The sequence below is a fragment of the Streptomyces sp. CS113 genome, from assembly GCF_002188365.1.
Taxonomy (GTDB): domain Bacteria; phylum Actinomycetota; class Actinomycetes; order Streptomycetales; family Streptomycetaceae; genus Streptomyces; species Streptomyces tendae.
Genome location: NZ_KZ195574.1, coordinates 2,170,061 through 2,227,731, shown reverse-complemented (window position 1 = coordinate 2,227,731; position 57,671 = coordinate 2,170,061). Strand labels below are relative to the sequence as shown.

Below are 57,671 nucleotides of genomic sequence, written 5' to 3'. Positions count from 1 at the left end.
ACCCCGGGCCGGCCGCGGACGGCGCCCACGTGAACAGGAACGAGAAGTTGGCAGACAACGACACAGCCACCGTCACCGACTCAGCCATAACCGAAGCCGAAGCCGAGGCCGAGGCCGAAGCCACAGCCACAGCGGGCCCCGCCGAACCGATCTCCATCGTCGGGATGTCCGCGCTCTACCCGGGGGCCCACGGCACGGCGGAGCTGTGGCGGCTGCTCCTCGCCGACGGCCCGACGCCCGGCTCCGGCACCGGATCGGCGCCGGGGCGGCTCGGCGACCTCGAGGTCGACGTCGCCCGGTTCGGCATCCCGCCGGCCCAGGCCGCCTCCATGGCCCGCCTGCAACTGCTCATGGTGGAGGCGGCCCGTCAGTGCCTCGACGACGTCACCGGCTCCGGCGCGGCCCGCGAGCGCACGGACGTCGTCGTGGGCACCTGCCTCGGCCTGGACCGGCAGTACGCCAACGCCCTGCGCGTCGACGGCGCCCGCTACGCCCGGGACCTGGCGGAGGTCCTCGCGGACGGTGCCCGGCGCGGCACCGGCATCGACGCGCGCGCCGCCGGACAGGAACTCAACGACGTGCTGTCGCGTCGGCTGGGCGCCTCACCGCACGACCGGGTGGGCGAGATGGCGAGTACGATCCCGGCCCGCATCGCGTCCGCCTTCAAACTGCGCGGGCGCACCGTCGCCGTCGAGTCGGCGGACGCCACCTCGTACCTGGCCCTCGCGCACGCGGTGGACAGCCTGCGCGCCGGGCTCGCCGAGGCCGTGCTGGTCGTGGTCGGACAGCGTGACGAGGGCCGTCTCGCGCGGCGGGCGCTGGCGGCCAAGGGGTTCGCGGCCGGGCCCGGCGAGGCGGGCGCCGGCGCTCCCGTCCTCGCGGAGGGGCTCGGGGCGCTGCTCCTCAAGCGCCGCTCGACCGCGGAACGGGACGGCGACCGGGTGTACGCGTCGGTCCTGGACTGCGCCCTGCGGCACGAGGCGCGGCCGGGGACCTTCCGCTACTCGCTGTCGGCCGCGCACCGCAGGGCCGCCGCCGAGGCCGCGCACCGGACGGCGGGCGTCGCACCCGGGTCCGTACGGCTCGTCGAGTGCGCCGGGTACGGCACGGCCGCCGTCGGGCGTGCCGAACAGGACGCGATCGCCGGGATCCACGCCGGTGCGCCCCGGGACTCGGTGGCGGTGGGCACCGTGCGCGACCGGCTCGGCCACACGTTCGCCAACGCGGGGCTCGCCGGCGTCACCAAGGCGGCACTGGCCCTGCACCACCGCACCGTTCCCCCGGTGCGGCCCGGCACGGATCCCGCTCCGACGGCCGGTCCGTTCCGCGTACCCCGCGCGGCCGAGCCCTGGGAGCCGTCCGCCGACGGCACGCCCCGCCGCGCCGCGGTCGTGGGTGCCTCCCTGACCGGCACGGTCTGCCACGTGCTCCTGGAAGAAGCCACACCGGTCGGCCCTGTGCCCCCGGAGCCGGACGCCGACACGCACCGCGGCGACGGGCGGGCCGGTGGTACGGCCCGCCGTGGGGTGCGGGGCGGGGCGGCGTACGCCACGGGCCGGGAGACCGGGGCGGGGGAGGCCGAGCCCATCGCGATCGTCGGGTTCGGCGGCCGTTTCGCCGACTCGCCCGACGCGGACGGGTTCTGGCGGACGATGCTCTCCGGGCGGGACCGGATCGGGCCGCTGCCGGCCGAGTCGTTCGACCGGGACCTCTACCACGCACCCGGCGCGCTCGCCCTCGGCCGCAGCTACACCGACCTGGGCGCGCCCGTCCCGGTGCCGACGGAGCCGCCCCCCGGGCTGCGCATCCCCCCGCACCGGTACGCGGCGACGGACGCGGCCCAGCGCCTCGGACTCGACGTGGCCGCCGAGTTGTTCGCCCGCTACGGGCGTGACCCGCGCTCGCTCGAGGGCGTCGGAACCGTCGTCGTCGGCAGCAATCTCGGTCTGTCCAGGGAACGCCGGCTGCACACCGGTCTGTGCCTGGACGACCTGGAGGCGGACGTCCGTTCCCTCGGTGCGCTCGCCGCACTGGGTCCTGACGACGTCGAAGCGGTGACCAAGCTGGTGCGGGACCGCTTCGGCGAGCCCGGCCCCGTCGACCTGCCGACCACCTGGGACGGTTGTGTCGCCAGCGGCATCGCCGCGCTCGTCGGCAACGAACACGGCCTGGACGCGGTACCGGTGGCGGTGGAGGCCGCCTGTGCCTCCTCGCTGGCCGCCCTCGACGTGGCCGTGGGACGGCTGCGCTCCGGAGGCGCCGACTACGCCGTCGCCGGCGGTGTGGAACTGCCCTGCAACGCACGGGACATGGTGCTCTGCTCCTCGCTGGGCCTGCTGTCGCACAGCAGAATCACCCCCTTCGACGCCGGCGCCGACGGCTTCACCCCGGGCGACGGCTGCGCGCTCTTCCTGCTCAAACGCCTGGCGGACGCCCGCCGCGACGGCGACCGGGTGTTCGGCGTGCTCCGCGCGGTCGGCGCGTCCAACGACGCGAAGTCGCTGATCGCCCCGGACGCCGACGGCCAGGCACAGGCCGTACGGCAGGCCTTCGCGCAGGTCGACTTCGGCCCGGACGAGGTGGACTACCTGGAGGCCCACGGCACCGGCACCCGGCTCGGCGACCGCGTGGAGGTCGCCGCCGCCGCACAGGTCTACGGCACCGGACGGCGTACGGCACCGCTGCACATCGGCTCCGCCAAGTCCTTCCTCGGCCACACCTTCGCGGCGGCCGGCGCGGCCGGACTGCTGCGCACGCTCCAGGCGTTGCGGCGGACCACCCTGCCGCCCAGCGTCAACCTGCGGGAACTCAGCCCCGACCTCGCCCTGGACGCCGTGCCCGCGCGGGTGGCCACCGAGCCCGGTCCCTGGCCCGCCCCGGCGGGCCGGCCGCGGCGCGCCGCGGTGAGCGCGTTCGGCACCGGCGGCATCAATTACCACCTGTTGATCGAGGAAGGCACGGACGCAACGCGATGAACTTCGATTTCGATGCCGGATTTGACGCCGAGACCAAGGAAATGCGGGACATGGTCGTGCGGTTCGCCCGGCGCGAGCTGGACTCCGCCGGCCGCTTCGACGATGCCGGGGACTTCCGGCGGCGCTGGCTGCTGGCCGGCAAGCAGGGCCTGGTGGGCACCACCGTGCCGGGCGAGTTCGGCGGCAGCGGCCTGGACGCGGTGTCCGCGGCCGCCGCGATGGAGGCGCTCGGCCACGGCTGCGCGGACACCGGCTTCGCCTTCTCCGTCGCCGCGCACCTGTTCGCCGCCGTCATGCCGATCGTCGAGTTCGGCACCGCGGAACAGCGCGCCGCGTGGTTGCCCGCCCTGTGCTCCGGCGAGCGGATCGCCGCGCACGCCATCACCGAACCGGAGGCCGGATCGGACGCGCTGCACCTGCGCACCCGGGCCCGGTCCGCCGACGGCGGCCATGTGCTCAGCGGTTCCAAGTGCTTCATTACCAACGCCCCCGTGGCCGACGTGTTCGTGGTGCAGGCCGCCACCGATCCGCGGGGCGGCTTCTTCGGGCTGACCACGTTCCTGGTCGAGGCCTCCACCCCCGGACTCACGGTGGGACGCCCCTACGACAAGGTGGGTCTGCGGGGCTCCCCGACGGCCGACGTCCACTTCGACGACTGCTTCGTCCCGGCCAATGCGGTGCTGGGGGCGGAAGGTTCCGGGGCGAGCATCTTCTCCTCCTCGATGAAGTGGGAGCGCACCTGCCTCTTCGCGGCCTACCTCGGAGCCATGCGCCGCGTGCTGGAGTCCACCGTGGACCACGTCCGGGACCGCGAGCAGTTCGGCTCGCCCATCGGCGGCTTCCAGGCGGTCAGCCACCGGATCGTCGACATGCTGGGCCGCTACGAGGCGGCCCGGTTGCTGCTCTACCGCGCTGCGCGGTCACTGGCCGACGGCACGGCGGACGACGTCGGGCCGGCCCTCGCGAAGATCGCGGTCAGTGAGGCAGCCGTCCAACTCGGCCTGGACGCCGTCCAGTTGCGAGGCGCCTTGGGGATCATGGACGGGGACGCGGAGTCCCTGCTGCGGGACGCGCTGCCCGCCCGGATCTTCTCCGGCACCAACGAGATCCAGAAGAACAACGTCGCGCGAGCGCTGGGCCTCGGCCGCCGGCGCCCCGCGGCCCGCCGCTGAACGCACGGTCAAGGAGAACCGATACATGGACGTCGTCATCCACCGCATTCGTCTGCGCGACGGAGTGGACCCGGCCCGCTTCGAGGCCTGGGTCCGCGAGGTCGACTACGCGACCTGTCCCCGACTGCCGAGTGTGCGCGCCTTCGGTGTGCACCGGGTGAGCACGGAACGGGACGCTCCATTCCACTACTTCGAGAGCATCTCGGTGACCACGCCGGACGAATTCTCCCGGGACATGAAAACGGAGGCCTTTCAGGACTTGGTCGCCGCGTTCGACACGATGGCGACGGTCGTCGACGAGATGAGTGGCGAACTCCTGGAACCCGGCTACCAGGCACGGTCCTGACAAAGGCGCCGTGGAGCAGAGAGCGAGCGGGGCCGCACGGAGTGTGAAGCCGTACGGCCCGCCGGCACCTTCAGCGGGTGGATGAGCCGTAGCCCGGGCACTGGCCCAGGAGGCCCGACTCGTAGGCGATGGCGACGGCCTGCGCGCGGGTCGCCGCACCCAGTTTGCGCAGGACCCGGTGTACGTGGGACCTGACGGTGGTGGGCGAGACGGAGAGGGACGTGGCCATCTCGGTGTTCGTCTTTCCCTGGGTCAATAAGACCAGTGTCTCCGTTTCCCGAGGGGTCAGTTCGGGGCGGAGATTCTTGGGAGCCCTGCTTCGCCAATAGCGCGTCAAAGCCTCCTGCGCTTCTTCCGGAGCGATAATCGCGTTCACTTCGGTGATGGTTCTGATGACGTGCACCAGTTCTTCGACCGATGTTTCGGCCGACAATACGGCGCGTACTCCTACGCGCAATGCCTCGAATGCGCGGTGGGTATTCTCGGGCTTGGTCAGTAGAAGTGTCTTGCCGAGTCGCGCGAGTTCCGTGAGCTTGTCGATGCTGTCCAGGGTGAACAGCGGGGCGACGCCGACCAGGATGTCGGGGCCGGTCTCCGCCGCCGTGCCAAGCGAGCCGCGCAGGGTGGTCTCCACCTGCACCTTCATGTCGTGCCGTTCCAGCAATGCGCGCATTCCCTCGCCCAGGATGACGCGGTCGCAGCACACCAGGACGCGGGTCGTCATACGTTGACTTTCGACCAGGAAGGATGGGGACGGCACAGGGCGTGCGGGTCGACGCCGACGATGGCGGGTCGGTGCCGGACGCCTTTCTTTTTGATTCCCCCGATATGCGTCATGCGGCCAAACTTAGCACGCTTGTGCGTGCATGGAGAGGGGCTTGCGACGGCCCGGTGAGAGACTGATACCAAGTGGTTTCAATCCCGGGAAGGTCCTCCCCGGAATCTTGTGAATGCCGCTGGTCCGGTACCCGCGAGGCTCAGAACGACACGTGAACGCCGGCATCCTCGCGCCGGTGGGAGCGCGGGGCGGGGGAGCCGGCCACCCCGACCCGGCTCACGAAGAAGGTGCGGCCGGGCAGGGACAGTTCCCGCTCCAGACGGCCGCGCAGGTCGTCGTGCTGGAGGACGATGCTGATGGGGTGCAGGGACAGGCCGTGGCCGGTCGCCCGCCACCAGTAGTCGGCCAGTCGCGCTCCGCCCTCGAGCTGCTCCGCGCGGGTGGGCGCCTGCCCGGCGAAACCCATGGTCACCACGGCCGGAGTGCGGCGCACGATGTCGGCGAGGCCGGCGGCCAGCACCCGGTGGTAGCCGGCCTTTCCCAGCAGGTGCATCGTCGTCGGGGCCAGTGCGAGGCGCATCGCCGTCCGGCGCGGCCGGGCCATCGGCCCGAAGAGCTGCTCCAGCGTGAACCCGTCGCCCCGCGCGGCCGCGTCCGCGGTGTCCCGGCGGACGAAGGAATGCGTCTCCCGCCAGGCGGCCCGGTGTCCGAAGTCGCGTCCCGCGTGCCGGGCGACGAACGCGGCGAAGGCCCGCAGATCGCTCCGCCGTGTCAGGTGCCGGAGGTGGACCGGATGTGTACCGGCCCCGGGCGGGCCGGGCGCCTCCAGGTCGCGCAGCAGTGCGGGGGCCACCGGCTGCCGCCCGTAGGGCCCGCGGTGGGTACGGCGGGCGAGCGCGGTCTCGTACAGGTCGGCCGTCCGTTCCCCGGAGGGCGGTGCGGGGCGCAGCGCCACCACGCACAGCGGCGTCCACGCCGACGGCCATCCGGCACCGAACGAAGGGCCGCCGCCGGGCCCGCTCGCCGTACCGGGACCCGCGCCGCCGTCCAGGACGCGCACCGCCGCGGCCGACCAGCCCTGGGCGGCCAGGCCGCGCAGCAGAATCCGCCAGTAGACGCCGCAGCTCACCTCCATCTCCACCGCGTGCGCGGCCAGCGCCGTCAACTCCCGCTCACGGTCGAGGGCCAGGACCAGGTACTCGTCCGCTTCCGTGCCGGTCAGGTCCGCCGCCGTCCGGCGGGCCGCCGCGCTCACGGCCCGGCCCAGACCCCACGGCTGGCAGTTGTGGGAGGAGGGACTCAGCGCCGCCGGCCCGGACGCCGTCTCCAGCGCCTGCGCGAAGGTGGCCGCGTCCGCGGCCGCGGCGGGGGTGGCGCGGTCTGTCCTGCGAGTCGTCATGGCGGTCTCCTCTTCCTCCTCTTCACATGCCGCGCACGCGGTGGACCACGGGCCCGTGCGCGGGCCCGGACGCCCGGTACGTCCTGAACACCGTCCTCAGCGGCCCACGGGCCGTTCCACCAGCGCCAGGTGGTGGCCGCCGACCACGCCGGCCCACCCGGTCGGACGCCGTGTCCCGGCGACGGGGGCGTGGCGCAGCAGTCCGCCCCCGGGCCGCCAGGTGAAGCGGCCGTCCGGCAGCCAGCCGGTCAGCGCCACCTCAGCGGCGTCGACCCGCAGCCCGAAGCCGTAGTACTTGAGCACGGCCTCCTTGCACGTCCAGCGCAGCATGGCGGGCATGGCCGCCAGGCGCCGGGCGTCGGCGGACGGCGCCTTCGGGTCGCACTCCTCGTCGAGCACCCTGGCAAGGGTCGGCGGCATGGGGCGGTCGTGTTCCAGGTCGACTCCGACGGCGTGCGGGCCGCACACGGCGACCGCGAAGTCCCCCGAATGGGTCAGGCCCACCTCGACCGGCGCGTCCACGACCGGCCGCCCGGCCTGGAGGCCCCCGGTCACGGCGCGCACCTCGACGGTGCGGGGCTCCCGGGCCAGGTCCCAGTGCCGTCTGCCGTGGGCGCTGACCGCGTGCTTGAGGGCCAGCCGTCCGGCCAGCCACTCGACGCGCCGGCGGGGGACGCGCAGGGCAGCGGCCTGCTCCGTCTCGGCGGGCGTCAGATACCGCGACCGCAGGGCGGCAAGGGCGTGCGGGCCGCGCTCGCGCAGCCGGGCGATGGACACCACGGCGAGCGTGAGACGCCGTGGCTCCGGCCCCAGGTGCGTGATCCACAGCGGCCGGGACGCGTCGAGCACCACCTGGTCCGTGGGGGACACCGCCCCCGGCACCGGCACCGGCACCGGCACCGCCCCGGGCACCGGCACCGGCTCGGGCACCGGCGCCGGTACCGTCCCGGGCGCCGCTTGTGGCACCGCGCCCGGGACGGGTCCGGGAGCCGGCCGTACGGCCGTGTCAGCGTGCGACATGGCGGGGCAGCAGGAACGGATACGGACGGTGCAGGATCTTGTTGTGGACGAAACGGTCCGCTTTGCGCAGCCGCTGGATGAGTTCCCACATCCGCGCGTCGTCGCGGTAGTACGCCCTGACCTCCTCGGCGTCCAGCGGCCGGTCCAGGCGGGCGTTGGCCTGCTCCAGGAAGCCGGGAACCAGGTGCTCCAGCCGCTCCTTGTGGAGATTGCCGAGGAAGTCGAGGACCACACCGCGCGGCGTGTAGAACTTGTCGAAGATCGACTTGGTCATCGCCATCCGCACCACGCTCCGTACCAGCCACGGCAGCGAGGTGAAGAACAGCGGCACGTCGAGGAGTTCGCGCTCGCGCTCGTCGCGCATCAGCGGTGTCGTCACGTCCAGGTAGACCAACTCGCCGTCGACGTCGATCCAGTTGGACGCCTGTCCGTCGAGCCCCAGACGCGGGGTGACGGTCGCCTCGACGCGGTCCAGGAACCGGGTGAAGAACCCCTCGCACCACGCCTGCCCCGCCGTGTGCAGCAGCCGCGAGCACAGCCGGTCCTCGGGCAGCGCCTCCTGGACGCAGTAGGCGACGGCCCGGCCGCGCGGCAGCCGACGGTGCCACATACGGGTCTCGGCGACGGCGACACCCCCCTTGTCCAGCCCGTTGACGTAGTCGTCGACCAGCGCGGAGTGCCGGTCCAGCCGGTCCCGGGCGGGGAAGACCGGCAGCCGCTTGCACGCGAACGCGCCCGCGTCGGTCTCCAGCCGCAGCACCAGCGTCACCTCCCCGTAGCCGAGGATGGTCAGGGCCCGGTCGTCGGTGGTGCGCAGCGCCCGTGCGACCTCGTCCTCCAGGGCGTCGAGCGCGTCGGCGGGTATCGAGAAGGTCATGACCGGGTCACCGGCCTTCCGGGGCCGGGCCCGCGGGCGCGGCCGTGCGGGCGCCCGGCGACGCGTGGTACCGGTACAGGAGGTAGATCGCGGCGGCGAAGAAGGCCGCGTCCATCACCAGGATCTCCGGGACACTGCTCACGAGGATCACCACGAACAGCACCAGCATCAGCAACTGGCCGTAGAGGGCGGCGATCACGAGCCCCCGGCGGTTCCACAGCAGGGCGGCACCGGCCGCGACCATGGCGAGGGCGACGAACCACATCACGCCGGTGGGGTGGCGGTCCAGCCAGTCGACGGGGCCGGAGATCACGGTCCCCCGGTTGGCTTCCGAGGCGTCGTCGAGGCGCCCCTCCACCGACTCCAGCTGCGGGAAGAACTTGCCTATCCCCGCGAGGATGTACAGCGCGCCGACGACGCGCTGGAGGATCAGGTTTCGTCCGGTCACGGGCCTGCTTCTTCCGGTGGTTGACGGGCGGTGCCGCGAGCGCGGTCGCTCGCGAAAGAGGGGACGGGAAGGGACGGGAGGGGAGGGGAGGGGAGGTGCACGGGCCTGAGGAGAGGCCGGGGGCGGAGGGCCGACGAGAGGCCGCGGCACGGGCCGGAGACCGCGGGCGGCGGCCGTCGGCGGGCCCGGGCCGTCAAGGGGAGGCGAAGACCAGGACCGCGTTCTGCCCGCCGAAGCCGAAGGAGTTGCTCATCGCCAGCTCCACCTTCTGCTCCCGCGGAGCGTCGGCGACCACGTCCAGGTCGACGGCAGGATCCCGCCGTCGCAGGTTCGCGGTCGGGGGAATGGTGGAGCGCTCGATGCTCAGCACGGTCAGCGCCGCCTCGATCGCGCCGGCGGCGCCCAGCGTGTGCCCGAGGACGCCCTTGGCCGAGGTGACCGTCGCCCGGTCGCCCAGCAGGCGGCGCAGTACCGCGGCCTCCGCCGCGTCGTTGAGGGGTGTCGAGGTGCCGTGCGCGTTCACGTGGTCGATGTCGCGGCCGCCGACGCCCGCCTGGGCGAGCGCCGCCTCCATCGCCAACCGGGCGCCGACGCCCTCGGGATCGGGCGCGGTGACGTGGTGGGCGTCGGCCGACGCGCCGTGCCCCACCAGCCGCGCGCGCACCGCGGCGCCGCGGGCCTCGGCGTCCGCCACGCGCTCCAGGACGAGCATGCCGCTGCCCTCCCCGATCACGAAGCCGTCCCGGTCCGCGTCGAAGGGCCTGGACGCCGCCGCCGGGTCCTCGACACGCCGCGACAGCGCGCCCATCTGCGCGAAACCGGTGACCATGAGCGGACTGACACCCGCCTCGCTGCCACCGGCCACGACGATGTCGCACGTCCCGTCCCGCAGCAGCCGGGCCGCGGTGCCCAGCGCGGTGCCGCCCGAGGCGCAGGCGGTCGCGGTCACCAGGTTCGGGCCCAGCGCGCGCAGGTCCATCGCCAGGTGCCCGGCCGCCATGTTGGGCACGAGCATCGGCACCAGCAGCGCGGACACCGCCTCGGGACCGCGCTCCAGCAGCCGCCGGTGCTGGGTCTCCCACGTCGTCACGCCGCCGAGTCCGCAGCCGACGACCACGCCGACCCGGGCGCCGTCCCAGGTCAGCGGGTCCAGTCCGGCGTCGGCCACGGCCTCCCGGGCGGCCACGATCGCCAGCTGCACGAAGCGGTCGTGGATCAGGACGCTGCGCCGGCCCACGTGGCGCGCCGGCTGCAAACCCGGCACCGCACAGGCGATGTCCACGGGCAGTCCGGCGAGCCGGTCGTCCTTGGCGCCCGCCGACCGTCCCCGCAGCACCCCCTCCCAGGTGGCGTCGACGCCCAGGCCGGCCGCGGTCACCAGACCCAGCCCGGTCACGGCGAGGGAGGGGTCGGTCATGACGCGGTGGCCGCGATCTCGTTGTCGACCAGCGCCACCGCGTGGGCGATGGTGTCCGTGGGGACCGCGGCGTCGTCGCTGATCTTCACGCCGAACTCGGACTGGATGACGAGCAGCAGTTCCACGAGGAACAGCGAGTCCATCTCCAGCTCTTCGAAGGTCACGTCCGGACGGATCGCAGCGCGGTCCACCGCGAAACCGTCGACCAGCAGATCAACGAGCTTGTCGTAGGTGGTGCTCATCAGTGTGGTCCGCCTTTCCTGGGTGGATCGTTCGCCCAACGCCGCCCCGGCCCGCCGGTGGGGCGGGGCCGGCCGGGGGCGCGGCGGCGATGCGACGCTCCGGCAAGTCTGGGGCGGTGCGCTGACGGCTCGCTGACGGCTCGCTGACCCACGACGGGTCCCCGGCCGACGGGGGCCGCGGTCAGTCAGCCGTCAGCGCCCGGTCAGGGTCCCCGGCCAGACTCGGTGCGGCCGGAGGGCCCGGGCCTACTCCCCACCCCCGCCGGCCGGCAAACCGTCCATCACGCGAGGAGCACACACGTGGTTTCCCGTCTCCGCCCCCGCACCAGGCCCGCCGCGCACCGCGGCCGCTCCGCGGGCGGTGCCCGGTGACCCGGGCGTCCGTGGTGGCCGGCCTGGGTTCCTGTCTGCCGTCCCGGTGCGTCACCAACGCCGAGCTGGAGCGGACGATGGACACCTCGGACGAGTGGATCCGGGCCCGTACGGGGATCGCGCAGCGCTACGTGGCCGAGGACGGCACCCACACCTCCGACCTGGCGGCCGGCGCCGCCGAGCGGGCGCTGAAGTCCGCGCGCCTGACCGCGGACGAGATCGACGCGGTGGTCGTGGCCACCACCACCCCGGACCGGCCCTGCCCGGCGACGGCGCCGACGGTGGCGGCCCGGCTGGGGGCCGGCCCGGTCCCGGCGTTCGACGTGGCCGCGGTGTGCTCCGGCTTCCTGTACGGGCTCGCCACCGGGTCCGGTCTGATCGCCTCCGGCGCGGCGGAACGGGTCCTGGTCATCGGCGCGGAGACGTTCTCCCGCATCCTCAACCCGCGGGACCGCTCCACCTCGGTGATCTTCGGTGACGGAGCCGGCGCCGTCGTGCTGCGCGCCGGGGAGGCGGCGGAGACCGGAGCCCTCGGCCCGCTGCGGCTGGGCAGCGACGGCACCGGCGTGGACCTGATCACCGTGCCGTCCGGCGGGCCGCCGCGGCCGGGCACGGTGGCGCCGGACGACCTCGCCGACCGCTACTTCACCATGGAGGGCAAGCGGGTCTTCTGGCTCGCCGTCCAGCGCATGGGCGAGTGCGCGGAGAGCGTGCTCGACCGGGCGGGCTGGCACGTGGCGGACGTGGACTGGCTGGTCAGCCACCAGGCCAACCACCGCATCACCGCCCGACTGGCCGACGAGATCGGCATTCCCCGCGAGCGCAGCGTCAGCAACATCGCCGAGGTGGGCAACACCGCCGCCGCCTCCATCCCCCTCGCGCTCGACCACGCGCACGCCCGGGGGACCCTCCGGCCCGGCGACCGGGTGCTCCTCACCGCCTTCGGCGGCGGCCTCACCTGGGGTGCCGCCGCCCTGACCTGGCCCGCCATCGATCCGGTCTGAGGGCGGCCGGCCGGGCCCGGCCGCAGCGCGCGCAGACGACCGATGAACCAAGGACGACCATGACTCCTCGGAAACTGATCACCGACTACATCGCCGACGCCTGGATGGGCGGCGACGCCGAAGGCCTGGAGCCGGACACCCCCATCGCGGAGCTCAACATCATCGACTCCGCCGCCATCTTCGACCTCGTCCACTACCTCCAGGGCGAGTTCCGCGTCACGGTGCCGCTGCCGGAGGTCACGTTGCAGAACTTCAGGTCCGTCAACGCGATCTGCGCCCTGGTCGACCGGCTCCGGCAGAACGAGGGGGGAACCGCGGCATGACCGACACCGTGAACGCACACCCGGACACCGCGCGGATCCGCGAACGCGTCGTGCAGGTCATCGCCGCCCGCACCCTGTACGACGAGAGCCACCTGCGGCCGGAGAGCCACTTCGAGGCCGATCTCGGCATCGACTCCGTCATCCTGGAATCCGTCCTGGTCTCCGTCCGCGAGCACTTCGGCCTGCCGGCCGCGCTGCCCACCGGTCCGACGACCGTCGGCGAACTCGTCGACGCCGTGGCCGCGGCGCTGGCCGGCCCCGGCGACGACCGGCCCGCTCCGGTGGCACCGGCCGCGGCGGCCGCGGGGTCCGCAGGGTCCGCTCCGACCGCCGGTGACACGGCTGCCGGTGCCCCGGGGGAAGGTGACTCGGGGGCAGATGCCGCGGGGGCCGACGACCCCGTCACCGAGGCCGTGGTCGCCGCCGCCATGCGGCAGACCCAGTACCAGCGGCACCAGCTCGACCTCGACGCCGACCTGGAGGGCGAACTGGGCGTCGACTCGGTCGTCCTGACCTCCGTCGTCGCGGAGGCCACCGAGCGGCTCGGGCGCACGGGGGCCGCCCCGGACGTCGCCGGCGCCACGACCCTGCGCGCCCTGGCCGACGCCCTGCGCGGCTTCGTCGCGGCGCCACCGGCGACGGCACCGGCGACGGCACCGGCGACGGGCCCGGAGGGTTCGGAGGGTTCGGAGGGTTCGGACCCCGGCCGGTCCGGGACCGCGCCCGCTTCCGGCCCGGACGGCTGGGACCACCGCTCCATGAAGGACTTCACCGAGCAGCGCGATGCCGACCTGTTCGCCAAGACCCGCAGCTTCGCCGGATACCTGCGCTCCCGCGAGAAGGACCGCCTGTATTGGTACGGCATGCCGCTGCACTCCCAGTGCGGGAACCGCGCCGTCATCTTCGACGAACTGGAGGGCCGCGAGCGCGAGTTCCTCATGTTCGCCTCCAACAACTACCTCGGCCTCGCCAACCACCCGAGCGTGATCGAGGCCGTCGTCGACGCCACCCGCACCTTCGGCGCCACCCACACCGGCTCCCGGTTCATCGGCGGCACCAACATGCTGCACAAGGAACTGGAGCGCCGCCTGGCCGCCTTCAAGCAGCGGCCCGCCTGCATCGTCTATCCCGGCGGCTACTCCGCGAACCTCGGCGCCATCTCGGCCCTGGTCAAGAGCTACGACACCCTCGTCGTCGACCGCCTCAACCACATGAGCATCGTCGACGGGGCCCGGCTCTCCGGCGCCGTGCGCAAGATCTACCGGCACAACGACATGGCCGACCTGGAGCGGATCCTCAGCCGCAGCGCCGCGGAGGGCACCGGCGGCCGGCTGATCGTCGCGGACGGCGTCTTCAGCATGCACGGCGACGTGTGCGACCTGCCCGAGATCGTCCGGCTGGCCAAGGAGTACGACGCCCGCGTGATGATCGACGACGCCCACGCCACCGGCGTCCTCGGGGTACGCGGTTCCGGCACCGCCGAGCACTTCGGGCTCAAGGGCGAGGTCGACCTGGAGCTGGGCACGATGAGCAAGTCCCTGGCCGGCATGGGCGGGTTCGTGGTCGGCGAGGAGGAGGTCGTCGAGTACCTGCGCTACTACTCCAACTCCTACGTCTTCGCCGCGAACATCCCCGCCGGGGTCGCCGCCGGACTGATCGCCTCCATCGACGTCATCGAGTCCGAGCCCGAGCGCCTCAAGCGGCTGTGGACCAACATCGGCACGCTGCGGGACCGGCTCCTGGACGCCGGGTTCGACCTGGAGCACTCCGAGAGCGCGATCCTGCCCATCGTCATCGGCGACGAACGCCGGGCGATGGAGATGGGCCGGGCGGTGCGCGCCCGGGGCCTGTTCTGCCAGACCGTGGTCTACCCCGGCGTCCCCCTCGGCGACGCCCGGCTGCGGGTCAGCGTCACCTGCGAACACACGCCGCGGGACCTGGAGCTGGCCGCCGAGATCTTCGTCGACGCCGCCCGGGAGACCGGCGTGCTGCCGGGCACGCCCTAGCGGCCCTTCCCACCCGACCCGCACCACTTCCCGCCGCACGTCCGGCCGGGCAGGCCCCCTCCCTGCCCGGCCGGGCCCCCTGGCAACCCACGCACGTCAAGGAGAAGGGCCTGTACCCCATGAGCGCCGCCACTCCCTCCGTGATACGCCTGCCACAGGACACCTCCGCGCAGCACGCGGCCCGCCCCGCCTTCGTGGGCGCCGACCCCCTGACGTACGGGGAGTTCACCGCCCGGGTCGAGGCCGTGGCCGCCCACCTGCTCAGCCTGGGGACCCACGTCGGCGACCGGATCGCGGTGTGGATGGACAAGCAGCCGCGCTACGCCGAGGCGATCGTCGCCGCCCTGGAGGCCGGATGCGCCTACGTCCCCCTGGACGGCGGCCAGCCGGTGAACAGGGTGCGGACCATCCTGGCGGACGCCGAACCCGTGGTCCTGTTCACCGACGCGCACCACGCCGCCCTGCTCGGGGACGACGACCTGCCGGCCTCGGTCGCCACGGTCGTGGCCGTCGGCGACGCTCTGCCCGACACCGTGGGCGGCATCCCGGTCGCCCCCTGGGAGAGCTGGGAGCAGGACCGCGCCGGGCGGGTCACCCTGCTGCCCTCCCTCACGCCCGGCGACCTCGCCGCCATCCTCTACACCTCGGGGTCCACCGGCACGCCCAAGGGGGTGCAGATCTCGCACGGCTCACTGGCCAACTTCGTGGCCTGGGCCCGTGACGAGCTGGACGTCGGCCCCGACGACGTGTTCGCGGGCCACGCCTCCTTCAACTTCGACCTGAGCACCTTCGACCTCTTCACCGCGCTGTCCTGCGGCGCCGCGCTGTGGATCGTCCCCGACGCGGCGGCCAAGGACGTCACCGCGCTGGCCGAGGGCATCCGCCGGCACCGGATCACCGTCTGGTACTCCGTCCCCTCGGTCCTGCACCTGCTGACCACCTCCGCGGCACTCACCCGCGAGCACGCCGCGAGCCTGCGCTACGTCCTGTTCGCCGGTGAGGTCTTCCCCGTCCCGCAGCTGCGCGCGCTCGGCGAACTGCTCCCGCCCGGCACCCCGCTCTACAACCTCTACGGCCCCACCGAGACCAACGTCTGCACCTACCACCGGGTGCGCCCCGAGGACCTGGTCCGGGCCACCCCCGTGCCGATCGGCCTGCCCATCACCGGCGCCGGGACCACGGTGGTGGACGACGCCGGACGCACCGTGCGGGAGCCCGGCGCGATCGGCGAACTCCACGTCTCGGGCGTGTGCGTGACCCCCGGCTACTGGCGGCGCGCCGACGAGCCCGTCTCCGCCGCCCACTGCCGGGGCGTGCACCCCACGGGCGACCTGGTCAGCTACGAGGAGGACGGCCGGCTGGTCTACCGCGGGCGCAAGGACCGCATGGTGAAGCTCTCCGGCTACCGGATCGAGCTGGGCGAGATCGAGGCCGCCGCGCTGCGCCACCCCGGCATCGCGGAAGCCGCCGTCCTGGTCGACGGCTCGGGCCCCAAGGCACGGCTGCGGCTCTACTACACCCTGCGGGAGGGCGCCGACCGGATCGGCCTGGTGGAGCTCAAGCGGCACTGCGCTCGGCACCTGCCGACCTACATGGTGCCGCACGGCGCCGTCCGCCTGGACCGGATGCCGCTCAACCCCAACGGCAAGACCGACTACCGCCGACTCGGTCTCGACGCCGCGCCCAGCCCGGCGCTGCCGCTCGGAACGGCCCGGTAGATGGCCCGGAACCGCAGGGAGAAGAACGTGAGCCAGGGGCCGACGGACCCGCTGCACGAGCACTGGCAGGGACCCGAACCGGAGACGGTCACGGCCCTGCTGCGACACCGGGCGGAGCACACCCCGGACGCCCTCGCCCACCGCTTCCTCACCGACGCCGACGGCACGTCCGTCGCCTGGACCTACCGCGAACTCGACCTGCACGCCCGCGAGGTGGCCGCCCACCTGCGGCAGGCCGGGGTGGGGGAGGGCCCGGTGCTGCTGCTGCACCCGCCGGGCCTCGACTACCTCGCCGCGTTCTTCGGCTGCCTCTACGCCGGTGCCGTGGCCGTCCCCGCCTACCCGCCGGACAACGCCCGGTTCGGCCAGACGGTGCCCCGGCTCGCGGCCATCGCCCGGGACTGCGCCGCCACCCACGCCCTCACCACCCGCCGGGTCCGCGACGCCGTCGCCGCCGGTGGCACCGGCCACGTCGGCACCGAACTCGACGGCGTGCACTGGCTGGTGACCGAGGACCTCTACACCGGCGAGTCCACGGCCTCCTGGGAGGACCCCGGCGGTACGGCGCGGTCGCTGGCCTTCCTCCAGTACACCTCGGGTTCCACCGCCGCGCCCAAGGGCGTGATGGTGGAACACGGCAACCTGGTGCGCAACCTGCGCTCCATCCACCTCAGGCTCGGGCACGACGCGGACTCCGGCATGGTCTCCTGGCTGCCGCCGTACCACGACATGGGGCTCATCGGCGGCATCCTCACCCCGGTGTACGGCGGCTTCCCCGCGCACCTCATGGCGCCGACGACCTTCGTGCAGCGCCCGCTGCTGTGGCTCCAGACCCTCTCCCGCACCGGCGCCTCCACCAGCGTCGCACCCAACTTCGGTTTCGAGCAGTGCCTGCGCCGGATCACCCCCGAGCAGCGGGCCGGCCTGGACCTGAGCCGCTGGCGCCTGGCCCTGAACGGTGCCGAGCCCATCCGCCCCGACACCCTCGACCGGTTCGCCGCGTACTTCGCCCCGGCCGGCTTCGACCGCACCGCGCTGCTGCCCTGCTACGGCCTCGCCGAGGCGACCCTCATGGTCACCGGCGTGGAACCGGGCGACGCGCCGGTGGTGGAGTCCTTCGACGCGGCGGCCCTGGAGGCGGGCACCGCGCGTCCCGCGGACCCCGGCAGCGTCCGCACCACCCGCGTCGTCGGCTGCGGGGCCCCCGTCGCCGACGTCGAGGTCGCGGTGGTCGACGCCGCCTCCGGCCGCCGGGTCCCCGACGGCACCGTCGCCGAGATCCGGGTCGCCGGACCCGGCGTCGCCCGTGGCTACTGGGGGCGCCCCGAGGCCGCCCCGGAGGTCTTCGCCACCCGCGTCGACGGCGAAGCCGGCACCGACTGGCTGCGCACCGGCGACGTCGGGTTCCGCCACGACGGCCAGCTCTACGTGGTCGGCAGGACCAAGGACGTCGTCATCGTCCAGGGCCGCAACATCCACCCGCAGGACGTGGAGCAGACGGCCGAGCGGGTCGGCGCCGGCCTGCGTGCCGGGTACGGCGCGGCGTTCGGCATTCCCACCGCCGACGGCGAACAGCTCGCGCTCGCCTACGAGATCGGCGGACCCGGCGCCGGGGACCCGCACACCCTGCTCGCCCGGCTGCGCAGCGCCATCGCCGACGAGCACCAGGTGACACCGCACACCGTCGTGCTGCTCAAGCGCTCCTCGGTGCCGCGCACCACCAGCGGCAAGATCCAGCGGGGCGCCTGCCGGCAGCGCCTGCTCGACCTCGAACTGCCCGTGGTGGCCGCGAGCGTCGTCCAGGACGGCGGCCTGCCGGACGCCCCCTCCCCGCACGCCCCCACCCACCCGGACCGTACGGCCGCCCTCGTCGCCGACGCCCTCGACCGCGCGGCGACGGACGCGCCCGACGGCACCTCGCGCTACCCGCGGTTGCTGACCGCCGTACGGCTGCTGTCCGAGCGCCTCGGCGTCACCCTCGACGTCGGTGAACTCCTGACCGGTCCCGAGCCGGACGGCGCCCCTTCCCTCACCGCGCTGTGCCGGGCCGCGCTCGCCGACACCCCGCTCGCGCCCGCAGCCGCACTCGCCGACACCGCGCCCACGCTCACGCCCGCGCCGGAGCGGACCCGGGTCCAGGCCGTGGACTGGCTGCGGCGGGCCGTCGCCGCCCGGCTGGGCCTGCGCCCCTCGGTGATCGACACGACGGCGCCCTTCACCTCGCTGGGCCTGGACTCCAAGCAGGCCGTGGCCCTCGCCGCCCCGTTCGGCGACTGGCTCGGCACCCCCGTGACCCCGGCCACCCTCTACGACCACCCGACGGTCGAGGCCCTCGCCGCCCACGTCACCGAACCCGGCGCGGAAGGCTCCCCGCATGCGCACCGGCGGAGCCCCGGCCCCGACGCCGCCCGGGGGCGCGCCGACGAGCCCGTCGCCGTGATCGGCATCGGCTGCCGGTTCCCCGGCGCACCCGACCCCGACAGCTACTGGCGGCTGCTGTGCGACGGCCGGGACGCCGTGGGCGAGGCGCCCGCCGACCGGCAGGGCGACGCCGGGGGACCCGGCGCCCGGCCGGGCGGGTTCCTGGACCACGTGTACGACTTCGACGCCCGCTTCTTCGGCATCTCCGCCCGCGAGGCCGAACGCATGGACCCCCAGCAGCGGCTGCTCCTGGAGGTCGCCTGGCAGACCTTCGAGGACGCGGGCATCGCCCCCTCCTCCCTGGCGGGCTCGGACACCGGCGTCTTCGTCGGGATCAGCGGGCACGACTACGCCGATCTCCAGATGCCCCACCCCGACGTCGTCGACATGTACTCCGCCACCGGCAACGCCCAGTCCGTGGCGGCGGGCCGGCTCTCCTACTTCTTCGACCTGACCGGACCCAGCCTCGCCCTCGACACCGCCTGCTCCTCCTCGCTCGCCGCCGTGCACACCGCGCTGCGCAGCCTGCGGGACGGCGAGTGCGGCGTCGCCCTCGCGGGCGGCGTCAACCTGACGCTGACGCCGGGACTGTCCGAGGCGCTGGCCCGGGGCGGGATGCTCGGCCCCGGCGGACGCTGCCGCACCTTCGACGACGGCGCCGACGGCTACGTCCGCGGCGAGGGCGCGGGCCTGGTGTGCCTCAAGCCGCTGTCCGCCGCCCTCGCCGACGGCGACCGCGTGCACGCCGTGCTCACCGGCTCCGCGCTCGGCCACGGCGGCCGGGCCAACGGCCTGACCGCGCCCCGCAGCACGGCCCAGCGCGCCGTGATGACCGGGGCGCTGGCCCGGGCCGGACTGGAGCCCGGGCAGGTCGACTACGTCGAGGCGCACGGCACCGGCACCGCCCTCGGCGACCCCATCGAATGGGAGTCCCTGGCCGGCGTCTACGGCCACGGCCGCCCCGCCGACGCGCCCTGCCAGGTCGGCTCGGTGAAGACCGGCATCGGCCACCTGGAGGCGGCCGCCGGCATCGCCGGGCTCATCAAGGCCGTGTTCGTGGTCCGGGAGCGGGAGGTACCGCCGCTGCTGCACCTGACCACGCCCAACCGGCACCTGGACTGGGCCGGTTCCGGCCTGGCGGTGCCCACCACCCGCCGGGCCCTGCGCGCCGGGGGCACGCTGCGCGCCGGCGTCAGCTCCTTCGGCTTCGGCGGCACCAACGCCCATGTGATCGTCGAGTCCGCGCCAGAAGTCCCGGCGCCCGCCGCCGAGTCCCACGACCCCGACGGCACCGCGCACGCCCTGTCCCTGTCCGCGCACACCGAGACCGCCCTGGCCACCCTGGCCGGCCGCTACCGCACCCATCTCGCGGCCCGTCCCGACGTGTCGCTCGCCGCCCTGTGCCGCTCCGCCAACACCGGCCGCTCCGCCCTGCCGCACCGGGCGGTCCTCACCGCCGGAACCCGGGACGAACTCGACGCCGCACTGGAGACGCTGATCCGCCGCGAGCCCAGCGTCGACGTGGCCCGCGGGGGACCGGCGGGCAGCGCCGCGCCCACCGTCGCCTTCCTCTTCGGCGGCCAGGGCACCCAGTACCCGGGCATGGGCCGCGACCTGTACGACGCCCACCCCGTCTTCGCCCGCACCCTGCGCCGCGCCGACGCGGCGTTGCGCGGCCTGGGCGAGATCCCGCTGCTCGACCTGCTCTTCGACCCGGGGCACGCCGAGGACCTGGCCCGCACCCGGTACTGCCAGCCCGCCCTGGTCGCCCTCGAAGTCGCCCTCGCCGACCTGTGGACGAGCTGCGGGGTCCGCCCGGCCGCCGTACTCGGGCACAGCGTCGGCGCCTTCGCCGCCGCGTGCGTCGCCGGTGTCCTCTCCCTGGAGGACGCCCTCACACTGGCGGTCGTCCGCGGGCGCGCCATGGACGAACAGCCCGGCGAGGGCGCGATGATCGCCTGCGTCGGCGACCCGGAGACGGTGCGCGAGATCGCCGCCGGCCACGACGGGGTGGCCCTCGCCGCGGTCAACGCCCCCCGCAACCTGGTGTTCTCCGGCCCGGCCGACCGCGTCGCGGCACTCCGCGGCGACCTGGAGCGCAAGGGGGTCACCGTCCGGCCGCTCGCCGTCTCGCACGCCTTCCACTCACCGCTGATGGCGGGCGCCGCCGAGCCGCTGGCCAAGGCCGCCCGCGCCGTCGAGTTCCGCCCCCCGCTCATCCCGTGGATCTCCGACGCCACCGGCGAACCCGTGGCCGAGGTGGACGCCGCGTACTGGGTCCGCCACCTGCTCGGCACCGTGCGTTTCGCCGACGGCTTCACCCGCCTCCGCGACCGGGTCACCGAGGGGGGCGCGGGCTGCGACGCGTTCGTCGAGATCGGCCCGCACCCCACCCTGCTGAACCTCGGCCGGTCCGCCGTCGCCGACGGCCCCCAGGACGAGGGGCGCCCCACGCTGTGGCTGCCCTCGCTGCGCCGCGGCGCCTCCGGCCGGCGCACCCTGCTGCGGTCGCTGGGCGGCTACCAGTGCGCCGGCGGAAGCGTGGACTGGTCCGCCCTGGACGGCGAGCACCCGCCCGGCCGGGTTCCGCTGCCGCACACGCCCTTCGAGCGCCGGACCTACCGGTTCCGGGCCACCACTCCCGATCAGGAAGGCGATCCCATGCCGTCCCAGCCCACGGTGACGGGCACAGTCCCGACGGACCCGGCGGGCGAGGTCTCCCGCACCGTGCTCGACACCGTCGCCCGCGTCTGCGGATTCCCCGTGGCCGACCTGCCGGCGCACGCCCGGCTGGGTCTCGAGCTGGGGTTCGACTCGCTGATGCGGACCGACCTCCAGCGCCGTCTCACGGACCGCTTCCCCCAACGGATGCACACGCTCCAGGACCTGCCGGAGGACCCCACGGTGCAGGACATCATCGGCCGGCTCGCCGCCGGCGACGACCGCGACGGCGCCCACACCCACGCGGCCCACACCCACGCCGCTCACACCGTCGGCACGGGCACCGGGGCGGGCGCGTTCCCGCCCCACCCCTCGCACCCCGTGCACCCCGTGCACCCCGCGGCCGTACCCGCGCCGCCCGCCCCGGCCCCGCCGTACGGTCCGTACGGCGCCTTCCCGGCCCCGGCCCACGGCTACGCCGTCGCCGCCCCCGTCCCGCAGCCCGGAGTGCCCTACCCGTACCCGTACGGCTACCCGCCGCACGGCGCCCCCGCGTACGCCTACTACGTCCCCCAGCCGTACCCGCCGCAGGGGTTCGCGCCCGCGGCACCCGCCGCCCCGGCCCAGGCGGCCCCGGCCCCCGCGCCCGCCGCTTCCGCCGCCGTACCCGCCGCCCCCGGCCCGGCCCCCGCGCCCGCCACCCCCGTCCGCCAGGAGCGCGTCTTCGAGGACTGGGCGGAGTACGCCGAACTCCAGGGCAGGCTCCGGCAGACCGAGACCGGCGGCGCCAACCCCTACGGCCGCACCCACGAGGGCTTCAACGCCGCGCTCGCCACGGTCGACGGCACCAAGGTCGTCAACTTCGCGGCCTTCAACTACCTCGCGCTCTCCCACCACCCCCGGGTGCGCCAGGCCGCCAGGGACGCCGTGGACCGCTACGGCACCTCGGCCTCCGCCACCCCGCTGCTGTTCGGCGAGACCCCGCTGCACCACGAACTCGAGGCCGAGATAGCACGGTTCATCGGAACCGAGGCGGCCATCGTCTTCTCCGGCGGACACGCCACCAACGTCGCCACCGTCGGCCACCTGTTCGGTCCCGAGGACCTGGTGGTGCACGACGCCTGGATCCACGACAGCACCGTGCGCGGCTGCATCCTCTCCGGCGCCCGGCGGCGGTCCTTCCCGCACAACGACTGGGCCGCCCTCGACCGCATCCTGACCGGAGCACGGGCCGCGCACCGCAGGGCACTCGTCGTCATCGAGGGCGCCTACAGCCAGGACGGCGACATCCCCGACCTGCCGCGCTTCATCGAGGTCAAGAAGCGCCACGGCGCCATGCTGATGATCGACGAGGCGCACTCCATCGGCGTCCTGGGCCGCACCGGCCGGGGCGTGGGCGAGCACTACGGCACCGACCCGGCCGACGTCGACCTGTGGATGGGCACCCTCAGCAAGGCACTGGGCAGCCTGGGCGGCTACATCGCGGCCCGCCGCCCGATCATCGAGTACCTCAAGTTCACCGCGCCGCTGCACATCTTCTCCACCGGCATCTCGCCGGCGAACGCCGCCGCCGCGCTGGAGGCGCTGCGCGTCGTCCAGGACGAGCCCGAACGGGTCGCCCGCGTCCAGGAACTCGCCGAGTTCTTCCGGGCCGGCGCCCGCGCCCGCGGTCTCGACGTCGGCGTCTCCCGCCTCTCCGCGGTGATCCCCGTGATCACCGGCGACTGGGAGAAGACGATGGCGCTCTCCAACTCGCTGCTGGAGCGCGGCGTCAACGTCATGCCGATCGGCTACCCCGCCGTCCCCCGCGACCAGTGCAGGCTCCGCTTCTTCATCAACGCCGACCACAGCGAAGCAGACCTCGAACGCTCCCTCGACCTCCTGGTGTGATCCATGTCCTCACTCAGCCAAGACAGCCCGCCCGCCGCCCCCGACATCCTGGTCACCGGTGCCAGTGGCTTCATCGGCGGTCATCTGGTGCACCGCCTGGCCGAGCGCGGGCACCGCGTCCGCGTCCTGGCGCGCTCCACGAGCGACCGCGCGGCCTTCGCCGGGGCGGCCGCCCAGATCACCATCGGCGACCTCGGTGACACCGACAGCCTGCGCCGGGCCGCCCGAGGGGTCCGGCACGTCTACAACTGCGCCGGAATCTCGGCCGACTGGGGCCCCTGGGACCGGTTCCGCGCGGTCAACGTGGACGGCGCCAGGAACCTCGTGGAAGCGGCCCACGAGGCCGGGACGGTCGAGCGCCTGGTCCACCTCAGCACCACCGACGTCTACGGCTACCCCGAGCGGCCCTGCGACGAGACCACCGCCCCGCGCGACATCGGACTGCCCTACAACCGCAGCAAGACGCTCGGCGAGCGCGCCGTGTGGGCGGCCGCGGAACGCACCGGCCTGCCGGTCACCGTGGTCCGCCCCGTCTCCGTCTACGGTCCCGGCAGCAAGGACTTCGTGATCGAGATCGCGAACCTGCTGCTGGGCAAGCAGATGGTCTACATCCGCGGCGGCCGGGTGCCCGCCGGGCTGCTCTACGTCTCCAACGCCGTGGACGGCATCATCGCCGCCGCGACCGGCGAGCACACCGCGGGCCGGGCCTACAACCTGCGCGACCCGCACGAGACCACCTGGCGCCAGTACGTCGAGGCGCTCGCCGAGGGTCTGGGCGTGAAGGCCCCCTGGCTGAGCCTGCCCACCCCCCTCGCGACCGCCGTCGCCACGGCCTCCGAGAAGCTGTGGGGCGCGCTGCGCATCAACTCCCGGCCCGTCCTGACCCGGCACGCCGTCCACCTCTTCGACCGCGACCAGTCCTACCCGATCGGGCGCGCCCAGGAGGAGCTGGGCTTCAAGGGAGAGGTCGACTTCCAGGAGGGCATGCGGCGCACCGTCGCCTGGCTCGACTCGCCCGAGGGACGCGCCCATGTCGCCCGCTGACCTGCTCTCCCAGCGGGCTGCCTGGTTCCCCCGCCCGGTGGCGGCACCGGCCGCCGAGCCCCTCGACCCGGCCACCGCCCCGCTGCGCCTGGTCTGCTTCCCCTACGCCGGGGGCACGGTCTCCGCGTTCCGCGGCTGGCAGGAGCACCTGGGCGACGAGGTCGCCGTCGTGCCCGTACAACTGCCCGGCCGCGGACTGCGCCTGCGCGAGCGGCCCTACGACACCATGGAGCCCCTCGCCGAAGCGGTCGCGGAGGCCCTGGACGAGCACCGGCTGGCCCGCGACTACGCCCTGTTCGGACACAGCATGGGCGCGCTGCTCGCCTACGAGGTGGCCTGCGTGCTGCGCCGGCGCGGACGGCCGCTGCCCCGCCACCTGTTCGTCTCCGGCAGCCGGGCCCCGCACCTGTACGGCGACCGCGTCGACCACACCCTGTCCGACGCCGCGCTGCGCGAGGTGATCCGGGACCTGGGCGGCCTCGGCGACGCGGACACCCTGGGCGCCGCCTACTTCGACCGCAGGCTCCCGGTGCTCCGCGCCGACCTGCGCGCCTGCGAGCGCTACGGCTGGCACCCCCGGCCGCCGCTGGACTGCCCGACGACCGCGTTCTCCGCCGCCGCGGACCCGATCGCCACTCCGGAGATGGTCGAGGCCTGGCGGCCCTACACCACCGGCTCGTTCCTGCGGCGCCACCTGCCGGGCAACCACTTCTTCCTGAACGGCGGCCCGTCCCGCGACCGGCTGCTCGCCCACCTGGGCACCGAACTCGACGCCCTCGGCACCACCCCGCACAGGAAGGCAACAAGGGAAGCAACATGGACATTCTGAGCCTGGCCAAGAGCGTCGGCAGCCGCGTCGAGGCGCCGCTGACCGATCTGCGCACCGTGACCAAGGTGCTCGGCAACCCGCACATGCCGCTGCTCCTGGCCCTGTCCAAGGGCTTCGTGGAACCGGTGTACCGGGCCGCCTTCCTGGCCTCGGCGGCGAGCTCCGGCGTACTCGGCGCCCTCGCCGTACGCCCCTGCGACCTGGAGTCGCTCGCGGAACGGCTCGGCGTCGCCGACGAGGACCTGCCGCGGCTCAAGGAGTGGCTGGACATGGGCATCCGCCTCGGCGATCTGGGCAAGCGCGAGGGCTGCTACAAGCTGCGCAGCCTGCCCGCGAAGGCGCTCGCCCAGCCCGCCAACGACGCCATCGCCGCGGCACTGGAGGAGGTCCTGCGCTTCCACGTGCCCGCCCTGCTCAACGGGCCCCGCATGCTGCGCGAGGGCCGCCGCTTCTCCCTCGACGACCAGGACGGCCTGGTCATCGCCCGCTCCACCCGGGTGATCCAGCCGCTGGTCGAGGAGGCCATCGCCCGCACCCTGGACCGGGACGCGCCCGTCCGGCTCCTGGAGGTCGGCTGCGGCAGCGGCGCCTACGTCCGCTACGCCGCCGCGCTCAACCCCCGCCTGTCGGCGCTCGCCGTCGACCTCCAGCAGGACGTGGCCGACAGCGCCGCGGCCAACATGGCCGAGTGGGGACTGACCGACCGGGTCGAGACCCGCCAGGCCGACCTGCGCACCCTCGACGCACAGCCCCAGTTCGACCTCGTCACCCTGCACAACAACATCTACTACTTCCCCGAGGCCGAGCGCGTCGACGCCCTGCGCCGGGCCCACGACCTGCTGGCGCCCGGCGGGAAGCTGCTGCTCACCACCTCCTGCAAGGGCGGCAACGTCGGCCTGGAGGCGCTCAACCTCTGGTTCACCTACGCCGACTTCGGCGGTCCGCTGCCGCAGGCCGACGAGCTGGCGGACCAGTTCCGCCAGGCCGGGTTCGACGACGTCGAGGCCACCCGGATCGTCCCGGGCGAGCAGTTCCACGCCTTCACGGGCACCAGCAAGCGCGTCGCGTACGCCTGACCGCCGAGGAGACACACCCGCCATGGACACGCACGTCAGCGACTCGACGACCGCCACGGAAACCGGCACCCCGGTCACGGACCCGGCCGGCCACGCCGCCTGTGTCGTCACCCTGGGCACGGGCGTCCCGGCCGGCGGCCACCGGGGGGAACTGGGCGGCAAGGGCACCCGCCTCGCCGAGCTCTCCGCCGCCGGACTGCCCGTCCCGCCCGCGTTCTGCCTGACCACCGCCCTCTTCGACGCCTACCTCCGGGAGACCGGGATCGCCGCCGAGGCACCGGGCGCCGACCCCCGCACGATGCGCGAGCGCATCCTGGGCACCCGGATGCCCGCCCCGATCGCGGACGCCGTCCTCGACGCCTACGGCAGCATGGGCCGCCCCCGGGTGGCGGTGCGCTCCTCCGGACTGCGGGAGGACTCCGCGGCCCAGTCCTTCGCCGGCCAGCACGACACGGTCCTCGACGTCAGCGGCGACGAGGACGTCCTCGACGCGGTCCTGCGCTGCTGGGCCTCGCTGTGGTCCGACCGCGCCACCGTCTACCGGGACACCGACGCCCCCGACTCCCTCGCCGTGGTCGTCCAGGAGATGATCCACACCGACGTCAGCGGCGTCCTGTTCACCGTAGACCCGGTCAACCCCCGCCCGCACCGCCTGGTGGTGGAGGCCTGCCAGGGGCTGGGGGAGGGACTGGTCTCGGGGCAGGTCTCCAGCGACTTCTTCGTGCTCGACGACGAGAAACTGGACGTCGTCGAGGAGCGGGTGCGCTACAAGGTCACCAAGTGCGCGCCGCTGGAACCCGGCCGCATCGGCATGACGAAGGTCGACGCCGCGTCCCGCAACGTCCCCTGCCTCACCCATGACCAGCTGCGCGAACTCGGTGCCCTGGCCGTCCGGATCCGCGACCTCTACGGCAGCGAGCAGGACATCGAGTGGGGCCTGCGGGACGGCGCCTTCCACCTGTTCCAGACCCGGCCCATCACCACCCGCCCCGCCGCCCCCGCGGCCCCGTCCGGGGCGCTCAGCCCCTACGTCGCGCCGCAGCCGGAGCCGGTCCTCAACGGCACCCTGTGGTCGCGGATGGACATCGGCGAGATCTTCGTCGGCCTGATGACCCCGCTCGGCCTCAGCTTCGCCCGCTACTACCAGCGCAACGTCCACACGGACTGCGCGGGCGCCCTCGGCGTGCGCGACACCGGCGAGGCGGACCTGCACATGGGCTTCTACCAGGGGCACGTCTACCTCAACATCTCCTACAGCTCCTACCTGCTGGCCCAGTGCCTGCCCACCCGCGACCAGCGCCACTTCACCAGCCGCTTCGTCAGCGAGGAAGTCGACCTCGCCACCTACGAGAACCCGTTCGGCACCTTCCCCGGAGGCATGGAGGACCTGCGGTCCACCGTCCACTGGCTCCAGCACACGGCCCGTGAGATGACGCGGATGAAGTCCCGCTCCCAGCAGATGGTCGACGCCCGGCTCTACGAGTTCGACCGGGCCCGCGGCCTCGACCTGACCCGGATGAGCAGGCGCGAGCTGCACGGCGAACTCCACCGGGACCTCGCCTGGTTCCACGACATGCACGTCGGCTACATGCCCTACTACATCAACGCGTTCGCGTTCTACGGCCTGCTCACCGAGCTGTGCGCCCGCTGGCTCGGCAGCGACGGCACCGGCCTCCAGAACCGCGTCAAGACCGACATGTCCAGCCTGCGCACCGTCGAGTCGGCGAAGGAGGTCTGGGCGGTCGCCCAGGCCGCCAAGAACGACCCCGCCGTCCTCAGGATCATCAAGGACGAGCCGCTGAAGGACATCGCCCGGCTGCTGCGCGCGGACCCCGCCGGACAGCGCTTCTGGGACCGGCACATGGAGCCCTTCCTGCGCGCCAACGGCACCCGCGGCCACCAGGAGATGGAGATCACCCACCCGAGGTGGATCGACGACCCCTCGTACCTCTTCCAGATGATCCGGCGCTACGTCGCCGACGGCTTCTCCATCGACGACATCCTGCGGCGCGGCAGTGCCTGGTCCGACGACTCCCGCGAGGTGCTGGGCCGGCTGCCGATGCCCAAGCGCCAGGTCCTGGACACCGTCATCTCCCTGTACGCCCTGTGCAGCGAACTGCGCGAGACCACCCGGATGTCCATGATCACGTCCATCTGGCTGGTGCGGAACGTGGTCTACGAGGTCGGCCGGCGCCTGGTCGCCGACGGCGTCCTGCACTCCCTGGACGAGGTCGCCCACCTGGACTTCGAGGACGTACGCCGCTACCTCGCCGGCGACGAGGACGCCGTGCGCGTCTTCGACCGGGCCCGCGTCGACGCGGCCCGCCGGCTGCACGAGCACAACAAGCGGCTCCCGGAACCGCCGTTGACCTTCGTCGGCGTGCACGACATCACCGCCTCGGTGCGGCCCGCCGCCGACGGCGCCCGGCTCGAGGGCCTGGCCGCCAGCCCCGGACGCATCGTGGGCCGCGCCCGCATCGTCGAGGACCTGGTGTGGCAGGCCGACGAGTTCGAGGCCGGGGAGATCCTCGTGACCCGGTACACGGACGCCTCCTGGACGCCGCTGTTCGCCATCGCGGGCGGAGTCGTCACCGACATCGGGTCGATGCTCTCGCACAGCTCCATCGTGGCCCGCGAGTTCCACGTCCCGTCGGTGGTGAACACCAAGGACGCCACCCAGCGCATCAACACCGGCGACCTGATCGTGGTCGACGGCGACGCGGGCACGGTCGAGGTCGTCGAGAGCGCCGGCACCGACGACCCGCGGAGCACGCCGGAGGCCGACGGCGCCCCGGCCCGGGCCGCCGGCGACTGAACGCCGCCCGCGCCGCACCGCAGACCACGGCCGCCCCGCACGGGGCGGAATCCCACCCCAGACGGGAGACGACCCGATGATCCCCAACCAGTGGTACCCCATCGTCGAGGCACAGGAGGTGAGCAACGACAAGCCGCTCGGTGTGCGCCGCATGGGCCAGGACCTCGTGCTCTGGCGCGACATCGACGGCAACCTCGTCTGCCAGGGCGCCCGTTGCCCGCACAAGGGCGCCAACCTCGGCGACGGCCGCATGAAGGGCAACACCGTCGAGTGCCCGTACCACGGCTTCCGCTACGGAGCCGACGGCGCCTGCCGGGTGATCCCCGCCATGGGCCCGCAGGCCCGCATCCCCGGCTCGCTGCGCGTCCCCACCTATCCGGTGCGGGAGGAGTTCGGGCTGGTGTGGATGTGGTGGGGCGACGAGCGTCCGGCGGCCGGCCTGCCGCCGGTGGCGGCCCCGGCCGAGGTGACGGAGAACCGGAAGCTGTACGCGACCAAGCGCTGGACCCGTCCGGTGCACTACACCCGTTACATCGAGAGCCTGCTCGAGTTCTACCACGTGACCTACGTGCACCGGGACCACTGGTTCAACTACATCGACTACCTGCTCCTGTACGGCACCCCGAGCAAGTTCGGCCTCGACGGCCGCGAGCGGTACCTGGCCGCCACCCGGATCACCAACCACCAGGTGGAGACGGAGGCGGAGGGGCAGACCATCCGCTACTCCTTCGACCACTGCCAGGAGGACGACCCCACCAACACCACCCACTACGTCATCACGTTCACCTTCCCCTGCATGGTGCACGTGCAGACCGAGCAGTTCGAGACCACCTCCTGGCTGGTCCCGATCGACGACGAGAACACGGAACACATCCTGCGCTGGTACGAGTACGAACAGGTCAAGCCGGTACTGCGGTTCGAACCGCTGCGCCGTCTGCTGCCCTGGGCGTCCCTCTACATGGAGAAGTGGGTGCAGGACCCCCAGGACGTCCGCATCATGGAGCACCAGGAACCCAAGATCAGCGCCGGCGGCGTGAACAAGTTCATCCCCGTCGACGAGATGAACGCCAAGTACATCTCGATGCGCGCCAAACTCCTCGCGGACGCCGCCGCGACAAGGGCACCGGCGACGACCGAGGCGGCTCCCGCCGCCGAGGAGGCCGGGCGCGACGGGACCGCGGCCCGCGCCGCGGCCAACGGCAGGCCGGCCGCCGGCGGCCGGCACGGCTCGAAGCCCCGGGAGGACGCCGCCGCGCGCCCGTAGACCCGAAGACGGGGGACGGACAAAAAGAGAGCGAGAGTGAGAGATGTACGGCGGATACGACGCGTCCACCGGCCCCAAGACCCTGGTGACCACCTGCAACACCGTCGCCGTGGCCGGCGCGGTCTGGTTCCTCTTCGGCGGCGCCGACACCGTGGCGGGCTGGTTCGGCACCGACTTCGACGAGGCGGCGACCCTGCGCCGGGCCCTGCTGGCGGCCTTGTCGGTGCTCTACCTGCTGCGCTTCATCGCCACGAACTTCGTGATGCTCCAGCGCAGTATGGAGTGGTCGGAGTCGGCCACCATCGGGATCTGGGTCCTGGTGATCCACGGCACGATGGCGTACTTCGGCGGCACCAACGACGCAGGCGTGAGCGTGTTCACCTGGCTGGGCGTCGTGCTGTACTTCCTCGGGTCCTACCTGAACACGGGGTCGGAATACCAGCGCAAGCTCTGGAAGAAGCGCCCCGAGAACAAGGGCAAGCTCTACACCGAAGGCCTGTTCAAGTACTCGATGCACATCAACTACTTCGGTGACGCCGTTCTCTTCTCCGGGTTCGCCCTGGTCACGGGCACCCCGTGGGCGTTCGCCATCCCCCTGATCATGGTCTGCATGTTCGTCTTCCTGAACATCCCCATGCTCGACAAGTACCTCGCCGAGCGCTACGGCGAGGCCTTCGACGAGTACGCGTCCCGGACGGCGAAGTTCGTCCCCTACGTGTACTGACCCCGCCCGTCACACGCGTACGGCGGCCCACCCTCCGGCTGAGGGGGGCCGCCGTACCGGGCGGCCTTCCCAGATCCCCTCCACAGACGCGAGACGAGGCACGTATGACCGGAGACATCCCCTTCGGAGAGGCCGAGGCGTCCCTGACCGCCGAGGTGCTGCGCGAGGTCCTGGCCGGCGGCGCCGAGGCCTTCGCCCGGCTGACCTCCGACGAGGGCGCCGTCGACGACTTCGGCTTCGACCCGGAGCTGACGGACGACTACCTGCTCCCCGCACTGCGACTGCTGTACGAGAAGTACTTCCGGGTCGACCTGGAGGGTCTGGAGAACGTGCCGGCCGAGGGGGGCGCGCTCCTGGTCGCCAACCACTCCGGCACCCTGCCCCTGGACGCCCTGATGCTCCAGGTGGCGCTGCACGACCACCACGACGCACACCGCAGGCTCCGGCTGCTCGCCGCGGACCTGGCCTTCGACCTCCCCGTCGTCCGCGACCTCGCCCGCAAGGCCGGCCACGTCCGCGCCTGCCCGGAGAACGCCCTGCGACTGCTCGGCTCCGGCGAACTGGTCGGCGTGATGCCGGAGGGCTACAAAGGGCTCGGCAAGCCCTTCGAGGAGCGCTACCGGCTTCAGCGCTTCGGCCGGGGCGGCTTCGCGGCGGTCGCGCTGAGGTCGCGCCGCCCCATGGTGCCGTGCTCGATCGTCGGCGCCGAGGAGATCTACCCGATGATCGGCTCGGCCCCCACCCTGGCCCGGATGCTCAAGCTGCCGTACTTCCCGATCACGCCGGCCTTCCCGCTGCTGGGCGTGCTGGGCCTGATCCCGATGCCGACCAAGTGGACCATCCGCTTCGGCGCCCCGATCCACACGGACGGCTTCCCCGAGGACGCCGCGGAGGACCCGCTGGTGGTCGAGAAGCTCGCGGGCGAGGTGAAGGACACCATCCAGCACACGCTCAACGAGATGCTGGAGGGCCGCGGCTCCCCGTTCGCCTGAGCCGCCCGCGTCAGCCCCCCGCCGACGAGCCCCGCCGGCCGATGCTGCGGATACTCGCGAAGGCCAGGACGCCGAGACCGGCGAGCGCGACCACGCCGCCGATCAGCTCCGCGGACAGATGCATGGGATCTCCCTCACCGGGTGACGGGCGGTGTTCGTCATATAGCCATGCGAACGCGGCCGGCCGCTCCATCCGCAGCCGTACCACCCCTGCGATTCACCCGTAGAGCAGACGGACGGCTGATCGGGGGTGGCGGTTGGGCGGTCGCCCGTTCGAACGCCTACGATCCTCTGTTGTGTCCAAACTGACCGACGTGCCCAAGCGGATCCTCATCGGGCGCGCACTGCGCAGCGACCGGCTGGGCGAAACGCTCCTGCCGAAGCGCATCGCGCTGCCCGTGTTCGCGTCCGACCCGCTGTCCTCCGTCGCGTACGCACCCGGCGAGGTGCTGCTCGTCCTGTCCATCGCGGGCGTGTCGGCGTACCACTTCAGCCCCTGGATCGCGGTCGCGGTCGTCGTCCTGATGTTCACGGTCGTCGCCTCGTACCGGCAGAACGTGCACGCCTACCCGAGCGGCGGCGGCGACTACGAGGTGGCCACCACCAACCTCGGACCCAAGGCCGGTCTGACCGTCGCCAGCGCCCTGCTGGTCGACTACGTCCTGACCGTCGCGGTCTCCATCTCCTCCGGCATCGAGAACCTCGGTTCGGCGATCCCGTTCGTCGTCGAGCACAAGGTCCTGTGCGCGGTCGCCGTCATCCTGCTGCTGACGCTGATGAACCTGCGCGGGGTCAAGGAGTCGGGCAGCCTGTTCGCGATCCCGACGTACGTCTTCGTCGCGGGCGTCTTCATCATGATCGTGTGGGGCGCGTTCCGCGGCCTGGTCCTGGACGACACCATGCGGGCCCCGACCGCGGACTACGAGATCAAGCCGGAACACGGCGGCCTGGCCGGCTTCGCCCTGGTCTTCCTCCTGCTGCGGGCCTTCTCCTCCGGCTGCGCCGCGCTCACCGGCGTCGAGGCGATCTCCAACGGCGTCCCGGCCTTCCGCAAGCCCAAGTCCAAGAACGCGGGGAACACCCTCGCGATGATGGGCCTGCTCGCCGTCACCATGTTCTGCGGCATCATCGCGCTGGCCTCCGCGACCGACGTGCGCATGTCCGAGAACCCGGCCACCGAGCTGTTCCACAACGGCGTCGCCGTCGGCGCTGACTACGTCCAGCACCCGGTGATCTCCCAGGTCGCCGAGGCGGTCTTCGGCGAGGGCAGCTTCCTGTTCATCGTGCTGGCCGCCGCCACCGCCCTGGTCCTCTTCCTTGCCGCCAACACCGCCTACAACGGCTTCCCGCTGCTCGGCTCGATCCTCGCCCAGGACCGCTACCTGCCGCGCCAGCTGCACACCCGCGGCGACCGCCTGGCCTTCTCCAACGGCATCGTGCTCCTGGCCGGCGCCGCCACGCTCCTGGTCGTCGTCTACGGCGCCGACTCGACCCGACTGATCCAGCTCTACATCGTCGGCGTCTTCGTGTCCTTCACGCTCAGCCAGATCGGCATGGTCCGGCACTGGAACCGCCACCTGGCCACCGAGCGTGACCAGGCCAAGCGCCGCCACATGATGCGCTCCCGCGCGATCAACGCCTTCGGCGCCTTCTTCACCGGCCTCGTCCTCGTCGTGGTCCTGGCGACCAAGTTCACGCACGGCGCCTGGGTCGCGCTGCTCGGCATGTGCATCTTCTTCGCGACCATGACGGCGATCCGCAAGCACTACGACCGCGTCGCCGAGGAGATCGCGGCCCCCGAGGACCCCGAGGAGGCACAGAGCGACGACATGGTGCGCCCCTCCCGCGTCCACTCGGTGGTCCTCATCTCCAAGATCCACCGCCCCACGCTGCGCGCCCTCGCCTACGCCAAGCTGATGCGCTCCGACAGCCTGGAGGCGCTCAGCGTCAACGTCGACCCGGTCGAGACGAAGGCCCTGCGCGAGGAGTGGGAGCGCCGCGGCATCGCCGTCCCGCTGAAGGTCCTGGACTCGCCGTACCGCGAGATCACGCGGCCGGTCATCGAGTACGTCAAGGGCCTGCGCAAGGAGTCCCCGCGCGACGCGGTCTCGGTGATCATCCCCGAGTACGTGGTCGGCCACTGGTACGAGCACCTGCTGCACAACCAGAGCGCCCTGCGCCTCAAGGGCCGCCTGCTGTTCACGCCGGGCGTCATGGTCACCTCCGTCCCGTACCAGCTGGAGTCCTCCGAGGCCGCCCGGCGCCGGGCCCGCAAGCGCCAGGACTGGAGCGCGCCCGGTGCGGTCCGGCGAGGGCCGGCCCAGCACCAGGACCGCGACCGTACGAAGGATTCCTCGTCGTCCACGTAGACTGGACGGCTGTTGTCCTTTGCGGCACCTGTCGTCACCCGTAGGTCCCCGTCGTCCCCGTTCTCTGGAGTCACCCCGCCATGCAGGCAGAACCGAAGAAGTCGCAGGCGGAGAAGCGAGCGGTCTCGGAGCCGGTCTCGGAGCCGGTTTCGGAGCCGGCCCCGCGGCCGGTCTCGCTCGTGGGGGAGGAGTACGAGGTCGAGGTCGGCCCCGTCGCCCACGGCGGCCACTGCATCGCCCGCACGTCCGAGGGACAGGTGCTGTTCGTCCGGCACACGCTGCCCGGCGAGCGCGTCGTCGCGCGGGTGACGGAGGGCGAGGAGGGCGCCCGCTTCCTGCGCGCGGACGCGGTCGAGATCCTGGACCCTTCCAAGGACCGCATCGAGGCCCCCTGCCCCTTCGCGGGCCCCGGCCGCTGCGGCGGCTGCGACTGGCAGCACGCCAAGCCGGGCGCCCAGCGCCGCCTGAAGGGCGAGGTCGTCGCCGAACAGCTCCAGCGCCTGGCGGGCCTGACCCCCGAGGAGGCCGGCTGGGACGGCACGGTGATGCCGGCCGAGGGCGACAAGGTGCCCGCCGGCCAGGTCCCGTCCTGGCGCACGCGCGTGCAGTACGCGGTGGACACGGACGGTCGCGCGGGCCTGCGCAAGCACCGCTCCCACGAGATCGAGCCGATCGACCACTGCATGATCGCGGCGGAGGGCGTCAGCGAGCTGGGCATCGAGGCGCGGGACTGGGCGGGCATGGAGTCCGTCGAGGCGATCGCGGCCACCGGCTCCCAGGACCGCCAGGTCATCCTGACCCCGCGCCCCGGCGCCCGCCTCCCCCTCGTCGAGCTGGACCGCCCGGTCTCGGTCATGCGGGTCGGCGAGAAGGACGGCGGCGTCCACCGCGTCCACGGCCGCCCCTTCGTCCGCGAGCGCGCCGACGGCCGCACCTACCGCGTCGGCTCCGGCGGCTTCTGGCAGGTCCACCCGAAGGCCGCCGACACCCTGGTCACGGCGGTCATGCAGGGCCTGCTGCCCCGCAAGGGCGACATGGCCCTCGACCTCTACTGCGGGGTCGGCCTCTTCGCCGGCGCCCTGGCCGACCGCGTCGGCGACCAGGGCGCGGTCCTCGGCATCGAGTCCGGCAAGCGCGCCGTCGAGGACGCCCGCCACAACCTCGCCGCCTTCGACCGCGTCCGCATCGAGCAGGGCAAGGTCGAGTCCGTCCTGCCCCGCACCGGCATCGACGAGGTCGACCTCATCGTCCTCGACCCGCCCCGCGCGGGCGCCGGCCGCAAGACGGTCCAGCACCTCTCGTCACTGGCCGCCCGCCGCATCGCCTACGTGGCCTGCGACCCGGCGGCTCTCGCCCGGGACCTGGGGTACTTCCGGGACGGGGGGTACCGGGTGCGGATGCTGCGGGTGTTCGATCTGTTTCCGATGACGCATCATGTGGAGTGCGTCGCGATCCTTGAGCCCGCCGACAAGGGCGTCTGACCTGCGGTTTTGCGGTCCGGGTGGGTTGCTCGACCTGTTTCCCGAAGTGCAGCGGTTCGAGCGGGGGATTGATCTTTGCACCTTGCTGACCTGTGGGTTCTAACGAGGTGCCGGTATGGGCGACGCATATAGAGGGACGTGCGGAGAATCTTGACGCTCGGGCGACGCTCGAAGCGGAAGTCGCTGCTGCACCTCCGCCCCAAGCTGAGCCGCCATCTCCGGCTGCGCGTTGCCGGGGAATGCAACTCGACCGCGCCGCAGTGATACCGGTCAGGTATCATCCGTGTATGGCGATGACACTCCGGCTCCCCGACGATCTTGACGCGAAGCTCACCGAGCGAGCTCGTCGGGAGGGTCGCAGCAAGCAGGAACTTGCCATCGAGGCCATCCGTGAGGCCCAGGACCGGGCCGAGCTGAAGGTCGATGACGTCTTGGCCGAGCTGATGGACAGTGACGCGGAGATCCTGGACTACCTGAAGTGACGGACGTGCGCTACCTCCAGGTCGACGAGATCCTGGCCATCGCCCGCGCGGTCAACGGTACCGAGCACAGTGTGCGTGACATGGGTCTTCTGGTGTCGGCGATCGAGCGACCTCGATTGAACGTGTTCGGAGCGGAGCTGTATCCCACGCTGCACGAGAAGGCGGCGGCGCTGCTGCACTCCGTCGCCCGCAATCAGGCGCTGATCGACGGCAACAAACGCACCGCCTGGCTCGCCATGCGTGTCTTCCTGCGATTCAACGGCGTCAGTGCCAATACCGTCCCACCGCCCGTCTCAGTGGCCGGCCCGTTCGTCGAGGAAGTCGAGCAGGACAACATCGATGTACCGGCTATTGCCAAGCGCCTGTCGGCTTGGTTTCCCGTTTCCTGACGTCCGACGTCGTGGGTACAGGACGGAATGAGGGTCTGGGAGCGGTGCTGGCTTCTGGCAGCCCGCCGGGGGACTGACCCGTTCGTTCAGCGGGTGGATGCGTATGCTTTCGCGAGATGGGGCAGCGGGTCCGCTCGGCGCGAGAATGGCGTCCCACGACGCCTTCCCGTTTGGGCGGCAGGCAAGGTCCACATTGGGTACGGCGGTCTCTTTCCAACCAACACCCGCCCCTGTTCTCCCGGCGGTCACGGAACGCGCTGTCCGTGCCCCTCGCGCCCCCCGCGCATACTGAGCCGGTCCTCTCTGCGAGCGGAACATGGTCACGATCACGAGTTCGAGTCGGGCGGCTGTTCGTGGGGGAGCCCTCTGCGGCCGTCAGTGTCGAACGGCGACGGACAGGCGTAGGCATCGACGTCGTCTTTATGCCCTGCATCCACACCGAGACGCGCTGCTCAGGCGCGGCAGCGAGCGACCCGGTCGAGAGGGAGAGCAGGGGTCGGAGGCCACGTTCGCCTCTCGCGAAGTCATCTATGCTCGCGCCCAGTTGGTATGACCAGTTCGCTTCAGGGGGCGGAGAGCCGCATGGTCGATGAGATCAAGTACGAGTACAAGGCCGTGCAGACCGTTCGGGGTACCGACGCTTTGGTGATCTCGAAGATGCAGAAGGACGGATGGGAGCTCGTGGAACAGCTCCCAGGCAGACTTCGCACCACCCTCAACTTCCGTCGGCCGAAGAGGCCACTGCCTTGGCGTCTGATCGGGGCGGGGGCAGCCGCCCTCGTGCTCTTGGCCGCCATCATCGGCACGGGCGTTGCGCTTGGTGACGGCGACGAGGAGAAGGGCGCGTCAGCCAGTTCGCCGACTGCCAGTGAGAAGCCTTCCGCTACGTCGCCCGAAGACGAGCCGACCACCGCTGAGGTGATCACGGCGCAGAACAGTCCCGAGTTCGCGACGTTGTTGCAGGCGGATCCGTGTGGCGAAGCGAACGTGAACTTCGCAACCAAGCACGAGGGGCGGACGGTCGCCTTCGACGGGTCAATTAGGCACATGGCGGCCCACGCAGTTGACCGGACCCGCTACGACTTCCTTCTCGGCCCGGGCGACAAGGGGCCGCAGACGACGGACGGCCCGAACTTCAAGTACGAGGACGTCAACACCGGCAACCTCCACCTGACCGGCAAGGAGGTCCCTGCCACCGTTGCAGTTGGCGACAAGTTCCGCTTCATCGCCGAGGTGATCGAGTTCGACACGGTCCAGTGCCTGTTCCGCCTCGCCCCGGTCTCGACGGAGACCCGGTAGCCGAGATGGCCAGCCTTCCCAACATGGAGGGAGCTGCCCGATGGAACGGCTCCTTGCTCTGTCCATTCGAGAGTTCTGAACTTCACCACCAGCTTGCCAGACGGCAGCGCCATCCTTGACCCATGCCCGCATCCAGCCCGGCGGATGTCCGGAGATATCTCAGGCCATGCGCGTTGGCCATCAAACCAGGCAAAGTGTGCTGAAACGGTTGGCGCGAATCAACATCAAACGCCCACTCAGGCGTTGAGGATCCAACGGCTCCACGAGCTGCACGAGTCGTTGCTGAGGCACGCCTTGACCCGCACCCGACTGCCCACGCCGCCGTGGGCGTTCTTGCTGCTGTACTCGTACATCTCCTTGTTGCAGGACCCCTGGGTGCCGGAACCGCCCGACCACGTGCACTCTCCGTTGCGGTAGAGCCCCCAGTTCCCGTTACGGTCCTTGAGCTCGTTCTGCCACTTGGTGACGGCGGAGGCGCCGTCTTTGAATTCGTCGCCGGCGAAAAGGACGTCGCCGTACGGCTTGAAGCAGGCACGGGCGGTGGGCCAGAGGTCGTCCTTGACCACGCAGTAGTAGTCGTTGACCGATGTCGTGTCCTTCACCGCGGTGTCGTACTCCATCGTGGCGGCGGCTGCCGGGTTGCTCATCGCCAGAACGAGCATGCCTGTGGCGGCCATGCCCAATACGGTTCTCATCGCGCCGCGCATGCGGACGCCTCCCGTCGGGTCGAAGCTGACTGAACTCCAACCCTGGGGTACGCAGCGCCTCGGCGGTACCTCGAACGTTTCAGGGTGCCCTGAGTGGCCGCTATCAGAAACGGACTTAACGAGAAGATCCTCCGCTGGTCGGCCAGGACGTCGGGGTGGCGGGCATTGGTGTTGCGCCAGCGCAGGTATCGGTGCAGAGCCCGGGTTTGCGCGGGGTGGCTGCGATGGTTCGAGTTGGCCAGGGTGAATGTCGGGTGGCTTGGCCGCGGGGCGGGCTCCGCGGTGGTGGAGGCCGGCGTCGGACGTACCGTGGCGGGTGTGCCGACCGCGAGGGTCGCCGCCGTCACGGCGGCGGCCCTCGCGGGTATCGGCGTTTTCCGTGGGGCAGGTCTGGTCAGGCGCGGGTCCAGCGCTGGTTGCTGCCGTTGGAGCAGGTGTAGAGCTGGATCTGGGTGCCGTTGGCGGTGCCGGCCCCGACGGCGTCCAGGCAGAGGCCGGACTGGACGCCGACGATGGAGCCGTCGGAGTTCAGGCGCCACTTCTGGTTGTCGCCGCCCCAGCAGCTGTAGATCTGGACCCTGGCGCCGTTGCCGGTGCCGGCGGCGTCCAGGCACTTGTCGCCGTAGACCCGCAGCTCACCGGCGTCGGTGGACGCCCACTGCTGGTTGCTGTTGCTGTGGCAGTCCCACAGCTGGATCTGAGTGCCGTCGGTGGTGCTGGCACTGGGCACGTCCAGGCAGCGGCCCGAGCCGACGCCCTTGATCTGTCCGCCGTCGGCGGGGGGCTCCGTGGAGTCGCCGCCGTTGAGGGCGTTCAGCACGGCCGTGTACGCCGCCTTCTTGCTGCCGTCGTTGTTGAACAGCAGCGGCGTCTGCTCCGCCCGCCAGGAGTCGCTGTCGCGCACACCCCAGACGGTGATGCCGAGGCAGCGTGAGACGGCCAGGCAGTCGTTGACCACGTTGGCGTAGGTCGTGGGCGAGGCACCCTGGATGTCGAGTTCGGTGACGGCCACGTCGACGCCGAGGGCGGCGAAGTTCTGGAGCGTGGTGCGGAAGTTGCTGTCGTAGGGGCTGCCGCTGTTGAAGTGCGACTGGAAGCCGACGCAGTCGATCGGCACGCCCCGCTGCTTGAAGTCCCGGACCATGTTGTACATGGCCTGGGTCTTCGCCCAGTTCCAGTTCTCGACGTTGTAGTCGTTGTAGCAGAGCTTGGCGGACGGGTCGGCGGCGCGCGCGGTGCGGAAGGCGACCTCGATCCAGTCGTTGCCGGTGCGTTGCAGGTTGGAGTCCCGCCGGGCTCCCGAACTGCCGTCGGCGAAGGCCTCGTTCACGACGTCCCACTGCGCGATCTTGCCCTTGTAGTGGGCCATCACGCCGTTGATGTGGTCGATCATCGCCTGGCGCAGGGCGCTGCCGCTGAGGCTCTGCATCCAGCCGGGCTGCTGGGAGTGCCAGGCCAGGGTGTGACCGCGCACCTCCTTGCCGTTCTGCACGGCCCAGTTGTAGACGCGGTCGGCGGCGCTGAAGTTGAACTGGCCCCGCTGCGGTTCGGTGGCGTCGATCTTCATCTCGTTCTCGGCCGTCACCGAGTTGAACTCGCGGTTCGCGATCGACGTGTAGGTCGAGTCGCCCAGCCTGCCCGAGGCGACGGCGACGCCGAAGTAGCGGCCGCTCTGTGCCGCTGCCGCGCCGAGTGTGCTCTCGGCGGCGTGTGCGGTCGGCGGTGTGACCAGTGCGGTGGCGGTAGCGGTGGCGCCGACGACCAGCGCCAGCAGCAGGCCGCGGATCTTGCGGCGGACAGAGGATCTGGGAAGGGCGTACGAGCCCATTGCTGTGCCTCCAAAGCGGACGTCACGGATGGACTGGAGCGAGGGGGCTTGCGGCGTCCGCTCCCATACGGCAGACGGACGGATGGACGGGGCGGGCGGGGGCCCGGGCGGACGGGATGCCCAAGGCTGGTGCGGTTCGAGATATCGAGCTGTGCCCGGTTGTCCAGACAGGAATGATCGAGGTGCCGGTGATGCATCGTCAATGCTTCTCGCAGGAAAAGTTTCTGTTTCTTCGTCGAAACTTTCGATGGTGCGGGTGAGTGGGCAGTGGTCCGCTGGTGGCGTCGTCAGTGCAGGCTCTTGAGTGGGGATGACGGGTCGCGCGTCGAGCGTCGACGGTGTGACGTGCGACGTTTCACGCAGAGGTAACAGCGAAACTTTCGACAACGATGGCGACGTGTGCGAGGGGTATTGACGCCGTTCCCCGGCTACCTATCATTCGGGTTGCTCGACACTTCGGATTGTGTGCGATATTTCGAACCACCTGGCTCCGTGTGTGTCGTGCCTGTCGTGCGTGCGTCGCGTGTATGCCCTGTATGTCATGCACCTGCCAGTTCCTTGTCGGTGCTCTCTTCGTCTCAAGGTTGGGGAAGTGCCCATGCACAGAGGAAGTTTGAGCCGCAGGCATCCGTCCGCGGTGCTCGCCGCCGTGGTCGCGGCCCTGGCCGCGTTGGCGGCACTACTCGTCGCCACCGCCCCGGCCCAGGCGGCCACCAGCGGTGCCCTGCGCGGTGTTGCGTCGAACCGGTGCCTCGATGTGCTGGGCGCCGAGCAGACCAACGGTACGTACCTGCAAATCTACGACTGCTGGGGCGGGACCAACCAGCAGTGGACGTTGACAGACGCCGGCGGGCTGACCGTGTACGGCGACAAGTGCCTGGACGTTCCGGGACACGCCACTACGGCCGGTACCCGGGTGCAGATCTGGAGCTGCACCGGCGCCGCGAACCAGCAGTGGCGGGTGAACTCCGACGGCACAGTCGTCGGTGTGGAGTCCGGGCTGTGCCTGGACGTGAAGGACAACGGCACGGCCAACGGCACGGCGGTGCAGCTGTGGACGTGCAACGGCGGCAGCAACCAGAAGTGGACCGGCCTGTCCGGCACCCCGCCGACGGACGGCCCGTGTTCCCTGCCGTCGACCTACCGGTGGACGTCGACGGGCGTGCTGGCGCAGCCGGCGAACGGGTGGGCGGCGGTGAAGGACTTCACCACCGTGACGCACAACGGCAAGCACCTGGTCTACGCGTCCAACTTCTCGGGATCGTCGTACGGCTCGATGATGTTCGCTCCCTTCACCAACTGGTCGGACATGGCATCGGCCGGCCAGACCGGGATGAGCCAGGCCGCGGTGGCGCCGACGCTGTTCTACTTCGCGCCCAAGAACATCTGGGTGCTGGCGTACCAGTGGGGCTCCTGGCCCTTCATCTACCGCACGTCGAGCGATCCCACCAACCCCAACGGCTGGTCCGCTCCGCAGCCGCTGTTCACCGGGAGCATCTCCGGCTCCGACACCGGACCGATCGACCAGACGCTGATTGCCGACGGCCAGAACATGTACCTGTTCTTCGCGGGCGACAACGGCAAGATCTACCGGGCGAGCATGCCGATCGGGAACTTCCCGGGCAACTTCGGATCGTCGTACACGACGATCATGAGTGACACGAAGGCCAACCTCTTCGAGGGCGTGCAGGTCTACAAGGTCCAGGGCCAGAACCAGTACCTCATGATCGTCGAGGCGATGGGCGCGAACGGGCGCTATTTCCGGTCCTTCACTGCCTCCAGCCTGAACGGGGCGTGGGCCCCGCAGGCCGCCACCGAGAGCAACCCCTTCGCGGGCCGGGCCAACAGCGGTGCCACCTGGACCAACGACATCAGCCACGGTGACCTGGTCCGCGACAACCCCGACCAGACCATGACCATCGACCCCTGCAACTTGCAGCTTCTCTACCAGGGCAAGGACCCTGACGCGGGCGGGGAATACAACCGGCTGCCGTGGCGGCCGGGCGTCCTCACCCTGCGGCGCTGACCCCGCCGCGCCGCCCGGAGCCGGCCCGGCCCTGTCCCCGGTGTGCGGGGGCGGACCGGTCCGGTCCGGGCGGGGTTCGAGGGCGGGCCGTCAGGGGGTGCGGAAGCCTCGGAAGGTCACCTGTCTGCGGGTCCGGAAGCCGAGCCGCTCGTACAGTGCGACGGCGCCGGTGTTCGTCTCGGCCACGTGGAGGACGGGGCGCTCGCCTCGCGCCACGATGCGGGCGGCGAGCGTACTGATCAGGCGGGCGGCGTGGCCTCGCCCCCGTGCGTCGGGGGCGGTGCAGACGGCGCTGATCTCCGTCCAGCCCGGCGGGCGCAGGCGCTCTCCGGCCATCGCCACCAGGATGCCGTCGACCCGGACCCCCAGGTACGTGCCGAGTTCGTGGGTGCGTGGCCAGAAGGGTCCCGGCTCGGTCCGCGCGGCGAGGTCGAGCATGTCGGGCACGCTGTCCGGGCCCAGTTCGACCAGGCCGGCGCCGGACTCCGCGGCAGGCCCGTCCGGGGTGCCGCCGGACCAGATCATCTGACGGCCCTCCAGGCTGAAGACCGGCTCCCACGTCGGCGGCGGGACCGCCGGACAGCTGAACAGGTCGGCGAAGGCGCCCGGACCGAGCAACCCGGCGAGGTCGGCCCAGTCCGCCGCGTCCGGCTCGGTGGACACGGCGGAGAAGGTCGCCACCTCCCTGTGGTAGGTGGCGGCCCGGCCGAGGCGGCGGGCGAGATGCGCGTGCCGACCACCGAGCGACTGACCTACCGGGTCGTCGAGTACCGCGTCGGCGTCGTGGGCCATGGTGCTGATTCCTTCCTGGTGGGCGCGGTGGTCGGGCAAGTCGGGGCCACCTCCGGCGGCGCTCCGGGCGCGCTGTCGACGTCCTCCGGGAGTCAGGGCCGGGTCGTGGCGACCTTCGGTCCGAACCCGATCAGTACGGCCCTGGTGACCCGGTCCATGCCTCGGCGTACGCCCGGCCCGGCGAAGAACGCTCGAGCCGTGGACTGTATGAGCATTGCCTCAGTCTTGCATCCGCGGCCGACGGAGCGGACGACCGGTTTCGCCCGGCCGGGCAGCCTGCCGCCCCTGGCGCTGCCGGCCTTGGCGCTGCCGGCCGTGGATGGGTCACTCGCCGCATCGCGCGGTCAGCCGGTCCGCGGTACAGGGTGCCGTTGTTTTCTGACGTCAGGTCAGATCTGCGCGCTAATCTGTTGCCGTTCACTCGCCATGACCGCTTCCCTCGATCAGTCGCCCACGGACGTCAGGAGCCCCCGGCTGTGCCACCCACCTTGTATCGCGTCACGGGTTACACGCTCCGGCACCTGGTCGAGAACATCGAAGGCGGCCGTATCGGATTGCCGGACATCCAACGGCCGTTCGTCTGGTCCGCGGCGAAGACCCGCGATCTTTTCGACTCGATGTACCGGGGTTACCCGATCGGCACCCTGATGTTCTGGGAGACCGGCGCCGAGGTGGGGACGCGGCAGATCGGAACGGAAGCCGGCGACCGGGCCCCTCAGCTGTTGGTCGTCGACGGGCAGCAGCGGCTCACCGCCCTGTTCGCCGTCCTCACCGGGCGCAAGATCGTCACCAAGTCGTTCGAGGAGATTAACGTCCGCATCGCGTTCCGCCCGGAGGACGAGACCTTCGAGGTCACGGACGCGGCCATCGAGCGGGACGCCCACTTCATTCCGGACATCACTGCGCTCTGGGCCCAGGCTGGGTACAAACCCACCGTTCGGCAGTTCTTCCAACGGCTCGAACAGGTCGGCGGCCGACCCTTGTCGCACGCTGTCAGGGATGAACTCGAAGAACGGGTGGACCGGGTCCGGGACCTGCAGGAATTCCCCTTCCAGGTGGTGGAACTGGGTGCTTCCGCCGACGAGGAGCAGGTCGCTGAGATCTTCGTGCGCATCAACTCCGAAGGCGTGAAGCTCAACCAGTCCGACTTTATCCTCACCCTGATGTCGGTGCACTGGGAGAAGGGCCGCCGCCAGCTCGAGGACTTCAGCCGCGGCGCGGTGGTCGCAGGGCTCCCCGGTCCGAGCCCCCGTAACGCTTTCCTGGATCCCAGCCCGGACCAACTACTCCGCGTGGCCGTCGCCGTCGCCTTCCGGCGCGCCAGATTGCAGCACGTCTACAGCGTCCTACGAGGAAAGGACCTCGAAACCGGCAAGGTGACCGCCGCTCGACGGCAGGAGCAGTTCGATCGGCTCGCCGCTGCCCACACGAAGGTCCTGGACCTGACCAGTTGGCACGAGTTCTTCCGGTGCGTCGCGGCGGCGGGCTTCCGGAGTCGAAAGATGATCACCTCCGACAACGCGCTGCTGTACAGCTACGCGATCTGGCTGATCGGGCGCCACGACTTCGGACTGACGGTTGATGAACTCCGTTCCGTGATCGGACGGTGGTTCTTCATGGCGCACACCACCGGTCGATACTCCAACTCGCCTGAGTCGCAGATGGAGTTCGACCTGGGAAGGCTCGGTGGGCTGCCGCCAGGTGACGGCCGCGCCTTCACCGCGGAACTCGACCGGATCATCGCGGCGAACTTCACCGGCGACTACTGGGACATCTCCCTGCCGAACCGGCTGGACACGTCCTCGTCGCGTTCACCCGTGCTGTTCGCCTATCAGGCGGCGCTCAACATCCTCGACGCCGAGATGCTCTTCGGCGAGCAGCGCATCCGCGATCTGTTGGACCCCTCGGTCCAACTCGCCAAGGCCGTCGATCGGGACCATCTGTTCCACCGCAAGGTGCTGGCCGGTCTGGGTGTCACCGACCGGCGCCAGGTCAATGCCATCGCCAACATGGCCTACGTGACGTGGCCGACCGGCGGACCGTCCCCCAACGACGCACCCCACGACTACTGGCCGAACATCACCGACGCAATGGCCCCGGAGGTGCTGGAGCGGCAGGTGCGATGGCACGCGCTCCCGGTCGGCTGGGCGCAACTCGACTACCTCACCTTCCTGGAACGGCGGCGCCAACTGATCGCCAAGGTCGTGCGGGAAGCGTTCGAGACGCTCACGGGCGAACGCCCTGGGTACGTCTCCACCACCCCGGCTGACATGATCGCCGCCGGCGAGTCCCAGGGCACCGAGTTCAAGGCCAGCGCCCGCTGGAACGTGCATACCCAGCAGGCCGACAAGACCCTGCGGCACAACGTCGTCAAGGCCGTCTGCGGCTTCCTGAACGGCGAGGGCGGGAACCTGTTCATCGGTGTCGCCGACGACGGAACCGTCCTCGGCATCGAGAACGACCTCACCACTCTGGAGTCGCAGGCCAGCGTCGACGGGTACGAACTCTTCGTGCGTCAACTCCTCGACAACAGCCTGTCGACCCCAACGGCGACCACCGTCCGCGTGCGCTTCCCGGAGATCTCCGGGAGTGTCGTCTGCCAGATTAGCGTTGCGGCGGCGGGCAAGCCGGTGTTCGCCAAGCCCGCCAAGGGCGGCAACGCCGCCACCGACTTCTGGGTCCGGGTCGGCAACGCCACCAAGCAACTCCACGGGGACCACCTCCTGCGCTACCAGGAGGAGCACTGGGGATGAGCGTCCCCGTGGTTGCCGTACTCGCCGTGCCGGGAGCCGGGGGCGGCGCCGGAGTGCTTCAGACGGGGGGCTCTTCGGGCAGGAACGTCACCTGCGGGGCGCCCGTGCGCGGATGGGTGGCGACTTCCGCCGCGACTCCGTAGACGTCGGCCAGGAGTCGCGGGGTGAGGATCTCGGCGGGTGGTCCGGAGGCGGTGACTTCACCGGCGCGCAGGACGTAGAGGCGGTCGCAGTAGTAGGCGGCCAGGTTGAGGTCGTGCAGGGCGAGCAGCACGGTCGTGGGCAGGCGGCGCAGGGTGCCGAGCACGGACAGCTGGTGGCGGATGTCGAGGTGGTTGGTGGGCTCGTCCAGGACGAGGAGGGTGGGCTGCTGGGCGAGGGCGCGGGCGATGAGGACGCGTTGGCGCTCGCCGCCGGAGAGCCGGTCGAAGGGGCGGTCGGCCAGGTGGACGGCGTCGACCGCGAGGAGTGCGCGGTCGATGAGGCCGGCGTCCTCGGGGGTGTCGCCGGCGAGGAGGCGTTTGTGCGGGGTGCGGCCCATGGCGACGACCTCGCGGACGGCCAGGTCGAAGTCGGCGGCCGAGTCCTGGACCACCGCCGCCACGGTACGGGCCAGTTGCCGCACCGGCAGCGTCCAGGCGTCGTCTCCGTCGACCCGGACCCGGCCGGTGTCGGGGCGCAGGACGCGGTAGACGGTGCGCAGGAGGCTGGACTTGCCGCTGCCGTTGGGGCCGACGAGGCCGATGGTCTCGCCGCGGCGGGCGGTCAGGGAGACGTCGCGCACCAGGTGGCGGGCTCCGGCGGTGAGCGTGACGCCGTCGACGCACAGTTCGGCCGGGGTCGTGTCGCTCGCGGTCATGCCACTCCTCGGTCGGTGCCGCGTCGGGCGTCCCGGCGCATCAGCCACAGGAAGAAGGGCCCGCCGCACAGGGCGGTGAGCACGCCGACGGGTATCTCCATCGGTGCGGCGATCGTCCGCGCGGCGATGTCGGCCCAGATGAGGAAGATTGCTCCGCCCAGTGCCGCCGTCGGCAGGACCCGGCGGTGGTCGCCGCCGACGAACAGGCGCACGATGTGCGGCATCATCAGGCCGACGAAGCCGATCGGTCCGGCCGCCGCGACCAGCACGCCCGTGACGAGGGAGAGCAGGACGAACAGCCGGGCGCGGAAGCGGGCCACGTCCAGCCCCATCGTGCTCGCCGCCTCCTCGCCGGCCAGCAGCAGGTTCAGGTTGCGGGCCTGCACCATGAGGACGCCGACGCCGAGCAGCAGGGCCGTGCTCGGCAGCCACAGCGTGTCCCAGTTGACGCCGCCGAGACCGCCGAGGGTCCAGGCGAGGACCGCGCGGGCCTCGTTGCCCCGGTCGGTGGTGAGCAGCAGCAGATCGAGGACCGCGGTGAGCACCGCCGCGATCGCCACGCCCGACAGCACCAGCCGCGACGAGGTGATGCGTCCGCCGGTGCGGGCGGTGGCGTACACGAGCAGGAGCGCGCCCAGGGCGCCCAGGAAGGCGGCCACCGACAGGGAGGCGGGTCCGAAGAGCGTGAACCCGAACACGATCACCGAGACCGCGCCGAGCGACGCCCCGGAGGAGACGCCGAGCAGGTACGGCTCGGCGAGCGGGTTGCGCACCAGGGCTTGCAGGGCGGTGCCGATCACCGCGAGTCCCGCGCCGGTGACCGCACCGAGCAGCACCCGCGGCGCCCGTACGTCCACCACGATGGTCTCCCGGGCCCGTGACCAGTCCGGCTCCTGCCGGCCGGCGCCCAGCGCGTGCGTCACGATGCCCCACACCTGGCCCGGCGGCACGTGCACGGAGCCGATCGCGAGGCCCGCCGTCGCGGAGACGACGAGCAGGGCGGTGAGTACCAGCAGCGTGACGCCGAGCCGCGTACGGCCCCGTCCTGATCCGGTGGACTCCCGCCCCCGCACCGTCCCTTCGGCGGACGTGCCGGTGGCGGCCCGGGTCACCGGAAGCTCTCGGGGTGCAGTCCGCGGGCCAGGCCGTCGACCGCGTAGGCCGAGCGGATGCCGACCAGCGTCGCGGTCAGCGGCAGGACGACGAACCGCTTGTTCCTGATGGCGGGTACGTCGGCGAGCGCCGGCTGGGCTAGCAGGAACCTCTTCTTCTCCTCGACGCTTCCGGCGCCGGCGTAGTCGTAGACGGCGATGACTTCCGGCTTGCGCTCGACGACCTGCTCCCAGGAGACGTCGCCGAAGACGTCGTCCAGGTCGGCGAAGACGTTCTCGCCGCCGGCCAGCCGGATCAGGTCGGTGCCCAGGCCCTTGCCGCCCGCGGTGAAGGCGCTCTTGTCGCCACTGTCGTAGACGAAGACGGGCACCTCGGCCTCGCCCGCCACCTCGGCGGCTGCCCTGCCGACGCGGCGTCGCAGGTCGGTGACCAACTCCTCCGCCCGGTCCGGGACACCGAAGATCCTGCCGACCGTGCGGATCTCCTCGTAGGTGTCCTCCATCGTCACTTGCTTCTTGCCGCAGTACTCGCGGTTGAGGTAGGTGTCGATGCCGGCGTCGGCGAACGCCGTGCGGGAACGGCCCTCGTGCTCCGAGAAGGCGCTGCCGTAGCCGCCGTAGACGAAGTCGGGTTCGGCGTCCAGGATCCTCTCGAACGACGGTTCCTTCTTCGCCAGTTCGGGTATCGCCGCGTAGTCCTTCTCCAGCTCGGGCAGGACGGCGGAGTCGGGGAACGCCGTGCCGACCATGCGGTCCTTCAGACCGAGGGCGAGCATGAGTTCCGCCGGGTGCTGGTGGATGGTGACCACCCGCGACGGCGGCTCGTCGTAGGTCGTCCGCACGCCGCAGTTGTCGATGGTGACCGGGAAGCCCGCGGGCGCGGCGGCGGTGGCCTTGGGGTCCCCGCCGCCCTCGTCGGACGAACCGCATCCGGTGGTCAGCAGCACCGACGAAAGAGCCACGGCAGCGGCCGTGGCACGGAGGAGCCCGCGCGTGCGGGCAGGGGTGAACAAGGGGGACACGTGAAGCCTCCTGGAGTCCGCGCTCCTCGGATCGGGCCCGCGACGGACCAGTGTCCTGACTCCCGGATCGACGTTCCCTCCGCCTTCCCGCGCTCGGCGCAGTGGCATGTCGGAGGGGCGCTCCCCGGTCACAGTGGCGGGACCGTGCCGGATTCGCACCGGCTTCCTGTCTCCCGTCGCGGCGATGACCAGGCGATCCTACGGTTCCCCGAGCCGACGGCGAAAGGGCGGGCGTGCGGGGCCGGGCCGCGCCGCGCAGTTCGTGGCGCCGCTCCGCCGTGGCGCCGCTCCGCCGCGGCACTGCGGCACCGCTCCGCCGCGGACCTGCGGCACCGCGGCACCGCGGCACCGCGGCGAAGCGAACACCCGGTGACAGGCGCACCGTTCCGTGAGCGCCGTCCCGTGGGAGGATGGCGGGCGACAAGGCGACGGCGGAACGAGGAAGCCGGTGAGAATCCGGCGCGGTCCCGCCACTGTGATCGGCGAGCGCGTCCCGACAGGCCACTGCCCGGCAGCGGGTGGGAAGGCCGGGGCGGGCGGCGACCCGAGAGCCAGGAGACTCACGCGGTCGCCTCCTCGACGGACCACCGGGGCGGATCTCCCCGGAGAGAGGGACGGCACCCATGCCCGCGACGCCGACCGGACGAACGACCCACGACGCCAGGACCGGAGCGGGGGCCGGTGGCCCGGCGCCCTGCCGCGTCGTCGTGTGCCGCGACTGCTGCTGCGGCAGCCCCAAGGTGACCGGAGTCGACCACGCGGCCCAGACCGAACGCCTGCGCGCCGCGGTACCGGTACGCGTCTCCGACTGCCTCGACGCCTGCGACCACGCCAACGTCGTCGTCGTCCAGCCCTCCGCGGAGGGCCGGGCAGCCGGGGCCCGGCCCGTGTGGCTGGGGCTGGTCAACGACCCGGACGCGACCGAGGACATCGCCGCCTGGGCACGCGCCGGCGGACCGGGCGTCGCGCCGCGGCCGGACATCCTCGACCTGTACGCCATCACGCCGCCGCGACGGCGTAGGGCCTTCTGACCCCGCGGACGGAGAGCCGGGGGAGGGAGGGAGGAGGACGGGGAATCCGTACGAAGCCCGTGCCTCGTCGGCGTCCGTCGGCGCCGCCCCGCACGGGATCGTCCCCGGCCTGGCCGGGCCACCGTCCGCTCAGAGGGTGTCGGTTCGCTTTTCGAGGCGGGTGCCGTTGCGAAGAGTGATCGACATCAGGTCGCTGGGGGCGTCCAGTTCCAGGCGGTGCCAGCGACCGCGGGGGACGATCACGGCGGTGCCTTCCTGCAACTGCACCATCTCCTCGGCCTCGCCGGGCCCGTTGGGACGGAAGTGGAGGCGGACGCCGCCGGCCAGACAGCACACGGCTTCCTCGGCCTCCGGGTGCATCTCCCAGTGGTCGGCGTGAACGTCGGCGTCGGTCTCCACGTGGAACGTGGCGATCTGCCAGGCGCCGGAGCCGTTGCTCGTCATCTGCCGTTCGGTGGCTCGGACGTCGCCGTCGGGGTGGAAGTGCAGCGCCGAGGCGAACAGGTCGACGGTGGTGGTTTTCATGACGGTGTTCCTTCCAGCTGGTTCTCTTCGGGGGCGGTGGATTGCGGGAGAGGTGTGACGGGCCGGCGGCGCGGCAGCACACCGATCGCCACGACCGCCGCGAGCACGAAGACGGCGGCGGCGACGGCCAGGCCCAGGGCGTAGCCGTCGTTGAGCGCGGCGGGGCCGGTGGCTGTGCCGGTGTGAAGCGCGGCAATGGTGGCCAGGGCAGCCAGGCCGATGGAGCCGCCGAGTTGGCGGGAGCTGTTCATCAGGCCGGAGGCCATGCCGGCCTCACGCGCAGCGACGCCGGTGGTCGCGGCAGCGGCGACCGGGGCCAGGACCAGTCCGGCGCCGACGCTGGTGACGAGGGAGGGGCCGAGCACGTCGGTGAGGAAACTGCCGTCGGGGCTGATGAGGGCGAACCAGGCCAGGCCCGCGGCGGCCAGCAGGGCGCCGGGCACCAGGGACACGCGGGGGGTGCGTGCCGCGGTGATGCGGGTCGCGACGACGGTCCCCGCAACGAGACCCAGGGAGAAGGGCAGAAATGCGGTGCCGGTCGCTGCGGCACCCATGCCCAGGACCTGCTGCATGTACAGGGACACGAAGTAGAACGCCGTGAACTGCCCGGCCGCGGCAAGGAACACCAGCACGTTCGCGCCGGCGACCCAGCGGCTGCGCAGCAGGCCGAGGCGCAGCAGCGGTGCGTCGGCCCTCGACTCGGCGAAGACGAAGACGGTCAGCACTACGGCCGCGGCAGCGAGGGTCGCCCACGTGACCGGGGAGTCCCAGCCAAGGGTGTCGGTGCGGACGACACCGAGCACCAGCAGCCCGACTCCGCCGGTCGCCAGGACGGCGCCCGGCGCGTCCAGCCGTTCGCGCCGGGCCGGTGCTGTTCCGGCGGGCACCCCGGCGGGGACGAGAGCGAGAGCCGCTATGACGATGGGCAGGTTGATCAGCATGACCCAGCGCCAGCCCGCGTACTCGGTCAGCAGCCCGCCTGCCAGCACGCCCAGCGCGCCACCTGCGGCGTTCACCGCGCTCCACACTCCGAGCGCGCGGACGCGCTGAGGGCCTTCGGTGAAGGTGGTGGTGAGCATCGCCAGCGCGGCCGGTGCGGCGGCGGCGGCGCCCAGGCCCTGCCCGGCGCGTGCGGCGATCAGTTGCCAAGGCGTCTGGGCCAGCCCTCCTGCCAGCGAGCACAGCCCGAAGACGGTCAGTCCCAGCACGAACATCTGACGCCGGCCGTACAGGTCGCAGGCACGGCCCCCCAGCAGCAGGAACCCGCCGAACGTGAGCGCGTACACGTGCACGACCCACGACAGGTCGAGCGGCGCGAATCCCAGCGCGGTGCGGATCGCGGGCAACGCGACGTTGACCACGGACATATCCAGCGCGACGACGAATTGGGCGACGGCGGCTGCCGCCAGCACCACGCCTGGCCTCTCCCGAGAGTTTTTATACATGTAAGAAAACTTAGCGCCGGGGCGTGGCCGTTGTCGACACCTGGGGGATGATGGGGACATGCCGCAGCCGTCCGCACCACGCAAAACCCCGGGCCGACCTCCCCGTATCTCCCGCGAGGAGATCATCGGGACAGCCCGCCGGATCGTGACCGAGGGAGGCGTGGACCGACTGACCATGCGGCGGCTGGCCGCGGAGGTCGGCAGCACGCCGATGGCGCTCTACCACCACGTCCGCGACAAGGAAGAACTGCTCGTCCTCCTGCTGGACGACTACGCCGCACGGACACTGCGCCGACCCGAACTGCCGGCCCACCCTCGTGAGCGGATCGTCGTCGCCGCCACCGCGATCCACGAGGCGCTCGCCGCCTGTCCCTGGATCGTGGAGGTACTGACTGCCGACGACCTGATGTCCACATCCGCGCTGTGGTTCGTCGAGCAGATCGTCGACGGCCTGGTTGAATGCGGCCTCCCGCTCGACCGGGCCGTGCACGGCTACCGTTCGATCTGGTACTACACCGCCGGAGAGATCGTGGTCAGGACGACAGCGACCCGGCGGCGCGCAGACGATGACCGCACGACCTACCGGGAGCAGGTCTTCGCCGATCTCGACCCGAGCGAGCTGCCCCGCCTGGCGCAGGCCGCGGACCGCTGGGCGCCGCTGACCGCCGAGGACACCTACCAGGACGGGCTCCGGGCCCTGGTGGACGGCCTCCTCGCCAACCGCTGACGACGTGCCGCGGAGGTACCCGACCCGGCACCTCCAGCCGCCTCCACCCGCTCCAGCGCCCGAAGTTCCGCGAACTGCTCACCTGCGCGCGGCTGGGCGGCACCGTGCACATTTCCGAGACGTTCCGCCTCGTGCGCGGCAACCAGCACGTCCTCGACGTCCTCGACGTCCTCGACGTCCTCGACGTCCTCGACGTCCTCGACGTCCTCGACGTCCGCGACGTCCGCGACGTCCGCGACGTCCGCGACGTCCGCGACGTCCGCGACGTCCGCGACGTCCGCGACGTCCTCAAAGTCCTGGCAAGGCCGCCGACTTCCTCCGCGCCACCGAGCTGGAGCCGGCCGAGCGGGCCGGAGCGTGACCGGCACGTCTGCTGAGGACGCGCGGACGCGCTCCGCCGTTCACGCCACGGGGCTGCGGCCCACCACCGCGCCCGCGCGGTCGATGCAGATCACGTCGACCGCGACGGGCGCCCCGCGCAGCACGGACAGGGCCTCGTCACGGGCGGCGATCGCCACCAAATCGCCCAGCGGTACCCCGGCCGCCCGGCAGAGCCGGAGCGCGGCGAGGCCCGTGTTCGCCGCGGCCACCTCGCGGGCCAGGGTCTCGTCCGCGCCGCCGCGCCGGGCCAGCTCGGCGAGGAAGCCCTTGTCGACCTGGGAGCGGGCGGAGTGCAGGTCGAGGTGTCCGGCGGCGAGCTTGGACAGCTTGGCGAAGCCGCCGCAGACGGTGAGCCGGTCCACCGGGTGGCGGCGCACGTACTTCAGCACGGCGCCCGCGAAGTCGCCCATGTCCAGCAGGGCGTCCTCGGGCAGCCCGTACTCGGCGACGACCGTCTTCTCCGAGGTGGACCCGGTGCATCCGGCGACGTGCGTACGGCCGGCCGCCCGTGCCACGTCCACCCCGCGCCGGATGGAGTCGATCCACGCCGAGCAGGAGTAGGGGACGACGATGCCGGTGGTGCCGAGGATGGAGAGGCCGCCCAGGATGCCGAGGCGGGGGTTCCAGGTGGACCGGGCGATCTCCTCGCCGTGGTCGACGGAGAGGGTGATCTCCACGTCGCCGCTGCCGCCGTGCCGCTCGGCGACGCGGGCGACGTGGTCGCGCATCATCTGGCGGGGGACCGGGTTGACGGCCGGTTCGCCGACGGGCAGCGGCAGGCCGGGCCGGGTGACGGTGCCCACGCCCGGCCCCGCCCGGAAGACGACGCCGGAGCCCGGAGGCAGTCGGCGTACCGTCGCCCGGACCAGCGCGCCGTGGGTGACGTCCGGGTCGTCACCGGCGTCCTTCACGATCCCCGCCGTCGCGTACGCGTCCGTCAGCTCCTCGGCCGCGAGCGCGAACGACGGCGTCTGCCCCTTGGGCAGGGTGATCGTCACCGGGTCGGGGAAGTCACCGGCGAGCAGCGCGGTGTACGCGGCCGTCGTCGCGGCGGTCGCGCAGGCGCCGGTGGTCCAGCCGTGGCGCAGACCGGTGTGCTTGAGTTGGGCGCTGCGACCGCCCTTGGCCTCGCCGCTCATGCCTCACTTCCGGAAAGGGATCGTGATGAAGGACCTGTCGTGCACGTGCTGATCCTCGGCGGCACCACGGAGGCCCGCCGGGTCGCCGAACGGCTGGCGGCCGAACCGCTGCCGGGGCTGCGGGTGACGAACTCCCTTGCGGGACGGGTCGCCGCGCCCAGAACACCGCCCGGCGAGGTGCGCGTCGGCGGTTTCGGCGGCGCCGAGGGGCTCGCCGCCTGGCTCCGCGAGCACACGGTCGACCTGCTCATCGACGCCACTCACCCTTTCGCCGGCACGATCAGCTTCAACGCGGCACGGGCCGCCGCCACCGCCCATGTTCCCCTGCTCGCGCTGCGCCGCCCCGGATGGGTGCCGGTCGAGGGGGACGTCTGGCACGAGACCGGCTCCTTGGCGCAAGCGGCCGCCCTGCTGCCTTCCCTCGGACGACGCGTCTTCCTGACCACGGGGCGGACGGGGCTGGCCGCCTTCGCCGGCCTGGACGACCTCTGGTTTCTCGTCCGGTCCGTGGAACCGCCCGAGGCGCCGTGTCCCGCCCGCACCGAGGTGCTGCTGGAGCGCGGCCCGTTCACCCTCGACGGGGAGCGCGAGCTGCTGCGCCGGCACCGGATCGACGTCCTGGTCACCAAGGACAGCGGCGGCGCGGCCACCGCACCGAAGCTGACCGCCGCCCGCGAGGCCCAACTGCCCGTCGTCGTGGTGCGCAGGCCGCCGGTGCCCGAAGGGGTGCCCGTGGTGACCGGGCCCGACCAGGCGGCGCGGTGGGTACGCGAGGCACACGCGCGCCACCGGTCCGCGCGGCGGCGCGGTCCTCACGTCCGCGGATAGCGGCGGGGCGTCCAGACGACCTCGTCGCCGCCTCCACGCCGTACGGTCCGGGTCCGGGACGAGCCGACCAGCAGGATCGTGCGCATGTCGACCTCGGCCTGGTCCAGCTCCGCCAGCCGCACCCGGTCGAGGTAGGTGGTGTATCCGACCAGGTCGTCCGCCGCGGCGAGGGCGCCCCGCGTCTCGGGCGTCAGCCACAGCGGACCGGCCGGACCCGTCCCCACGACGACGGCCTCGCCCGTCGACCCCGGTTCCGGGACGGCCGGTTCGGCACCGACCCGGCTCGGCAGCACCGCCACCGAGAAGTACGGCACCGACTCGGGGTCCACCTCGGCGACTTCCCCGAGACGCTCTCCCGCCATGGTGGCGCGCTCCACGTACCGTGCGGCACCTAGGGGGGTGTCGTTTGGATCTTGCCGGGGTCGCCGCACCTTGGGGAAGGTGCGCCCCAGCTTCATCACGACCGCCGTGTCCGCCGAGGCGAGCCGTGCGGTCAGCTCCTCCTCGGGCAGGGTGCCGGGCAGGACGGTGAGCACCTCCTCGCCCTCGGCGAGCGGCGTGCCCAGCCGGGCCGCGGCGGCGGAGACGGAGGTGACGCCGGGGGTCACCTGGGTGTCGAAGCGGCTGGCGAGCCGCTTGTGCAGGTGCATGTAGGAGCCGTAGAAGAGCGGGTCGCCCTCCGCCGGCACCGCGACCGTCCAGCCGCCTCCAGGTGGGCGGCCAGCCGGGCCGACGCCTCAGCGTAGAAGTCGTCGATGGCGCCCCGGTAGCCGCCGGGATGGTCGGTGGCCCCGGTGGTGACGGGGTAGACCAGTGGCTCCTCCACGTGGTCGGCGCGGATGTGCCGCGCCGCGATGGATCGTGCGATCGACCGGCCGCGGCGGGCGCTGTGACAGGCGATCACGTCGGCCTCGGTGATGGCCTCGACGGCCCGCACGGTCGTCAGGGACGGGTCGCCGGGCCCGAGCCCCACTCCGTACAGCCTGCCGCTCATTCTTCCTCGCTCGCGATCGCGTTGAGTGCGGCGGCGGCGATGGCGCTGCCGCCGCGACGGCCCCGGACGACCAGGTGTTCCAGGCCGAAGGGGTGGGCGGCGAGCGCGTCCTTGGACTCGGCGGCGCCGACGAAGCCGACGGGCACGCCGATGACGGCGGCCGGGCGGGGCGCCCCTTCCTCGATCATCTCCAGGAGCCGGAACAGGGCGGTGGGCGCGTTGCCGACGGCGACCACGGCGCCCTCCAGCCGGTCCCGCCACAGCTCCAGGGCGGCGGCGCTGCGCGTGGTGCCGAGCTTCGCCGCCAGCTCGGGGACGGCGGGATCGGACAGGGTGCACAGCACCTCGTTGTCCGCGGGCAGCCGCTTGCGGGTCACGCCGCTGGCCACCATCCGCACGTCGCAGAGGACGGGTGCGCCGGCGCGCAGGGCCTCGCGGGCGCGCCGCACCACCGCGGGGGTGTACGAGAGGTCGCGCACGAGGTCGACCATGCCGCAGGCGTGGATCATCCGGACCGCGACCTGGCTGACGTCCGCGGGCAGCCCCGCGAGGTCCGCTTCCGCGCGGATGGTCGCGAAGGACTGGCGGTAGATGGCCGCGCCGTCCTTTTCGTAGTCGTAGGGGGTCACGGTGCTGTTCTCGCTGCTCTCGGTCGTAGTGGTACGGCTCATGAGGTGATCGCCGCCAGGGCGGTGGCGAGCCCGGAGACATCGTCGAGGTCGGTGGTGCGGGGCGGTCCGTCCCCGGCCGGTGCGGTGAGGCGGTAGCCGCCCTCCGGGGTGGCGACCACGTCGACGCGCTCGCCACGGGGGTGGCCGCAGCGTCGCTCGCAGCCGGACCAGTACAGGGGGAGGCGCGACCCGCTCGCGGCGGCGAGGGTGCGGGCGGCGTCGGCGCGTACGTCCGCGCGGGACCTGCCGCAGCCCGGCCGGCCGATGCACGCGCCGACGCCCGGCCACGGGGAGGAAGGGTCGGTGACGAGCCCCGTGGCGGCCAGACGGGAGAGGGCCGCGCTCCGTTCGGAGTCGGTCAGGTCCGGGGCGGGTACGACGATGCCGCGCCACGGGGTGAGGCGCAGTTCAGCGGGGGCGACGTCGGCCAGTGCCCGCCACTGAGGGGCGGTCAGGCGGCCCAGCGGGGCGTGCACGCAGAGCGCGGACCCGGTGAGGCCGGGCGGCGGCCCACCGGTGACCGTCATGTCCTTCCGCACACGCACGGAGCCGATCCCCGACTCCGCCAGGCGGCTCCGCACGGCGCGTGTCAACTCCGGCCGCTGCGACCCGAGTTCGTCGATCCGCCAGACTCGCCCACCGGCGTGCCGCGCGCATTCCACGAACACCTCGGCGGCCGGCAGAGCCGCTCGCGGCGCGTCGTCGGCGGCGACCCGCAGCGACTCCCGCGCCGAGCCCAGGGACATGAGCGCTCCGCCGTCCGCCGTGGCCCGCACGGTCACGTCGGCACCGAGCGGGGCCACGTCTCCGCGTCCGTCGTCGAGCGCGAACAGGAACCGTCCCGACAGTCCGCGCGACACCGCGCTCGCGCACAGGCCCGCGTCCAGGGCGGTGAGCCAGGACCGCACGTCCCGCGTCCCGCGCCCGTCCAGCCCGGACAGCGGGGAGGCGACGATGTTGCGCACCCGCTCGTGCTCCGGCGACGGCAGGAGACCGGT

The 57,671-nt window shown here is 72.2% G+C and carries 45 protein-coding genes, 2 pseudogenes and 2 riboswitches (1 of these 49 cut by a window edge); of the genes and pseudogenes, 26 read left to right on the top strand and 21 right to left on the bottom strand.

The window, feature by feature from the left end; genetic code table 11:
- Positions 1–47 precede the first annotated feature (47 nt).
- The 3 genes from B9W62_RS09560 to B9W62_RS09550 are packed head-to-tail and all read left to right on the top strand — an operon-like array spanning position 48 to position 4,493.
- Positions 48–2,975: a polyketide synthase gene (locus B9W62_RS09560; protein ID WP_087806773.1), complete on the top strand. Its 2,928-nt coding sequence runs from the start codon at positions 48–50 to the stop codon at positions 2,973–2,975.
- Positions 2,972–4,147 carry an L-prolyl-[peptidyl-carrier protein] dehydrogenase gene (gene redW, locus B9W62_RS09555; RefSeq protein ID WP_087806772.1) on the top strand — a complete coding sequence of 392 codons (1,176 nt, stop codon included), beginning with the start codon at positions 2,972–2,974 and terminating at the stop codon, positions 4,145–4,147. The genes B9W62_RS09560 and redW overlap by 4 nt, the downstream gene beginning before the upstream one ends.
- Positions 4,148–4,172: 25 nt before the next feature.
- Complete coding sequence (locus tag B9W62_RS09550) at positions 4,173–4,493, top strand: RedY protein (RefSeq protein ID WP_087806771.1); 321 nt, start codon at positions 4,173–4,175, stop codon at positions 4,491–4,493.
- Positions 4,494–4,563: 70 nt separating this feature from the next.
- On the opposite strand, the gene B9W62_RS09545 is transcribed toward B9W62_RS09550, so the two are convergent.
- The 7 genes from B9W62_RS09545 to B9W62_RS09515 all read right to left on the bottom strand — a co-directional run bounded on the left by B9W62_RS09545 (position 4,564) and on the right by B9W62_RS09515 (position 10,674).
- Positions 4,564–5,217, bottom strand: coding sequence for a response regulator transcription factor (locus B9W62_RS09545; protein ID WP_087806770.1), 654 nt, complete (start codon positions 5,215–5,217; stop codon positions 4,564–4,566).
- 253 nt (positions 5,218–5,470) lie between these two features.
- Entirely contained in the window at positions 5,471–6,670 is a 1,200-nt protein-coding gene (locus B9W62_RS09540; protein WP_087806769.1) for a nitroreductase family protein, read from the bottom strand.
- 96 nt (positions 6,671–6,766) lie between these two features.
- Entirely contained in the window at positions 6,767–7,600 is an 834-nt protein-coding gene (locus B9W62_RS09535; RefSeq protein ID WP_373433678.1) for a 4'-phosphopantetheinyl transferase family protein, read from the bottom strand.
- 76 nt (positions 7,601–7,676) lie between these two features.
- Positions 7,677–8,567 (bottom strand): DUF6206 family protein, encoded by an 891-nt coding sequence (locus B9W62_RS09530; protein ID WP_087806768.1) that lies wholly within the window; start codon positions 8,565–8,567, stop codon positions 7,677–7,679.
- A gap of 7 nt (positions 8,568–8,574) precedes the next feature.
- A complete protein-coding gene (locus B9W62_RS09525; RefSeq protein WP_087806767.1) occupies positions 8,575–9,015 on the bottom strand; it encodes a DUF6041 domain-containing protein in 441 nt (146 codons plus the stop codon).
- Positions 9,016–9,208: 193 nt separating this feature from the next.
- The gene (locus B9W62_RS09520) at positions 9,209–10,432 is read right to left on the bottom strand and encodes a beta-ketoacyl-[acyl-carrier-protein] synthase family protein (protein WP_087806766.1); all 1,224 of its coding nucleotides are present in this window, start codon (positions 10,430–10,432) and stop codon (positions 9,209–9,211) included.
- On the bottom strand, positions 10,429–10,674 hold the full coding sequence (locus B9W62_RS09515; RefSeq protein WP_003973134.1) for an acyl carrier protein: 246 nt from the start codon (positions 10,672–10,674) through the stop codon (positions 10,429–10,431). Before B9W62_RS09515 ends, B9W62_RS09520 begins: the two co-directional genes overlap by 4 nt.
- 368 nt (positions 10,675–11,042) lie before the next feature.
- Between B9W62_RS09515 and B9W62_RS09510 the strand changes: the two genes are divergently transcribed.
- The 17 genes from B9W62_RS09510 to B9W62_RS09430 all read left to right on the top strand — a co-directional run bounded on the left by B9W62_RS09510 (position 11,043) and on the right by B9W62_RS09430 (position 37,833).
- Positions 11,043–12,050 (top strand): beta-ketoacyl-ACP synthase III, encoded by a 1,008-nt coding sequence (locus B9W62_RS09510; protein ID WP_087806765.1) that lies wholly within the window; start codon positions 11,043–11,045, stop codon positions 12,048–12,050.
- Between the two features lie 59 nt (positions 12,051–12,109).
- The gene (locus B9W62_RS09505) at positions 12,110–12,373 is read left to right on the top strand and encodes an acyl carrier protein (protein WP_003973132.1); all 264 of its coding nucleotides are present in this window, start codon (positions 12,110–12,112) and stop codon (positions 12,371–12,373) included.
- Positions 12,370–14,379: an aminotransferase class I/II-fold pyridoxal phosphate-dependent enzyme gene (locus B9W62_RS09500; RefSeq protein WP_087806764.1), complete on the top strand. Its 2,010-nt coding sequence runs from the start codon at positions 12,370–12,372 to the stop codon at positions 14,377–14,379. Before B9W62_RS09505 ends, B9W62_RS09500 begins: the two co-directional genes overlap by 4 nt.
- 119 nt (positions 14,380–14,498) lie before the next feature.
- Positions 14,499–16,097, top strand: coding sequence for an L-proline--[L-prolyl-carrier protein] ligase RedM (gene redM / locus B9W62_RS09495; RefSeq protein ID WP_087806763.1), 1,599 nt, complete (start codon positions 14,499–14,501; stop codon positions 16,095–16,097).
- A gap of 27 nt (positions 16,098–16,124) precedes the next feature.
- Entirely contained in the window at positions 16,125–23,069 is a 6,945-nt protein-coding gene (locus tag B9W62_RS09490; RefSeq protein ID WP_256976256.1) for a type I polyketide synthase, read from the top strand.
- Positions 23,070–23,072: 3 nt separating this feature from the next.
- A complete protein-coding gene (locus B9W62_RS09485; RefSeq protein WP_087806761.1) occupies positions 23,073–24,113 on the top strand; it encodes an NAD-dependent epimerase/dehydratase family protein in 1,041 nt (346 codons plus the stop codon).
- On the top strand, positions 24,100–24,942 hold the full coding sequence (locus tag B9W62_RS09480; protein ID WP_087806760.1) for a thioesterase II family protein: 843 nt from the start codon (positions 24,100–24,102) through the stop codon (positions 24,940–24,942). The genes B9W62_RS09485 and B9W62_RS09480 overlap by 14 nt, the downstream gene beginning before the upstream one ends.
- A complete protein-coding gene (locus B9W62_RS09475) occupies positions 24,930–26,018 on the top strand; it encodes a class I SAM-dependent methyltransferase (RefSeq protein ID WP_087806759.1) in 1,089 nt (362 codons plus the stop codon). Before B9W62_RS09480 ends, B9W62_RS09475 begins: the two co-directional genes overlap by 13 nt.
- A gap of 22 nt (positions 26,019–26,040) precedes the next feature.
- Positions 26,041–28,833, top strand: coding sequence for an undecylprodigiosin ligase RedH (locus B9W62_RS09470; protein WP_087806758.1), 2,793 nt, complete (start codon positions 26,041–26,043; stop codon positions 28,831–28,833).
- A gap of 76 nt (positions 28,834–28,909) precedes the next feature.
- Complete coding sequence (locus tag B9W62_RS09465) at positions 28,910–30,097, top strand: aromatic ring-hydroxylating oxygenase subunit alpha (RefSeq protein WP_087806757.1); 1,188 nt, start codon at positions 28,910–28,912, stop codon at positions 30,095–30,097.
- 43 nt (positions 30,098–30,140) lie between these two features.
- Positions 30,141–30,821 (top strand): DUF1295 domain-containing protein, encoded by a 681-nt coding sequence (locus tag B9W62_RS09460; protein ID WP_087806756.1) that lies wholly within the window; start codon positions 30,141–30,143, stop codon positions 30,819–30,821.
- 104 nt (positions 30,822–30,925) lie between these two features.
- On the top strand, positions 30,926–31,813 hold the full coding sequence (locus tag B9W62_RS09455) for a lysophospholipid acyltransferase family protein (protein ID WP_087806755.1): 888 nt from the start codon (positions 30,926–30,928) through the stop codon (positions 31,811–31,813).
- 296 nt (positions 31,814–32,109) lie between these two features.
- Entirely contained in the window at positions 32,110–34,182 is a 2,073-nt protein-coding gene (locus tag B9W62_RS09450; RefSeq protein WP_087806754.1) for an APC family permease, read from the top strand.
- 80 nt (positions 34,183–34,262) lie between these two features.
- Positions 34,263–35,663, top strand: coding sequence for a class I SAM-dependent RNA methyltransferase (locus B9W62_RS09445; protein ID WP_087806753.1), 1,401 nt, complete (start codon positions 34,263–34,265; stop codon positions 35,661–35,663).
- Between the two features lie 287 nt (positions 35,664–35,950).
- The gene (locus tag B9W62_RS09440) at positions 35,951–36,145 is read left to right on the top strand and encodes a ribbon-helix-helix protein, CopG family (RefSeq protein WP_030862426.1); all 195 of its coding nucleotides are present in this window, start codon (positions 35,951–35,953) and stop codon (positions 36,143–36,145) included.
- Positions 36,142–36,534, top strand: coding sequence for a type II toxin-antitoxin system death-on-curing family toxin (locus tag B9W62_RS09435; RefSeq protein WP_087806752.1), 393 nt, complete (start codon positions 36,142–36,144; stop codon positions 36,532–36,534). Before B9W62_RS09440 ends, B9W62_RS09435 begins: the two co-directional genes overlap by 4 nt.
- 582 nt (positions 36,535–37,116) lie before the next feature.
- Positions 37,117–37,833, top strand: a complete 717-nt coding sequence (locus B9W62_RS09430) for a DUF4839 domain-containing protein (RefSeq protein ID WP_087806751.1) — start codon at positions 37,117–37,119, stop codon at positions 37,831–37,833.
- Between the two features lie 236 nt (positions 37,834–38,069).
- On the opposite strand, the gene B9W62_RS40135 is transcribed toward B9W62_RS09430, so the two are convergent.
- From B9W62_RS40135 to B9W62_RS09415, 3 genes and pseudogenes are all read right to left on the bottom strand, one after another.
- The gene (locus tag B9W62_RS40135; RefSeq protein ID WP_179235410.1) at positions 38,070–38,510 is read right to left on the bottom strand and encodes a hypothetical protein; all 441 of its coding nucleotides are present in this window, start codon (positions 38,508–38,510) and stop codon (positions 38,070–38,072) included.
- A gap of 158 nt (positions 38,511–38,668) precedes the next feature.
- Positions 38,669–38,788, bottom strand: a pseudogene (locus tag B9W62_RS41105) (IS630 family transposase); the annotation flags it as partial.
- 146 nt (positions 38,789–38,934) lie between these two features.
- Positions 38,935–40,368, bottom strand: coding sequence for an endo-1,4-beta-xylanase (locus tag B9W62_RS09415; RefSeq protein ID WP_087806749.1), 1,434 nt, complete (start codon positions 40,366–40,368; stop codon positions 38,935–38,937).
- Between the two features lie 598 nt (positions 40,369–40,966).
- Here B9W62_RS09415 and B9W62_RS09410 point away from each other — a divergent pair.
- Positions 40,967–42,394 (top strand): non-reducing end alpha-L-arabinofuranosidase family hydrolase, encoded by a 1,428-nt coding sequence (locus tag B9W62_RS09410; RefSeq protein WP_087806748.1) that lies wholly within the window; start codon positions 40,967–40,969, stop codon positions 42,392–42,394.
- Between the two features lie 90 nt (positions 42,395–42,484).
- Here the strand turns inward: B9W62_RS09410 and B9W62_RS09405 are convergent, their stop codons facing one another.
- Together B9W62_RS09405 and B9W62_RS40645 are read right to left on the bottom strand one after the other, a co-directional pair.
- Positions 42,485–43,186 (bottom strand): GNAT family N-acetyltransferase, encoded by a 702-nt coding sequence (locus B9W62_RS09405; protein ID WP_087806747.1) that lies wholly within the window; start codon positions 43,184–43,186, stop codon positions 42,485–42,487.
- A gap of 92 nt (positions 43,187–43,278) precedes the next feature.
- On the bottom strand, positions 43,279–43,401 hold the full coding sequence (locus B9W62_RS40645; RefSeq protein ID WP_256976255.1) for a hypothetical protein: 123 nt from the start codon (positions 43,399–43,401) through the stop codon (positions 43,279–43,281).
- Positions 43,402–43,662: 261 nt separating this feature from the next.
- Between B9W62_RS40645 and B9W62_RS09400 the strand changes: the two genes are divergently transcribed.
- On the top strand, positions 43,663–45,939 hold the full coding sequence (locus B9W62_RS09400; protein WP_087806746.1) for a GmrSD restriction endonuclease domain-containing protein: 2,277 nt from the start codon (positions 43,663–43,665) through the stop codon (positions 45,937–45,939).
- Positions 45,940–45,997: 58 nt separating this feature from the next.
- On the opposite strand, the gene B9W62_RS09395 is transcribed toward B9W62_RS09400, so the two are convergent.
- The 3 genes from B9W62_RS09395 to B9W62_RS09385 are packed head-to-tail and all read right to left on the bottom strand — an operon-like array spanning position 45,998 to position 48,932.
- Complete coding sequence (locus B9W62_RS09395; RefSeq protein ID WP_087806745.1) at positions 45,998–46,798, bottom strand: ABC transporter ATP-binding protein; 801 nt, start codon at positions 46,796–46,798, stop codon at positions 45,998–46,000.
- Complete coding sequence (locus B9W62_RS09390) at positions 46,795–47,871, bottom strand: FecCD family ABC transporter permease (RefSeq protein WP_256976761.1); 1,077 nt, start codon at positions 47,869–47,871, stop codon at positions 46,795–46,797. The genes B9W62_RS09395 and B9W62_RS09390 overlap by 4 nt, the downstream gene beginning before the upstream one ends.
- A gap of 35 nt (positions 47,872–47,906) precedes the next feature.
- Positions 47,907–48,932, bottom strand: a complete 1,026-nt coding sequence (locus tag B9W62_RS09385; protein WP_087806743.1) for an ABC transporter substrate-binding protein — start codon at positions 48,930–48,932, stop codon at positions 47,907–47,909.
- Positions 48,933–48,980: 48 nt separating this feature from the next.
- Positions 48,981–49,102: riboswitch (cobalamin riboswitch) on the bottom strand.
- 265 nt (positions 49,103–49,367) lie between these two features.
- A riboswitch (cobalamin riboswitch) is annotated at positions 49,368–49,494 on the top strand.
- A gap of 61 nt (positions 49,495–49,555) precedes the next feature.
- On the opposite strand from B9W62_RS09385, the gene B9W62_RS09380 reads away from it, so the two are divergent.
- Complete coding sequence (locus B9W62_RS09380) at positions 49,556–49,963, top strand: hypothetical protein (RefSeq protein WP_087806742.1); 408 nt, start codon at positions 49,556–49,558, stop codon at positions 49,961–49,963.
- Positions 49,964–50,092: 129 nt separating this feature from the next.
- On the opposite strand, the gene B9W62_RS09375 is transcribed toward B9W62_RS09380, so the two are convergent.
- Together B9W62_RS09375 and B9W62_RS09370 are read right to left on the bottom strand one after the other, a co-directional pair.
- The gene (locus tag B9W62_RS09375; RefSeq protein WP_087806741.1) at positions 50,093–50,488 is read right to left on the bottom strand and encodes a cupin domain-containing protein; all 396 of its coding nucleotides are present in this window, start codon (positions 50,486–50,488) and stop codon (positions 50,093–50,095) included.
- Positions 50,485–51,933 carry an MFS transporter gene (locus tag B9W62_RS09370; protein WP_179235409.1) on the bottom strand — a complete coding sequence of 483 codons (1,449 nt, stop codon included), beginning with the start codon at positions 51,931–51,933 and terminating at the stop codon, positions 50,485–50,487. Before B9W62_RS09370 ends, B9W62_RS09375 begins: the two co-directional genes overlap by 4 nt.
- A 58-nt stretch (positions 51,934–51,991) precedes the next feature.
- Here B9W62_RS09370 and B9W62_RS09365 point away from each other — a divergent pair, with 58 nt between their 5' ends.
- Both B9W62_RS09365 and B9W62_RS40640 read left to right on the top strand, forming a co-directional pair.
- Entirely contained in the window at positions 51,992–52,660 is a 669-nt protein-coding gene (locus B9W62_RS09365) for a TetR/AcrR family transcriptional regulator (protein WP_087806739.1), read from the top strand.
- 104 nt (positions 52,661–52,764) lie between these two features.
- On the top strand, positions 52,765–53,037 hold the full coding sequence (locus B9W62_RS40640; RefSeq protein WP_256976253.1) for a hypothetical protein: 273 nt from the start codon (positions 52,765–52,767) through the stop codon (positions 53,035–53,037).
- Positions 53,038–53,061: 24 nt separating this feature from the next.
- Here the strand turns inward: B9W62_RS40640 and B9W62_RS09355 are convergent, their stop codons facing one another.
- On the bottom strand, positions 53,062–54,180 hold the full coding sequence (locus B9W62_RS09355) for a cobalt-precorrin-5B (C(1))-methyltransferase (RefSeq protein WP_087806738.1): 1,119 nt from the start codon (positions 54,178–54,180) through the stop codon (positions 53,062–53,064).
- A 39-nt stretch (positions 54,181–54,219) separates the two neighbouring features.
- Between B9W62_RS09355 and B9W62_RS09350 the strand changes: the two genes are divergently transcribed.
- Positions 54,220–55,008, top strand: coding sequence for a cobalt-precorrin-6A reductase (locus B9W62_RS09350; protein ID WP_087806737.1), 789 nt, complete (start codon positions 54,220–54,222; stop codon positions 55,006–55,008).
- Here B9W62_RS09350 and B9W62_RS09345 read toward each other — a convergent pair.
- From B9W62_RS09345 to cobG, 3 genes and pseudogenes are all read right to left on the bottom strand, one after another.
- Positions 54,993–56,002, bottom strand: a pseudogene (locus B9W62_RS09345) (precorrin-2 C(20)-methyltransferase). The gene B9W62_RS09350 and the pseudogene B9W62_RS09345 overlap by 16 nt on opposite strands.
- Entirely contained in the window at positions 55,999–56,673 is a 675-nt protein-coding gene (locus B9W62_RS09340) for a precorrin-8X methylmutase (protein ID WP_087806736.1), read from the bottom strand. The pseudogene B9W62_RS09345 and the gene B9W62_RS09340 overlap by 4 nt, the downstream one beginning before the upstream one ends.
- Positions 56,670–57,671: the 3' portion of a precorrin-3B synthase gene (gene cobG, locus B9W62_RS09335; protein ID WP_179235970.1), read on the bottom strand. It continues 294 nt past the right edge of the window; 1,002 of the gene's 1,296 nt are visible here — the last part of the coding sequence; its start codon lies off the right edge, out of view; the stop codon is at positions 56,670–56,672. Before cobG ends, B9W62_RS09340 begins: the two co-directional genes overlap by 4 nt.

Coding starts and splice junctions, on each gene's coding strand:
- B9W62_RS09405 (WP_087806747.1), bottom strand. CDS start 43,186: ATGGCCCACGACGCCGACGCGGTACTCGACGACCCGGTAGGTCAGTCG.
- B9W62_RS09500 (WP_087806764.1), top strand. CDS start 12,370: ATGACCGACACCGTGAACGCACACCCGGACACCGCGCGGATCCGCGAA.
- B9W62_RS09375 (WP_087806741.1), bottom strand. CDS start 50,488: ATGAAAACCACCACCGTCGACCTGTTCGCCTCGGCGCTGCACTTCCAC.
- B9W62_RS09340 (WP_087806736.1), bottom strand. CDS start 56,673: ATGAGCCGTACCACTACGACCGAGAGCAGCGAGAACAGCACCGTGACC.
- B9W62_RS09550 (WP_087806771.1), top strand. CDS start 4,173: ATGGACGTCGTCATCCACCGCATTCGTCTGCGCGACGGAGTGGACCCG.
- B9W62_RS09415 (WP_087806749.1), bottom strand. CDS start 40,368: ATGGGCTCGTACGCCCTTCCCAGATCCTCTGTCCGCCGCAAGATCCGC.
- B9W62_RS09430 (WP_087806751.1), top strand. CDS start 37,117: ATGGTCGATGAGATCAAGTACGAGTACAAGGCCGTGCAGACCGTTCGG.
- B9W62_RS40645 (WP_256976255.1), bottom strand. CDS start 43,401: ATGCTCATACAGTCCACGGCTCGAGCGTTCTTCGCCGGGCCGGGCGTA.
- B9W62_RS40135 (WP_179235410.1), bottom strand. CDS start 38,510: ATGGCCGCCACAGGCATGCTCGTTCTGGCGATGAGCAACCCGGCAGCC.
- B9W62_RS09485 (WP_087806761.1), top strand. CDS start 23,073: ATGTCCTCACTCAGCCAAGACAGCCCGCCCGCCGCCCCCGACATCCTG.
- B9W62_RS09480 (WP_087806760.1), top strand. CDS start 24,100: ATGTCGCCCGCTGACCTGCTCTCCCAGCGGGCTGCCTGGTTCCCCCGC.
- B9W62_RS09455 (WP_087806755.1), top strand. CDS start 30,926: ATGACCGGAGACATCCCCTTCGGAGAGGCCGAGGCGTCCCTGACCGCC.
- B9W62_RS09465 (WP_087806757.1), top strand. CDS start 28,910: ATGATCCCCAACCAGTGGTACCCCATCGTCGAGGCACAGGAGGTGAGC.
- B9W62_RS09440 (WP_030862426.1), top strand. CDS start 35,951: ATGGCGATGACACTCCGGCTCCCCGACGATCTTGACGCGAAGCTCACC.
- B9W62_RS09505 (WP_003973132.1), top strand. CDS start 12,110: ATGACTCCTCGGAAACTGATCACCGACTACATCGCCGACGCCTGGATG.
- B9W62_RS09380 (WP_087806742.1), top strand. CDS start 49,556: ATGCCCGCGACGCCGACCGGACGAACGACCCACGACGCCAGGACCGGA.
- B9W62_RS09470 (WP_087806758.1), top strand. CDS start 26,041: ATGGACACGCACGTCAGCGACTCGACGACCGCCACGGAAACCGGCACC.
- redM (WP_087806763.1), top strand. CDS start 14,499: ATGAGCGCCGCCACTCCCTCCGTGATACGCCTGCCACAGGACACCTCC.
- B9W62_RS09355 (WP_087806738.1), bottom strand. CDS start 54,180: ATGAGCGGCGAGGCCAAGGGCGGTCGCAGCGCCCAACTCAAGCACACC.
- B9W62_RS09540 (WP_087806769.1), bottom strand. CDS start 6,670: ATGACGACTCGCAGGACAGACCGCGCCACCCCCGCCGCGGCCGCGGAC.
- B9W62_RS09545 (WP_087806770.1), bottom strand. CDS start 5,217: ATGACGACCCGCGTCCTGGTGTGCTGCGACCGCGTCATCCTGGGCGAG.
- B9W62_RS09410 (WP_087806748.1), top strand. CDS start 40,967: ATGCACAGAGGAAGTTTGAGCCGCAGGCATCCGTCCGCGGTGCTCGCC.
- B9W62_RS09460 (WP_087806756.1), top strand. CDS start 30,141: ATGTACGGCGGATACGACGCGTCCACCGGCCCCAAGACCCTGGTGACC.
- B9W62_RS09445 (WP_087806753.1), top strand. CDS start 34,263: ATGCAGGCAGAACCGAAGAAGTCGCAGGCGGAGAAGCGAGCGGTCTCG.
- B9W62_RS09370 (WP_179235409.1), bottom strand. CDS start 51,933: ATGTATAAAAACTCTCGGGAGAGGCCAGGCGTGGTGCTGGCGGCAGCC.
- B9W62_RS09530 (WP_087806768.1), bottom strand. CDS start 8,567: ATGACCTTCTCGATACCCGCCGACGCGCTCGACGCCCTGGAGGACGAG.
- B9W62_RS09475 (WP_087806759.1), top strand. CDS start 24,930: ATGGACATTCTGAGCCTGGCCAAGAGCGTCGGCAGCCGCGTCGAGGCG.
- B9W62_RS09365 (WP_087806739.1), top strand. CDS start 51,992: ATGCCGCAGCCGTCCGCACCACGCAAAACCCCGGGCCGACCTCCCCGT.
- B9W62_RS09395 (WP_087806745.1), bottom strand. CDS start 46,798: ATGACCGCGAGCGACACGACCCCGGCCGAACTGTGCGTCGACGGCGTC.
- B9W62_RS09520 (WP_087806766.1), bottom strand. CDS start 10,432: ATGACCGACCCCTCCCTCGCCGTGACCGGGCTGGGTCTGGTGACCGCG.
- redW (WP_087806772.1), top strand. CDS start 2,972: ATGAACTTCGATTTCGATGCCGGATTTGACGCCGAGACCAAGGAAATG.
- B9W62_RS09515 (WP_003973134.1), bottom strand. CDS start 10,674: ATGAGCACCACCTACGACAAGCTCGTTGATCTGCTGGTCGACGGTTTC.